Annotated in this window: 48 protein-coding genes (2 of these 48 only partly in view); 16 read left to right on the forward strand and 32 right to left on the reverse strand. The window is 69.3% G+C overall.

All coding sequences use genetic code 11. The features are described from left to right. Nucleotides 1-893, reverse strand: partial view of a ketopantoate reductase family protein gene (locus FEZ32_RS05280; protein ID WP_028702012.1) — the 5' portion only. 79 nt of this gene lie to the left of the window's left edge; only the first 893 of its 972 coding nucleotides appear in the window; the start codon lies at nt 891-893; its stop codon lies beyond the left edge, outside the window. Nucleotides 894-1,273: 380 nt separating this feature from the next. Then, nucleotides 1,274-2,593: an MFS transporter gene (locus tag FEZ32_RS05285; RefSeq protein ID WP_138680122.1), complete on the reverse strand. Its 1,320-nt coding sequence runs from the start codon at nt 2,591-2,593 to the stop codon at nt 1,274-1,276. 28 nt (nt 2,594-2,621) lie between these two features. On the opposite strand from FEZ32_RS05285, the gene FEZ32_RS05290 reads away from it, so the two are divergent. Then, nucleotides 2,622-3,506 (forward strand): fructose bisphosphate aldolase, encoded by an 885-nt coding sequence (locus FEZ32_RS05290; protein ID WP_138680864.1) that lies wholly within the window; start codon nt 2,622-2,624, stop codon nt 3,504-3,506. A 78-nt stretch (nt 3,507-3,584) separates the two neighbouring features. Here FEZ32_RS05290 and FEZ32_RS05295 read toward each other — a convergent pair whose 3' ends face one another. The 4 genes from FEZ32_RS05295 to FEZ32_RS05310 form a co-directional block, all read right to left on the reverse strand. Then, on the reverse strand, nt 3,585-4,199 hold the full coding sequence (locus FEZ32_RS05295) for a response regulator transcription factor (protein ID WP_138680123.1): 615 nt from the start codon (nt 4,197-4,199) through the stop codon (nt 3,585-3,587). Between the two features lie 15 nt (nt 4,200-4,214). Continuing rightward, complete coding sequence (locus FEZ32_RS05300; RefSeq protein WP_175415731.1) at nt 4,215-5,426, reverse strand: histidine kinase; 1,212 nt, start codon at nt 5,424-5,426, stop codon at nt 4,215-4,217. Nucleotides 5,427-5,509: 83 nt separating this feature from the next. Beyond that, the gene (locus FEZ32_RS05305; RefSeq protein WP_138680125.1) at nt 5,510-6,286 is read right to left on the reverse strand and encodes an ABC transporter permease; all 777 of its coding nucleotides are present in this window, start codon (nt 6,284-6,286) and stop codon (nt 5,510-5,512) included. Next, nucleotides 6,283-7,275 (reverse strand): ABC transporter ATP-binding protein, encoded by a 993-nt coding sequence (locus FEZ32_RS05310; RefSeq protein WP_138680126.1) that lies wholly within the window; start codon nt 7,273-7,275, stop codon nt 6,283-6,285. Before FEZ32_RS05310 ends, FEZ32_RS05305 begins: the two co-directional genes overlap by 4 nt. Before the next feature lie 150 nt (nt 7,276-7,425). Between FEZ32_RS05310 and FEZ32_RS05315 the strand changes: the two genes are divergently transcribed. Continuing rightward, a complete protein-coding gene (locus FEZ32_RS05315) occupies nt 7,426-9,123 on the forward strand; it encodes a formate--tetrahydrofolate ligase (RefSeq protein WP_028702016.1) in 1,698 nt (565 codons plus the stop codon). Nucleotides 9,124-9,152: 29 nt separating this feature from the next. Further along, the gene (locus FEZ32_RS05320; protein WP_028702017.1) at nt 9,153-9,548 is read left to right on the forward strand and encodes a hypothetical protein; all 396 of its coding nucleotides are present in this window, start codon (nt 9,153-9,155) and stop codon (nt 9,546-9,548) included. 24 nt (nt 9,549-9,572) lie between these two features. On the opposite strand, the gene FEZ32_RS05325 is transcribed toward FEZ32_RS05320, so the two are convergent. From FEZ32_RS05325 to FEZ32_RS05350, 6 genes are all read right to left on the reverse strand, one after another. Next, nucleotides 9,573-10,088: a DUF3592 domain-containing protein gene (locus tag FEZ32_RS05325; protein ID WP_051238006.1), complete on the reverse strand. Its 516-nt coding sequence runs from the start codon at nt 10,086-10,088 to the stop codon at nt 9,573-9,575. A gap of 22 nt (nt 10,089-10,110) precedes the next feature. Continuing rightward, nucleotides 10,111-10,791, reverse strand: coding sequence for a hypothetical protein (locus FEZ32_RS05330; RefSeq protein WP_051238007.1), 681 nt, complete (start codon nt 10,789-10,791; stop codon nt 10,111-10,113). Between the two features lie 201 nt (nt 10,792-10,992). Further along, complete coding sequence (locus FEZ32_RS05335; protein ID WP_138680127.1) at nt 10,993-13,497, reverse strand: ABC transporter permease; 2,505 nt, start codon at nt 13,495-13,497, stop codon at nt 10,993-10,995. Beyond that, nucleotides 13,497-14,447 carry an ABC transporter ATP-binding protein gene (locus FEZ32_RS05340; RefSeq protein WP_138680128.1) on the reverse strand — a complete coding sequence of 317 codons (951 nt, stop codon included), beginning with the start codon at nt 14,445-14,447 and terminating at the stop codon, nt 13,497-13,499. The genes FEZ32_RS05335 and FEZ32_RS05340 overlap by 1 nt, the downstream gene beginning before the upstream one ends. A gap of 149 nt (nt 14,448-14,596) precedes the next feature. Further along, complete coding sequence (locus FEZ32_RS05345) at nt 14,597-15,253, reverse strand: response regulator (protein ID WP_028702020.1); 657 nt, start codon at nt 15,251-15,253, stop codon at nt 14,597-14,599. A gap of 41 nt (nt 15,254-15,294) precedes the next feature. Next, nucleotides 15,295-16,674 carry a sensor histidine kinase gene (locus FEZ32_RS05350; protein ID WP_138680129.1) on the reverse strand — a complete coding sequence of 460 codons (1,380 nt, stop codon included), beginning with the start codon at nt 16,672-16,674 and terminating at the stop codon, nt 15,295-15,297. A gap of 108 nt (nt 16,675-16,782) precedes the next feature. Between FEZ32_RS05350 and galE the strand changes: the two genes are divergently transcribed. From galE to FEZ32_RS05360, 3 genes are all read left to right on the forward strand, one after another. Continuing rightward, nucleotides 16,783-17,772, forward strand: coding sequence for a UDP-glucose 4-epimerase GalE (gene galE, locus FEZ32_RS05355; RefSeq protein WP_028702022.1), 990 nt, complete (start codon nt 16,783-16,785; stop codon nt 17,770-17,772). Nucleotides 17,773-17,794: 22 nt separating this feature from the next. Beyond that, nucleotides 17,795-17,950 carry a hypothetical protein gene (locus FEZ32_RS13515; RefSeq protein WP_154655305.1) on the forward strand — a complete coding sequence of 52 codons (156 nt, stop codon included), beginning with the start codon at nt 17,795-17,797 and terminating at the stop codon, nt 17,948-17,950. A gap of 82 nt (nt 17,951-18,032) precedes the next feature. Next, a complete protein-coding gene (locus tag FEZ32_RS05360; protein ID WP_028702023.1) occupies nt 18,033-18,725 on the forward strand; it encodes an HAD family hydrolase in 693 nt (230 codons plus the stop codon). A 5-nt stretch (nt 18,726-18,730) separates the two neighbouring features. Here the strand turns inward: FEZ32_RS05360 and FEZ32_RS05365 are convergent, their stop codons facing one another. Continuing rightward, entirely contained in the window at nt 18,731-19,363 is a 633-nt protein-coding gene (locus tag FEZ32_RS05365; RefSeq protein WP_028702024.1) for a TetR/AcrR family transcriptional regulator, read from the reverse strand. A gap of 199 nt (nt 19,364-19,562) precedes the next feature. Here FEZ32_RS05365 and FEZ32_RS05370 point away from each other — a divergent pair, with 199 nt between their 5' ends. Both FEZ32_RS05370 and FEZ32_RS05375 read left to right on the forward strand, forming a co-directional pair. After that, nucleotides 19,563-22,370, forward strand: a complete 2,808-nt coding sequence (locus FEZ32_RS05370) for an MMPL family transporter (RefSeq protein WP_051238008.1) — start codon at nt 19,563-19,565, stop codon at nt 22,368-22,370. Then, the gene (locus FEZ32_RS05375; protein ID WP_138680130.1) at nt 22,370-24,922 is read left to right on the forward strand and encodes a YhgE/Pip domain-containing protein; all 2,553 of its coding nucleotides are present in this window, start codon (nt 22,370-22,372) and stop codon (nt 24,920-24,922) included. The genes FEZ32_RS05370 and FEZ32_RS05375 overlap by 1 nt, the downstream gene beginning before the upstream one ends. On the opposite strand, the gene nhaA is transcribed toward FEZ32_RS05375, so the two are convergent. Further along, complete coding sequence (nhaA, locus tag FEZ32_RS05380; protein ID WP_051238010.1) at nt 24,915-26,093, reverse strand: Na+/H+ antiporter NhaA; 1,179 nt, start codon at nt 26,091-26,093, stop codon at nt 24,915-24,917. The two genes, FEZ32_RS05375 and nhaA, sit on opposite strands and share 8 nt — an antisense overlap. A gap of 100 nt (nt 26,094-26,193) precedes the next feature. On the opposite strand from nhaA, the gene FEZ32_RS05385 reads away from it, so the two are divergent. Continuing rightward, nucleotides 26,194-27,918, forward strand: coding sequence for an NAD-dependent malic enzyme (locus FEZ32_RS05385; protein WP_028702027.1), 1,725 nt, complete (start codon nt 26,194-26,196; stop codon nt 27,916-27,918). A 7-nt stretch (nt 27,919-27,925) separates the two neighbouring features. On the opposite strand, the gene FEZ32_RS05390 is transcribed toward FEZ32_RS05385, so the two are convergent. Both FEZ32_RS05390 and FEZ32_RS05395 read right to left on the reverse strand, forming a co-directional pair. Next, the gene (locus FEZ32_RS05390; RefSeq protein WP_138680131.1) at nt 27,926-29,044 is read right to left on the reverse strand and encodes a hemolysin family protein; all 1,119 of its coding nucleotides are present in this window, start codon (nt 29,042-29,044) and stop codon (nt 27,926-27,928) included. Then, nucleotides 29,041-30,372, reverse strand: coding sequence for a hemolysin family protein (locus FEZ32_RS05395; protein WP_217496627.1), 1,332 nt, complete (start codon nt 30,370-30,372; stop codon nt 29,041-29,043). The genes FEZ32_RS05390 and FEZ32_RS05395 overlap by 4 nt, the downstream gene beginning before the upstream one ends. A 243-nt stretch (nt 30,373-30,615) precedes the next feature. Here FEZ32_RS05395 and FEZ32_RS05405 point away from each other — a divergent pair, with 243 nt between their 5' ends. Both FEZ32_RS05405 and FEZ32_RS05410 read left to right on the forward strand, forming a co-directional pair. Continuing rightward, nucleotides 30,616-30,951, forward strand: a complete 336-nt coding sequence (locus tag FEZ32_RS05405; RefSeq protein ID WP_028702030.1) for a hypothetical protein — start codon at nt 30,616-30,618, stop codon at nt 30,949-30,951. Nucleotides 30,952-30,996: 45 nt separating this feature from the next. After that, the gene (locus FEZ32_RS05410) at nt 30,997-31,320 is read left to right on the forward strand and encodes a hypothetical protein (protein ID WP_138680133.1); all 324 of its coding nucleotides are present in this window, start codon (nt 30,997-30,999) and stop codon (nt 31,318-31,320) included. Nucleotides 31,321-31,441: 121 nt separating this feature from the next. On the opposite strand, the gene FEZ32_RS05415 is transcribed toward FEZ32_RS05410, so the two are convergent. The 3 genes from FEZ32_RS05415 to FEZ32_RS05425 all read right to left on the reverse strand — a co-directional run bounded on the left by FEZ32_RS05415 (nt 31,442) and on the right by FEZ32_RS05425 (nt 35,910). Beyond that, nucleotides 31,442-31,717, reverse strand: a complete 276-nt coding sequence (locus FEZ32_RS05415; RefSeq protein ID WP_028702032.1) for an acylphosphatase — start codon at nt 31,715-31,717, stop codon at nt 31,442-31,444. Further along, nucleotides 31,714-32,658: a hypothetical protein gene (locus FEZ32_RS05420; RefSeq protein ID WP_244937921.1), complete on the reverse strand. Its 945-nt coding sequence runs from the start codon at nt 32,656-32,658 to the stop codon at nt 31,714-31,716. The genes FEZ32_RS05415 and FEZ32_RS05420 overlap by 4 nt, the downstream gene beginning before the upstream one ends. 1,092 nt (nt 32,659-33,750) lie before the next feature. Further along, nucleotides 33,751-35,910 (reverse strand): acetate--CoA ligase family protein, encoded by a 2,160-nt coding sequence (locus FEZ32_RS05425; RefSeq protein ID WP_175415732.1) that lies wholly within the window; start codon nt 35,908-35,910, stop codon nt 33,751-33,753. Between the two features lie 361 nt (nt 35,911-36,271). On the opposite strand from FEZ32_RS05425, the gene FEZ32_RS05430 reads away from it, so the two are divergent. Further along, a complete protein-coding gene (locus FEZ32_RS05430) occupies nt 36,272-37,696 on the forward strand; it encodes a phosphoglucomutase/phosphomannomutase family protein (protein WP_097798126.1) in 1,425 nt (474 codons plus the stop codon). Between the two features lie 36 nt (nt 37,697-37,732). On the opposite strand, the gene FEZ32_RS05435 is transcribed toward FEZ32_RS05430, so the two are convergent. Both FEZ32_RS05435 and FEZ32_RS05440 read right to left on the reverse strand, forming a co-directional pair. After that, nucleotides 37,733-39,010 (reverse strand): ABC transporter permease family protein, encoded by a 1,278-nt coding sequence (locus FEZ32_RS05435; RefSeq protein ID WP_175415733.1) that lies wholly within the window; start codon nt 39,008-39,010, stop codon nt 37,733-37,735. Nucleotides 39,011-39,164: 154 nt separating this feature from the next. Beyond that, the gene (locus tag FEZ32_RS05440; RefSeq protein WP_138680136.1) at nt 39,165-39,968 is read right to left on the reverse strand and encodes an ABC transporter ATP-binding protein; all 804 of its coding nucleotides are present in this window, start codon (nt 39,966-39,968) and stop codon (nt 39,165-39,167) included. 106 nt (nt 39,969-40,074) lie between these two features. On the opposite strand from FEZ32_RS05440, the gene FEZ32_RS05445 reads away from it, so the two are divergent. Both FEZ32_RS05445 and FEZ32_RS05450 read left to right on the forward strand, forming a co-directional pair. Next, complete coding sequence (locus FEZ32_RS05445; protein WP_138680137.1) at nt 40,075-41,538, forward strand: NAD-dependent succinate-semialdehyde dehydrogenase; 1,464 nt, start codon at nt 40,075-40,077, stop codon at nt 41,536-41,538. A gap of 182 nt (nt 41,539-41,720) precedes the next feature. After that, nucleotides 41,721-42,851, forward strand: coding sequence for a 6-phosphofructokinase (locus FEZ32_RS05450; RefSeq protein WP_138680138.1), 1,131 nt, complete (start codon nt 41,721-41,723; stop codon nt 42,849-42,851). A gap of 11 nt (nt 42,852-42,862) precedes the next feature. Here FEZ32_RS05450 and FEZ32_RS05455 read toward each other — a convergent pair whose 3' ends face one another. From FEZ32_RS05455 to FEZ32_RS05465, 3 genes are read right to left on the reverse strand one after another with little or no spacing between them, the layout of a single operon-like run. Continuing rightward, a complete protein-coding gene (locus FEZ32_RS05455) occupies nt 42,863-43,486 on the reverse strand; it encodes a helix-turn-helix transcriptional regulator (protein WP_051238013.1) in 624 nt (207 codons plus the stop codon). Further along, nucleotides 43,483-46,272 (reverse strand): multicopper oxidase domain-containing protein, encoded by a 2,790-nt coding sequence (locus FEZ32_RS05460; protein ID WP_138680139.1) that lies wholly within the window; start codon nt 46,270-46,272, stop codon nt 43,483-43,485. The genes FEZ32_RS05455 and FEZ32_RS05460 overlap by 4 nt, the downstream gene beginning before the upstream one ends. Further along, complete coding sequence (locus tag FEZ32_RS05465) at nt 46,265-47,302, reverse strand: hypothetical protein (RefSeq protein ID WP_138680140.1); 1,038 nt, start codon at nt 47,300-47,302, stop codon at nt 46,265-46,267. Before FEZ32_RS05465 ends, FEZ32_RS05460 begins: the two co-directional genes overlap by 8 nt. Before the next feature lie 258 nt (nt 47,303-47,560). Here FEZ32_RS05465 and FEZ32_RS05470 point away from each other — a divergent pair, with 258 nt between their 5' ends. After that, nucleotides 47,561-48,091 (forward strand): Dps family protein, encoded by a 531-nt coding sequence (locus tag FEZ32_RS05470; RefSeq protein WP_138680141.1) that lies wholly within the window; start codon nt 47,561-47,563, stop codon nt 48,089-48,091. 91 nt (nt 48,092-48,182) lie between these two features. On the opposite strand, the gene FEZ32_RS05475 is transcribed toward FEZ32_RS05470, so the two are convergent. The 4 genes from FEZ32_RS05475 to FEZ32_RS05490 form a co-directional block, all read right to left on the reverse strand. Continuing rightward, nucleotides 48,183-48,473, reverse strand: a complete 291-nt coding sequence (locus FEZ32_RS05475) for a GNAT family N-acetyltransferase (protein ID WP_138680142.1) — start codon at nt 48,471-48,473, stop codon at nt 48,183-48,185. A gap of 66 nt (nt 48,474-48,539) precedes the next feature. Beyond that, a complete protein-coding gene (locus FEZ32_RS05480) occupies nt 48,540-49,673 on the reverse strand; it encodes a S1C family serine protease (RefSeq protein WP_138680143.1) in 1,134 nt (377 codons plus the stop codon). Nucleotides 49,674-49,715: 42 nt separating this feature from the next. Further along, nucleotides 49,716-50,267, reverse strand: coding sequence for an HdeD family acid-resistance protein (locus FEZ32_RS05485; protein ID WP_028702042.1), 552 nt, complete (start codon nt 50,265-50,267; stop codon nt 49,716-49,718). Nucleotides 50,268-50,442: 175 nt separating this feature from the next. Beyond that, complete coding sequence (locus tag FEZ32_RS05490) at nt 50,443-51,804, reverse strand: DUF2252 domain-containing protein (protein WP_138680144.1); 1,362 nt, start codon at nt 51,802-51,804, stop codon at nt 50,443-50,445. A gap of 242 nt (nt 51,805-52,046) precedes the next feature. Here FEZ32_RS05490 and FEZ32_RS05495 point away from each other — a divergent pair, with 242 nt between their 5' ends. Further along, nucleotides 52,047-52,334 (forward strand): phage holin family protein, encoded by a 288-nt coding sequence (locus tag FEZ32_RS05495; RefSeq protein ID WP_232020902.1) that lies wholly within the window; start codon nt 52,047-52,049, stop codon nt 52,332-52,334. Between the two features lie 46 nt (nt 52,335-52,380). Here the strand turns inward: FEZ32_RS05495 and FEZ32_RS05500 are convergent, their stop codons facing one another. The 4 genes in view from FEZ32_RS05500 to FEZ32_RS05515 are tightly spaced (at most 54 nt apart) and all read right to left on the reverse strand, a layout consistent with a single transcriptional unit that may run on beyond the window. Then, complete coding sequence (locus FEZ32_RS05500; RefSeq protein WP_138680146.1) at nt 52,381-53,901, reverse strand: GNAT family N-acetyltransferase; 1,521 nt, start codon at nt 53,899-53,901, stop codon at nt 52,381-52,383. Nucleotides 53,902-53,908: 7 nt separating this feature from the next. Further along, nucleotides 53,909-55,090, reverse strand: a complete 1,182-nt coding sequence (locus tag FEZ32_RS05505) for a mandelate racemase/muconate lactonizing enzyme family protein (RefSeq protein WP_138680147.1) — start codon at nt 55,088-55,090, stop codon at nt 53,909-53,911. A 54-nt stretch (nt 55,091-55,144) separates the two neighbouring features. Continuing rightward, nucleotides 55,145-56,269, reverse strand: coding sequence for a glutathione S-transferase C-terminal domain-containing protein (locus tag FEZ32_RS05510; RefSeq protein ID WP_138680148.1), 1,125 nt, complete (start codon nt 56,267-56,269; stop codon nt 55,145-55,147). Between the two features lies 1 nt (nt 56,270). Further along, nucleotides 56,271-57,027, reverse strand: the 3' portion of a protein-coding gene (locus FEZ32_RS05515; protein WP_138680149.1) for a glutathione S-transferase family protein. Its footprint extends 344 nt past the window's final position; the window shows 757 of its 1,101 coding nt (coding positions 345-1,101); its start codon lies beyond the right edge, outside the window; its stop codon occupies nt 56,271-56,273.

A 57,027-nucleotide genomic window follows, 5' to 3' on the forward strand; every position in this document is an offset into this window, starting at 1 on the left:
ACGTGGCAGACGTAGCCGTGCTCGCGGCCGAGCTTGGCAATGTAGCCGTTGATGAAGTCCACCTCGGTGGGGCGTCCCTTGGAGAAGTCCTGGTACATCGAGGGGTAGTGCAGCGGGTTGCCGACGGTGCTCACGTAGCGCACCGAGTCGACCTCCTCCTGGCGGGTGTTGATGAGCTGAATCCCGGCCCGCTCACAGGCGTCGTAGGCCTCGTCGACCAGGATTCGGGTGACCTCGTCGGACTGCTCGTAGGAGGCGAACTGGCCCATCTGTGCGCTGAACATCGTGCACAGCGTGTTGACCACGGAGTTGAAGATCACCTTGGCCATCAGGGTGCCGTACAGGTTGCGGGTGAGCTCGGGATTGAGGTGGGCCGTCTTGAAGTCCTGCTCCATCGCCAGGGTCGTGTCGTCCGGCTCCTCGGTGCAGTTGACCATGTGCATGGTGCCGGCTCCGGGGGCGCCGATGAAGTCGACGTCGCCGGGCCCGTTGAGGACGGTGGCGACCAGGGCGGTGCCGGCTACCAGCCGGTCATCGCTGAAGTACTTGCGCATCTTGTCGATGTGGCCCATCCCGTTCATCGCGGTGAACATGTACTGCTCGGGACGGAACAGGTGGGCGCAGCGCGACAGCACCTCGTCGAGCTGCATCTGCTTGACGAAGACGATCCAGACGTCCGGGGAGCCGGTGTACTCCTCGGGGGTGAACATCTTGATCGGCACCAGGTGCCGGTTCTCGTGGTCGCGGGAGACGTAGACCCCGCCCTGGCGGTGGACGGCGTCGAGGTTGGGCTGCCAGGTGTCGATGAAGTCGACGTCCAGGCCCGCGACCTCCTGGAGCAGCACGCCGTAGCGGTATCCCATGGCTCCGGCTCCGATGACTGTGTACTTCATCTCTGGCTTCCTTCTGGTGTCGGGTTGAGTGGCAGGCAAGAAAAAACCCGCCGCCCCGAAAGGGGCAACGGGATGCGCGTCGCGCTCGCCTCTTGGCGGGTGGACGCGCTAGCTAATAACCTCGCCGGTCTGTCTCACGAGTCAGACAATAGGGATCACCAAGAATGTGGGACGGCGGTCTCACCATCTGATCATTCCGGCTGGTCAGCGGACCGGAGCGGCAAGAGGGGCAAGAGGGGCACGAAGTGCCGGAACAGCCGGAGGGTCCGACGGCGCAGAGGCCGGCCCGAGGATGCGTGCCGGTCAGCGGGTCGAAACGGTCGAACGGCCCAGGACCCGGCCCCTCAGGCCCGCCGGGCCCCTCAGGCCCGCCGGGCCCCTCAGGCCCGCCCGGTCCCCCGGTCATAAAGGGACGAGCCGTGTCTCGAGGTGATCATCGCGAACAGCCCCGCGACCAGCAGATATGCCACGGCCAGACCGATCAGACGAGGATGGGACAGGCCGTGCACCGGGAGCACCAGGGCGGCCAGGGCGGCTCCGCCGACGAACATGGCGTTGTAGATCATGTCGTAGACGATGAAGACCCGGCCCTTGTAGGCGTCGTCGATGTGGGCCTGGCAGACGGTGTCCACCCCCGCCTTGAGGGACTGGGCGAACAGCCCGATGAAGAAGGAGGCCACGATGAGCGACCACCGGTTGAGCATCGCTCCCGGCAGGACCTGGACCACCGCGGTGGCGACCAGCAGGCCGATCAGACTCGCCCTCATCCCCAGGATCCGCACCACTCGCGGCATGAAGGCCGCCGACAGGACGAACCCGGCGCCCATCACCACTCCCCAGACCGCCATGTCGCCCATCGCCGCGTTGACCTCGGCCTTGGCGTGGAAGTAGTTGCGGAAGCCCAGCATCATGGCGACCGAGTAGACCCCGAAGAGCAGCCGCTGGGCCCCGATCAGCCCGAGTCCGGCGCTGACATGGGGCAGCTGCCGGAGGTGGCGGAAGCCGTCGACGATGCCGTGCAGGATCTGGGACGCCGTCCGGCTGGTGTCGGGCGCGGTGGGGCCGAGCTCGTCGCGGCCGAACCGGGTGCCCAGCAGGGCGGACAGGGCGAAGAGCACGGCGGAGATGCAGAAGATCACGGTGTCGGCGTGGTGCACCGGCATCCAGTGGCCGCCGATCACCCGGACGGCGGCGGCGATCACGACCCCGATCATCATCCCGAGGGGCCCGATAACCGGCATGATCGAGGAGGCGGTGAGGTACTCCCGGCGGTCGATGGTGTGTTCCAGTCCGGCGGTGAGGGCGGCCAGCAGGAACCGGTTGAGGCTCATCGCCACCAGCAGCAGGAGCAGCAGTGAGATGTGGGCGGGGTTCTGTCTCGCCCCTCCCCAGACCAGGACGCCGACCATCAGGGCGATGAGGCAGCGCAACCCGTCGGTGCCGACCAGGATGCGTTGACGGGGCCATCGGTCCAGGGCCAGCGAGACGAAGGGGCCGATGACGCTGAACGGCAGCATCGTGATGGCCAGCACCATGGCGATCGACCAGGCGTCCGGCTGCTGCTCGGGGGAGAGCAGGACGTAGGAGGCCAGACCGACCTGGAGGGTGCCGTCGGCGGCCTGGGTGGAGACCCGGACTCCGAGGATCCGGCGGAACCGGGGTAGCCGCCACAGTCGGCGCAGTCCCTCGTTGAAGGCCACCAGGCGTCCTCTCCGTCGACACTGCGAGATTCCTCCCGGCGAAGGGCTCGAGCACACCGATCCTAGGCGAGGCGATGGACGGGGTCGTGCGGGGTGCAGCACCCCGAAGGCCCTGCACCTTTACGGCATCGAGAAGGACCGCTACGTCGATGACGAGGAGATGTTCGACCTGGTCCACGCGATGCGGACCAGGATCGTCACCAGCCCCGCCTTCTCCGGGGAGCAGATCCTGGCGGCGATCCTCTTCGAGCAGACGATGGGCCGCCAGTTCGCCGGCCGGCCGGCGGCCGACTACCTGTGGGAGACCAAGAACGTCGTCCCCTTCCTGAAGGTGGACAAGGGACTGGCCGAACCCGCCGACGGCGTCAGGGAGATGAATCCGATCCCCGGCCTGGCCGGACTGCTGGAGAGGGCCGTGGGGGCCCACATCTTCGGGACCAAGATGCGCTCGGTGATCGACGAGGCGAACCCGAGGGGGATCGACGCCATCGTCGCCCAGCAGTTCGAGCTCGGGCATCAGATCTGCGAGGCCGGCCTGGTGCCGATCCTGGAGCCGGAGGTCACCGTCACGGCCCAGGACAAGTCCCGCAGCGAGGCTCTGCTGCTCGAGCAGATCACCAGGCGGCTGGACTCCGACCCGTTCCCCGGACCGGTGATGTTCAAGCTGAGCATCCCGACCGTCGACGACCTCTACGCGCCGCTGATCGCCAACCCCGCGGTGCTGCGGGTGGTCGCCCTGTCGGGCGGCTACAGCCGCGACGAGGCCGACGCGCTGCTGGCGCGCAACCACGGGCTGATCGCCAGTTTCTCCCGGGCGCTGTCGGAGGGGCTGTCCGACTCCCAGACCGACGAGCAGTTCAACGCCACTCTGGCGGCGTCGATCGACGCGATCTACCACGCCTCGCTCACCTGAGCGCTGGCTCGCGATGACAGCCTCGCCCCGGCTCCGCAGACAGCCCGCGGGACCGGGGCGAGGTGCGTTCGCGACATGTCAGGGCCCGACGATCCAGCCCCGCTCGGTGGCGATCAGGATCGCCTCGGCCCGGGTCCCGGCGGCGGTCTTGGCCATCGCCGCACTGAGGTGATTGCGGACGGTGCCCTCCGACAGGTGCATCCTCCCGGCGATCACCTGCACGGTCGCTCCGTCGGCCCCCGCCTCCAGCACCTCGGCCTCTCTCCTAGTGAGGGGGGACTCGCCGAACATCAGCGAGTCGGCAGCCAGTTGGGGATCGACCACCCGCAACCCGGCGTGCACCCGGCGGACCGCCTCCGCGAGCTGAGCGGCGGGGGCGTCCTTGACGATGAACCCGTGCGCCCCGCTGTCCACCGCCCGCCGCAGGAAACCGGGCCTTCCGAAGGTGGTGACCACCAGGACCTTCACGGTCGGTACCGCCTCCAGCACCTGCGCGGTGGCGGCCAGTCCGTCCAGGCCGGGCATCTCGACATCCATCAGGATGACGTCGGGTCGGGTCCGCAGGGTCTGGGCGACCACCTCGTCGCCACGGCCGACCTGGGCGACCACCCGGATGTCGCCCTCCAGCTCCAGCAGGGCGGCCATCGCCCCGCGCACCATCGCCTGGTCGTCGGCCAGCAGGACTGTGATCATGATGCGGTCAGCCTCTCACGCCGTCTCCCGCGCACGATCCTTCGAGTGAGGCCGGCCAGGAGCGGATTCCATCGCCTCGGGCCTGCCCACCACCAGCCGGAACCCGGGGCGCGCCGGGGTCCCCTCGGGTGCCGGACCGGTGCGCACCACCGCTGCCGCCTCGGCGGCGCGCTGCCGCAGTCCGGCGATGCCATTGCCCCCCGAGGAGTCTCCGGAGGACGACGCGACGCCGTCTCCGTCATCGGTCACCGTGATCGAGGTTGCGGAGAGCTCCACCCGGCAGTGCCGTGCCCCGGAGTGCCGCACGACATTGGTGACCCCCTCCCGCAGCGCCCAGGCGAACAGGGTCCGGAGGTCCTCGGGAACCTGGTCGATCGCACCGGGCAGTTCGTGACGGATCTGCGCCGCGTCCAGCATCTGGTGGGCCCGGCCGATCTCGGCGGCCAGGGACACATCCCGGTAGTCGTTGACGGTGGCCCTCACCTCGGCCAGTGCCGAGCGGGTGAGGGAGCGGACGTCGGACAACTCGGCGCGCGCCCGGAGGGGGTCGACGTCGATGAGTCTTTCGGCCAGTTCCGCCTTGACCGAGATCGCCGTGAGCGAGTGTCCCAGCAGATCGTGCAGGTCGCGGGCCATCTGGTTGCGGGTGTCGGCGATCTCCAACTCGTGCTCCCGGCGCTGGAGAAGCTCTCTCTGGTGGCGTCGTTGGGCGCCGATCCGGCCGAAGGCGGCCCCGGTTCCACCGCTCAGCACGGCAAATGCCCAACCCTGCAGGTCGGGGAAGCGGGTCCAGATCCGCAGGCTGAGGTAGAGCACCAGCGCCAGGAGCAGCCCGATCGCTGCGGTGACCCGCCATGAGAAGTCGAGCCCGATCAGGATCACCGGGTAGACGAGGAGCGCCAACCCGCCGGACCCCAGGGTGGAGATCACCACCGCCCCGCCGGCCAGCAGGATCGACAGCCAGGGCCATATCTGCCCCGCTGGCACCTCGCCGGTCTCGCGAAGCCACCCCACCGAGTACCAGCAGCCGACGGTGAAGGCGCACAGGGCGATGACGGTCGCGGTGAGGGCGATCCAGCACCTGGCGCCGCCCACCGCCAGGGCCGACTCCACGACCGAGGGCAGGCAGAGGAACCAGAAGAGGAACCACACCAGGCCCCTCGGGCTGCGTCCACCGGGAGGAAGCCGCAGCCCGCCGATGGTTCTGCTCCGACCTGTTCCCGTCATCGTCGCCCCTGTCTGCTCCACCATCCCGCGCCCAGTCATTGTGCCCTCCCCCGGGAGACGCACCACGGGCCACGGTCCCGGGATCAGACCCGAGCGGTGTCGCGGCTCATCAGCCATGCCGCACCTGAGACGAAGGCGGCCAGCCATCCGATGATGTTCACGGCCTCCCCGATGCCGAACCCTCCCGCCCCGAAGGGCACCAGGGCGAGCTGATGGATCCCCCACATCGGTGCGACCCGGGCGATGTGACCCAGCACGCTGGACGGGTCGACGGGGACGAACATCCCGCTGAGGAAGGCCACCATCACGACGGAGAGATTGGTGACCTGCATCGCACTGTCGGTGGGCAGCAGATACCCCATGAACACCCCGAAGGCGGAGAACAGGCCGGATCCGAGCCACGCCAGCAGCCCACTGAGGATCCTGATGTGGAGCGGCTGGTCGAGCCCCTTGATCACCGCGGTGACGCACACCGCCGCGATCGACAGGGCGCCGACGAGCATCCCCACGACCCCCTTGACCAGGACATATGCCACCGGCGTGAGCGGGGTGAGGCGCAGCTGTCGGCTCCAGCCGGCCGCCCGTTCCATCGAGACGGCGGTGCCGGCTCCGGTGGTGGAGATGATCGCGCCGTAGAGACCGATGCCGATCATCACCATCCCGGCCACCGTGCCGTGCCCGTAGGGGATGTGGTTGTACCTGTCGGAACCGACCATCCAGAACAGCACGACCGGCAGCAGCAGGGCCAGGATCATGGTGCGCCGGTTGCGCACCACGCGCAGCAGTTCGACACGCAGCAGGGTGGGGTTGAGACCGCCGAACGGGGGAACCGAACGGGCGGTGGAGCCGATGGCAGTCATGCGAGGACCTTCTGGTGGGAGTGGGCGAGGGGAGGGGCGCCGGCGGTCGTGCCGGAACCGATGGCGCCGGTGGTGCCGGTGGAGCTGGTGAGGGCGATGAAGGCGTCCTCGAGACCTCGGGAGGAGATGTCCAGGTCGGCGGCGGCTCCCTCCCGCAGCAGGGCCAGGGCGACCGGATCGGTGTCGTCTGCGACGACGGTGAGGGCACTGCCGAGGACCTCGACCGCCTGGAGGTCGAGTCCGCCCAGGATTCCCAGCACCTTCCCCCGGTCGATCCCCGGCTTCAGGGTGGCTCGCAGGGTACGTCCCGAGACCATCGCCCGGATCTGGGCGCCGGTGCCGTCGGCGACGATCCGTCCCGACCTCATCAGGATGATCCGGTCGGCGAACTCATCGGCCTCCTCCAGGTAGTGGGTGGCGAACAGGACGGTCCGGCCCAGCGCGGCATCGGCGTGGATGGACTGCCAGAAGCTCCGCCGGGCCTCGACGTCCATCCCGGTGGTCGGCTCGTCGAGGATCATCAGTGCGGGATCGCAGACCAGGGCCATCGCGAACCGGATGCGCTGCTTCTCCCCGCCGGAGCACTTGCGCACCTGGCGGGAGGCCAGCGACTCCAGCCCGGCCCGCTCGACCGCCTCGGCCACCCGGACCGAGTGGCTGAACAGGCTTGCGGTGATCTCGACGGTCTCCCGGACGGTGAGATCCGGGAGCAGGCCGCCGGTCTGCATCACCGCCGCGACCAGGCCGTGGGCGACCGCGTCCCGTGGTGGGCGGCCGAACACCTCGACGGCCCCTCCGGAGGGGTTCGCCAGGCCCAGGATCATGTCGATGGTGGTGGTCTTTCCGGCTCCGTTGGGGCCCAGCAGGGCCACCACCTCGCCGGGTCGGATGTCGAGGCTCAACCCGTCGACGGCGGTGACGCAGTGGCCCTGGCGGCCGCGGAATGACTTGTGCAGGTCGGCCAGATGGACGGCCGGTGATGAACTCATGGCTCCACGGTGCCCGCCGGGAGGCGACCGTACCTGGCGCGCATGTCATCATTTCGACGGTGACATTCGTCACGGGTGCGGCTCGCGGGGCGCCGGTCCCGGTCCCACCCCGAGTTCCCATCGGGGCGCAGGAGGCGAAAGGATGACCCCATGGCCATGCCGACGGACCTCGAGATCGCCCGCGCCGCCCACCTGGACCCGATCGGGGAGGTGGCGGCCCGCGCCGGGATCGACGATGAGTTCCTGGAGCTCTACGGTCGCGACGTCGCCAAGGTCTCCCTGGACGCGATCGCGGCCAACCGGGACCGCCCCCGGGCCAAGTACATCGTGGTCACCGCGATCACCCCGACCCCCCTGGGGGAGGGCAAGACGACCACCGCGGTCGGCATCGCTCAGGGCCTGGCGGCGATCGGCAAACGCTCCATGCTGGCTCTGCGGCAGCCCTCGATGGGCCCGACCTTCGGCATCAAGGGCGGGGCGGCCGGCGCCGGGTACTCCCAGGTGCTGCCGATGGAGAAGCTCAACCTGCACCTGACCGGTGACTTCCATGCCATCACCGCGGCCCACAACCTGCTCGCGGCGATGATCGACAACCATCTCCACCACGGCAACGCCCTGGACATCGAACCGCACTCGATCTCCTGGCGCCGGGTCGTCGACATCAACGACCGGGCGCTGCGCAATGTCATCGTCGGCCTGGGCAGCCGGATCGACGGCGTCCCCCGGCAGAGCGGCTTCGACATCACCGCGGCCAGCGAGGTCGGCGTCATCCTCTCGCTGGCCACCTCCCTGCACGACCTGCGCGAGCGACTGGGCCGGATCGTCATCGGCTACAACCGCGACAAGGAACCGGTCACCGCCGAGAACCTGCACGCCGCCGGGTCGATGGCCGTCATCCTCAAGGACGCCCTCAAACCCAATCTCCTGCAGACCACCGAGAACACCCCGGTCCTGGTGCACACCGGTCCCTTCGGCAATATCGCCACCGGCAACTCCTCGGTGGTCGCCGACATGGTCGGTATCGGCTGCGCCGACTACCTGCTCACCGAGGCCGGTTTCGGCTCCGACATGGGCGCCGAGCGGTTTTTCAACATCAAGTGCCGGGTCTCCGGGCTGCACCCCGACGCCGCGGTGATGGTGGCCACCGTCCGCGCCCTCAAGGTCCACTCGGGCCGGTACACCGTCAAGCCGGGCCGGCCGCTGCCCTCGGGGATGCTCCTGGACAACCCCGACGACGTGTGGGCCGGCGCTCCCAACCTGCGACGCCACATCGAGATCGTCCGCAGCTTCGGGGTGACGCCGGTCGTCGCCCTCAACGTCTTCCCGACCGACCACGCCGACGAGATCGACGCCGTCCGCCAGATCGCCGAGGAGTGCGGGGCGCACTTCGCCGCCTCCACCCATGTCGTCGACGGCGGTGCGGGGGCCGCCGATCTGGCCCGGGCGGTGGTGGCCGCCTGCGAGGAGCCGGCCCGGTTCCGCTACACCTACCGGCTCGAGGCGCCGCTGGCCGACAAGATCGAGGCGATCGCCACCCGGGTCTACGGCGCCGACGGGATCGACCTGTCGCCGGCGGCCGCCCGGGAGCTCGCCCACTTCGAGGACCTGGGCTACGGCCACTTCCCGGTGGTGATGGCCAAGACCCACCTGTCGCTGTCCCACGATCCGGCCCTCAAGGGGGCCCCGACCGGCTGGCGACTGCCCGTCCGGGAGGTGCGGGCCGCCGCCGGGGCCGGCTACGTCTACACCATCTGCGGGGACATGCGCACGATGCCGGGGCTGGCGAGCCATCCGGCGGCCGAACGGATCGACATCGACGCGGACGGCAACACGGTGGGGCTGTTCTGAGGTCGGTCCTCGGAGCCTAGACTTCGCCCATGGCCAGTCAACGCGCCGATGACGCCCGCCGACGGATCGAGCTCGAGGAGCAGGACCGTCGCCGTGAGGGTGCTGCCGCCCAGGTCCTCATCGACGGGTTCGTGGTCGCCGCCCGGGACCGGGGGATCGCCACCGAACCGCTGATCGCCCAGCTTCTGGACGGGCACACCGCCCGGACCGACCGGCACGGCTGGTACCTCAACGCCAGCCACAGCCTGGCGATCGGGGAGAACGGCGAGTACTTCCAGCTGGTGGTGGCCGGCGGCTTCAGGGAACGGCTGCGCGGGGTGAGGCTGGAGACCTCGCTGCCGCCGCTCCATGTCGGACGTGGCGGTCGCGACGGGGAGACCGGCTATCTCAAGGAGTTCCTCGCCTGGCGGTTGGCCGCCGGCTGACACGCCGGGGCGCAGCGAAGAATCTCAGGGGGTGCCGGGTGCGGTGCCCCCGGGCAGGGCGGCACGGGCCCTCCGCCGTCTCAGGATCCCGGGATGGCTGATGCCCAGGTACCAGGCCAGTCCCAGAGCGACCGCCAGGAAGACGTAGGGCATCATCTTGAGCCGGGTCTGGTTGTGGTCCTTGACCGCGACGACCTCGCTGTTGATGTCGCCGTCCTGACTGCGGTCCAGGACCAGGGTGACCTTCTGCCCCAGCGTGTAGGAGCTCGCCCTGGTGTACGGATTGCTCGTGACGGTGCGGGTCCTGCCGTCGCGCTGGTACTCGATGACCGCAAGTCGGTCGCCGGAGGGCTGGGAGACCAGGTGGAGGGGGCCCGATCCGACACTCGGCGCGTGACGGAAGCCGACCACCGTGCCCTGCACGGTGTCGCCGTGGCGCTGGAACATGTCGTAGCGGTGGCCGAGGATGAAGAACAGGCAGCTCACCGTCAGCAGATACACCACACCCAGCACGGCCAGGACACTGCGCCATTTCGTCATGCCCACCAGAGTACGACCGCGATCACTCCAGATACCCTCTGATCTCCCCGGCGTGGCGCCTCATCCTCCGGATCGCCCGGCTGCACCGCGCCCGTACCGCCTCGGCGCTCATCCGGTGCGCCCGGCCGGCCCGGTAGCTGGACATCTCCAGGACGTAGACGCTGGAGAGCAGGGGCAGCTGGGAGCGGGCCACGATCCCCAGGGCGACGGCGGCACCGAGGACGGCCAGGGCGAGCTGAGCCTGGTCGGGGTCATTCTCGACGACCGGCATGTCGTGGATCTCCCAGGGGATCTCCCGGGCGGCCAGCCGGCGCCGCGGCTGGCACACGGCGTACAGCGCGTCCAGACCGATCGTGGTGGGGACGGTGGTGGCCGGGCTCACCTTTCCGGTCCTGATCCGCAGCCAGGCCTCCGCGAGGTAGTCGTCGAGGCTGCTGCTGGGGTCCCGGCGGGCCATCCGGGTCAGCATCGGGAAGACCACCTGGAGCAGGGCCTGGCAGGCCAGACCGGCCAGCAGCCCGTCCTGCTGGGCGGCGAGCACGGTGGCACGGGCCAGCTGCGGGTCGGTGCGGATCGCGGCGGGAAGCTGGTGGGGGAGGGTTCCGGGACGCACCGGAAGGTCCGCGATGACCTCGGCGGCCCAGGGCTGGTCGACGGTGTGCAGCCACTCGTGGTGCAGGCGGTCACCGGTCGTGACGGTCATGACAACACCTCCTTGGTGTGTGTGGCATCTCAGGAGCCACACCACCAAGGAGGTGTTGTCAGACATGTTGTCGGCGGTTCGCCGGATGTATCCCGTTCGGTCCGGGTGTTGCCCGAGTCGGTCCGGGTGTTGTCAGCACCCGGAGAGGTGTTGTCCGGGACCCGCGAGGTGTTGTCATCGAGGTCCTGGTCGAGCGCACACCTACTCCTCGGCCAGAGCCTCCGTCGGGGTGGCCTTCGCCGCCCGGCGTCCCGGCAGGATCGAGGCCAGCGAGGCGGCGACGAAACAGATCGCGATCAGGCCGATAGTGGTCGGCCAGTCGACTGCGAACTTCACCGACAACGGCGCCCCGGACATCTTGAACACCGACTTGATCCCCAACCAGGCGAAGAAGCCGCCGGAGATGATGCCGACCAGCACCCCGGCCATCACCATCTGGACCGCCTCGAAGAACAGCATCAGGCGCAGCGATCCGCGCTGCATGCCCATCGCGCGCAGCAGGGCCGACTCCCGGCGTCTCTCCACCACCGACAGCCCCAGGGTGTTGGCGACCCCGATGAGGGCGATCACCACCGCCACCCCGAACAGGGTGGTCATCACGATCAGCAGGATGTTGAGGACCTGTTCGATGGCCGCTGCATAGAGGGCACCGCCGCCGAGAATCACATCGGGGTTGCGCTGTTGGATGCTGACGATCGGAGCCAGGGTCTGGGCCATATCGGTCCGCTCGGCCATTGCCGCCCAGACCGCCACGACCGGTGGCGCCTGGGTGAGCTTCGCCAGATCGGCGCTGTTCACCATCGCCACGCTGGAGTTCTCCATGGCCTTGGAGACGGTGACGGTGAGATTGAGGGTCCCCCTGGTTCCCTTGACGTCGACATGGTCACCGGTCTTGAATCCCGCATCGGCACTCATCAGCACCCGGCCGGGCGCCAGCTGATCGGCGGTCGTCGAGCTGACCGGCCGCAGCTGAGAGGCGTCGGCCCCCATCACCAGGGTGGGGGAGTCGCTGTCGCTGATGACCATCGGCGCTCCGCGCAGGGAGATCTGCGACTTGAGATTGGGCAGCTTCGAGAAGTCGGAGACGGTGGCGCTCGGCAGCGCCACCGAGGTCGCCGGTTTCGGTTCACCGGTGTTGACGTCGTAGGTGACGGCCTGTGCAGTGACGCTCAGATCGACGGGGAACTGCTCGTCGATGAGATCCAGGACGCTCTGGCGGGTGGTGGCGGTGCCGATCTGAAGGGTGACGATGATCCCCACTGCCAGCATCAGGACGCCGGTGGTCAGAGCGGTGCGCACCGGGTTGCGGACCGCATTGGCCGTTGAGAGTCTCGCGGTGGCCCCGAAGGGCCGGATCATCAGGCCCAGCCCGCGGATCACCCAGGGCACGTAGACCGGCGTCGAGAGGAGGATCCCGATCCCCAGCAGGGCCACCGATCCCATCGCCCAGGCGATGTTCCACCTGTCGACCCTCAGTGCCTGCCAGGCCAGCAGGGCGCCGGCCACCACCAGCACCGAGCTGATGATCACCAGGGCCACCGAGGTGCGCCTGGTCTCGATCGTCGGTGCTGGGCGCAGAGCCTCCAGAGGAGCGACCCGGGTGGCTCTCAGGGTGGGGACGAAGGCGGCCAGCACGGTGGCCACCACCCCGATCCCGAACTCGATGGCCAGATCGGACCAGGGCATCACCAGGCCGAACCCCAGGGCCCCGGTGTAGGCCGCCCCGGCGAGCGCGATGAGAACTCCCAGCACGATGCCGAGCAGTGATCCGATGATCCCGATGATCACCGACTCGACGAAGAACTGCCCTCTCACCTGACCGCCGGAGGCGCCGACGGTGCGCATCAGGCCGATCTGGCGGCGGCGCTGGGCGAGCAGGATGAGGAAGGTGGTGAAGATGATGATCATTCCCACCATCAGCGCTACGCCGGCGAAAACCATCAGCATGTACTTGAAGACGTCGAAATTGCCGGTCAGTGCCGTAATGCTGCGGGCCCGGTACTCATCGGCCGGGGCCACCTGGAGATCCCCGGCCCTGGTGCCTGGCTTGGCCATCCCCGGCAGCTTCGAGACGGCCGACTGGATCGCCGTCGAGACCTGTCCGGGGTCGGATCCCGGGCTGGTGGCGATCAGCCAGACCGACGGCTGGAAGCCGGCGGCAATCGGCACCGCGGGATCGACGTAGACAGTCTGGGCGAACAGCGAGCGCGGGTCGTCGCTGATCCCGCTGACGGTCAGCTCTGTGGTGCCGGAGGCGACCTTGTCGCCGACCTGGACGCCGAGCTTGCCGGCGGCCTCCTCGGACAGGGCGATCTGGGTCGGCTGGGAGGGCCAGGACCCCGAGGACAGTCCCGCCCAACGGAAGCGTTCGGAGGGCAGTCCGTAGAAGGTTGCCTGGACTGCCTTGTCATCCTTCTGGACGATCTCGTTGGTCTGCAGGGCGGGTTCGACGGCCGACACTCCCTGGACGGCCTTGATGGTGCTGGTCACGTTGGCCGGGACGATGTTCTCGCTGGTGGAGCCGAGGTCGACGACCACGTCGGCCCTGGAGGTCACCAGGGACTCCTGCTGACCCAGGGCGTTGGACTGGGTGCGGATGAACACCGAGACGCCGACCATGAATCCGATCGAGATGGCGATCGCCACCAGGGTGGCGACGTAGCGGCCCGGGTGGAAGCGGACCTCCTGAACAGCGTTGCGCAGCATCACGCCTCCAGATTCGCCATGGCGGCGCCGACCGTCTCGGCGGTCGGCGAGTCGATGTCGTCGACGATGCGCCCGTCCAGCAGCATGAGGGCCCGGTCGGAGTAGGAGGCGGCCCGCGCGTCGTGGGTGACCATGATGATGGTCTGGTGCAGATCGGTGGCGCAGTGCCGCAGGTACTCCAGCAGAGCGGTGCCGGACTTGAAGTCGAGGGCCCCGGTGGGTTCATCGGCGAAGACCACCGAGGGCTTGGCGATCATCGCACGGGCGCAGGCGACCCGCTGCTGCTGGCCTCCCGACAGTTCGGAGGGCCGGTGGTTCAACCGGTCGGCGATCCCCAGACCCTGGGTGAGCTGGTCGAACAGGGCCGGATCGGGGCTGGCCCCGGCCAGATCCAGCGGGAGCAGGATGTTCTGCCGGGCGGTGAGGGTGGGCAGCAGGTTGAAGGACTGGAAGATGAATCCCACCTCGTCGCGGCGGACCCGGGTGAGGGCCTTGTCGGGAAGCGTGCTGAGCTCCTTGCCCGCCAGCAGCACCCGGCCCGAGGTGATCCGGTCCAGTCCGGCCAGACAGTGCATGAGGGTCGACTTGCCCGATCCGGAGGGGCCCATGATGGCGGTGAAGGAGCCGCGCCGGAACTGGACGTCGACGCCGTTGAGGGCGACCACCTGGGTGGGTCCGGAACCGTAGACCTTCGTGACGCCGAGGGCCGCGGCGGCATCCTGGGCGAGGTCCTCGGGGCGGGGTCCGGCGGCCGGGGGCCCCGACTGCCAGGGCTGGGCCGCCGGATAGGGCTGGGCGGGACTCTGCTGGGCCGGGTTCTGCAGGTACGGGGAGCCCTGGGGCCCGGCCTCGCCGCGCCGTGGCGCTCCGATCGGGGCCTCGGCATCCGGGGTCTCGGCGGGTCCGACGGAGGGGTCGGGGGCGGAGGAACGGCGCGGCGGAGTCGACATGCGGCCACCCTACGGCCGCCGGTGCCGGTGGTTCTGTCGCACGGTGGCGTGGCGGCGAGATCGGCGGGGATCTCAGGACAGCCTCAGCGCACGCTCAGATGAGCCTCAGGGGACGCTCAGTCGAGGTTCAGGGCACCCTCAGAATGGGTTCAGATGAGGCCGACCTCGCGGGCGAAGAGCACCAGGCCGACCCGGTCGCGGCACTCCAGCTTGGCCAGCAGCCGGCCGATGTGGGTCTTGACGGTTCCCTCGGCCATGTAGAGGGTCTGGGCGATCTCGGCATTGGTGGCGCCCTTGGCGATCTCCACCAGCACCTCCTGCTCCCGGTCGGTGAGCACCGAGAGCCGCTCCTCGTTCTGCTTCGGGTTGCTCGGCAGCCTCGGGACGACGTGGTCCAGCAGGCGCCGGGTGGCCGAGGGGGCCACCACCGCCTCACCGGCGGCGACACTGCGGATCGCCGAGAGCAGTTCGGCGGGCCGGGCGTCCTTGAGCAGAAAGCCGGAGGCGCCCGCCTTCAGCCCGGCGTAGACGTACTCGTCCAGGTCGAAGGTGGTGAGGATCATCACCTTGGTGTCCAGCGGGGAGGCGGCGATCCGGCGGGCCGCCTCGACCCCGTCCATCACCGGCATCCGGATGTCCATCAGCGCGACATCGGCCGGGGTGGTGCGCAGCACGTCGAGGGCCTCGGCGCCGTTGGAGGCCTCCCCGACCACCTCCATGTCGTCCTCGGCCTCGATGAGCATCCGGAACCCGGAACGGACCAGGGACTGGTCGTCGACCAGCAGCACGCGAATCGGCTCGGGCATGGGACCTCCGGGGTGAGGGAACACCCCATCCTAGAGGGAGGTCAGCGTCCCGATCGAAGCGGCAGCAGGGCGCGCACCCGGAATCCGCGGTCGGCCAGCGGGCCGGTCTCCAGCTGACCGCCCATCGAGGTGACCCGTTCCCGCATCCCCTGCAGGCCATGTCCCCGGCCGTCCCCCTGGATCGCCTCGCCGTGACCGTCGTCGGTGATCGTCAGACACATCGTGGTGGGCCGGTAGTGCACCGCCACCTCCGCGTGGGCGGTCGGGCCGGCGTGCTTGAGGACATTGGTCACCGCCTCCTGAACCACCCGGTAGGCGGTCAGCCCGAGCGCCTCGGAGACCTCCGGGCGCTCCCCGGTGACGGTGAGGGAGATCCGGTCCCCGGAGTGCTCCACCAGCTCGGGGATGTCGGTGAGCCCGGGGGAGGGGGAGTAGGCGGCCTTCTCGGTCGGGTCCTGGCGCAGCACCCCGACGATCCGGCGCATCTCGACCAGGGCGTCGCGTCCGGTGTCGGCGATGATGTCGAGCACCTCGGGGGCCTTCTCGGGCTTCTTGAGGGCCAGCGCCTTGCCCCCCTCGGCCTGGACGATCATCACCGACAGGGAGTGGGCGACGATGTCGTGCAGCTCCCGGGCGATCTCATTGCGGGTGCGCTCCTCGATGACCCTGGCGTCCTGCTCCCGCTCGGCGAGGATCGACCGGTAGCGCTGGGCCTTGGCCATCCGCTGCTGGGAGCCGATCAGGGCCGCCTCGCGCAGCCGCCGACCGATCGCGTAGGGGGTGATCACCAGGCCGGCGCACACCGCCATCGACAGGAACCACAGCATCCAGGGGGTGCCGCCGTTGGCGGGGTAGTCGGCGGTCATCGCGGCGTGCCACCGGGTGGGCCCCAGGATGGCCCCCAGCGCCCCCGCCCACAGCACCCAGCGGGACTGCGGGCCGCCGGTCCACCGGGCCACCGAGTAGGAGGCGATCGGAATGGTGAGCAGGGACAGCACCGGCCAGGGGACGATGATGAGCTGGATGGTGGCGCCCAGCCCGACCAGACCCATCATGAGCATCGGCTGGTCGCGGCGGATCGTCACCGACCCGACCATCAGCATCGAACTCACCAGGGCGGCGATGTACTCCGGACTCGGATGCATGATGACCGAGGTGACATAGGGCACCACGGTGAGCACGGTGAGGACGACCACCACCGTGATGTCGACCCACAGCGCCCGTTCGGAGTCCTGGGGGCGGCCGTCGCCCAGCTCGGGGTTGAGCACCTCCTCCATGCCGGGGATCGAGAGCTGCTCCTCGGTGCGCGCCGCACCCCGGGTGGACCGGGTCGAGGAGAACCGCGTCAGGCGCGCACGAACACCGCTCCCGGACCTCTGCTGCGGTGCGGGGGCCGTCGCATCACGCCCGCTGCTGCTCATCGCCACCAGTGTATGGACGGCCCTCAACCAGCCGTCGCGCGGGATTCGCCGTAGGATTGCCCCGGGCATCAACGCGACAACACTCAATGACGAAGGGCACGGTCAACGATGCGGATTCTCATCACAGGCGGAGCGGGATACATCGGGTCGACGGTCGGGTCGGCCTGCGAGGAGGCGGGCCACGAGGTGGTGGTCCTGGACGACCTGTCGGCGGGACGCCGCGAGTTCGTCCGCGACCGGAAGTTCTACCAGGGCGACGTCGCCGACCAGGACCTGCTGGACCGGGTGTTCACCGAGAACCAGATCGACGCCGTGGTGCACTGCGCCGCCAAGATCATCGTCCCCGAGTCGGTCGACCAGCCGCTGGCCTACTACGAGAACAACGTCGCCAAGACCATCAAGCTGCTGCAGGCGATGGCCCGCAACGGCGTCAACCGCATCCTGTTCTCCTCCTCGGCCTCCATCTACGCCACCGACGCCGAGTTCAAGGTCACCGAGAAGTCCGCCCTGGACCCGGGTTCGCCCTACGCCACCACCAAGTTCATGGTCGAGTTCGTGCTGCGCGACGCCGCCCACGCCTCCGACCTCAAGGCCCTGTCGCTGCGCTACTTCAACCCGATCGGGTCGGACCCGAAGCTGCGCACCGGCCAGCAGATCGAGCACCCCACCCACGTCCTGGGCAAGATGATCGACGCCTGGCTGGACAAGACCACCTTCACCGTCACCGGAGCCGACTGGCCGACCCGCGACGGGTCGGGGATCCGCGACTTCATCCACGTCTGGGATCTCGCCCGCGCCCACGTCGCCGCCCTCGAGCACCTCGACGAGGTGACCGCCGAGGATCCCTACCAGGTCTTCAACATCGGCACCGGCAACGGGGTCACCGTCAAGGAGCTGGTGGACGCCTTCGAGGAGGGCACCGGCAAGCCGCTGGACGTCGTCTACGGCCCGCCCCGTCCCGGTGACGTCGCCGGCGCCTACACCGTCTCGCACCGCGCCAAGGATCTGCTCGGCTGGAGCGCCCAGCTCACCCCGGCCGACGGCATCCGCGATGCCATCGCCTGGCTGCCCGAGCGCAAGAAGATCCTGGGCTACTGAGCCCCGGAGGACCGGCACGAGGATGAAGCACAGGTTCTGGTGGGGTCTGGTCGCACTGGCGGCCGGATGTCTGGTCGGCGGGCGGATCGACGCCCACCGACGCCGTCAGCGGGCCGCCCTGTGGGCGGTGGCGACCGAGGGAGTCTCCTCGGCCGACCCGCATCCCCGCTGGTTCTGAGCCGGGCTGGTTCAAGGCTGGGCTGGTTCAAGGCTGGGCTGGTTCAAGGCGGGGCGCCCCGTGGCGCGAGAAGGAGAAGACGATGGTCTCACTGGTGACCTTCGACATGGCCGGCACCACCGTCGATGACGGTGGTGCGGTGTCGCGGGCGCTGCGCGCGGCGGTCGAGGAGACCGGCGCCAGCGTCGCTCAGGAGGACCTGGAGGTCTGGTCCGGGGTGGAGCGGACCAGCGCCATCTCGGCGCTGATGGCGCTGGGCGGGGTGCACCCCGCCCGCGGTGCGGCACGCGCCCAGTTCCTGAGGTTCTCCACCATCCTGGCGGACAGCTGGCGCACCGACCCGCCGCAGGAGATCGCGGGGGCCACCGAGACCTTCGAGACCCTCCACGAGGAGGGCATCCGGGTGGCCCTCACCACCGATCTGAACGAGGCATCGGTGACCCCTCTGATGGAGGAACTGGGCTGGTGGCCGGCCCGCCGGCCGCTCATCGACACCGTCGTGACCGCCGACGACGTGGCCTCCGGGTGCCCCGCCCCCTACCTCATCCACCGGGCGATGGAGCGCACCCGGGTGGTCGACGTCCGCCAGGTGCTGGCGGCCGGGGACACCGTCGTCGATCTGCAGGCCGCCCGCAATGCCGGCGTGGCCCCGGTCAGCGTGCTCACCGGTGCCGGGGACCGGCAGACCCTGGAGGCGGCCGGCCCCGACTACCTGCTCGGGTCGATCGCCGAGCTGCCGGCGGTGATCTCGGCCGCCGGCTCGGCGATGGGCTGAGCGCTTCAGACGCGCATCAGTACCTTGAGCAGGGCCGTCATCTGCCGGGCGACCGCCAGGTGATCGGCCGGGTTGCCGGAGATGATCGCCTCGATCATCTGCTGGTCGTAGAGGGTGCGCATGATCGAGAGCAGGTCGTCCACCGAGATCCCCAGCCGGACGTCGTTGGCCGCGATGACGTCGGCGACCAGGTCGCGCAGGGCCGGGGTGCAGGACTCGTTGAGCGCCCGGTAGGCCGGTCGCAGTTCGGGGTCGCGGGCCGCCTGGAGGCGGATCTCGTTGATCGCCAGGATGGTCTGGGGGTCGGTGCTCACGGTGGACAGGAACAGGCTGACGGCCCGGTCGAGCTTCTGCTCGATCGGCAGTTCGCTGGCCGAGACCCTCGGCAGCTGGGTCGACAGGGTCTGGTAAGTCTGGTCGATCGAGCGCTGCAGGACGTCGAGGCAGAGGTCGTTCTTCGACTCGAAGTTGGAGTAGAAGGCGCCGCGGGTGAACCCCGCCTCCTCGCAGATCTCCTCCACCGAGGCGCCGTCGACCCCCTTGCGGGCGAACACCCGGATCGCCGCCCAGGCCAGCCGTTGCCTGGTGGCCTCCCGCCGGGTGCTGACCTGCTCGCGGGACGCAATCACATCGGTCATCGTTGGCCTCCTGTCCTCCGGCCCCTGCCAGTTTGCATACGGAAGTGTATCGGATACGCTTCCGTACTGGATACGGGTATGTATCGGACCTGCTCAGGGGGAGTACCGGCGGGCCGACATCCCGGATCTGCGAGTCATCGTCCGCCAGCGGCGCCGACGGCACGCGGAAACCGAGTGTGTCGATATTTCTGAGGTGACGATGTCCTCCTTCCTGCATGATCTCAGCGCCTGGTGCTTCCGGCGCGCCAAGACGGTCATTGCGATCTGGCTCGGGATCCTGGCCCTGCTGGGCGGGCTGACAGCCGGTTTCGGGGGATCATTCGAGGACACCTTCACCATTCCCGGCGCACCCTCGCAGGTGGCCATGGACAACCTCAAGGCGACCTTCCCGCAGGCCGCCGATCTCACCGCCGATGTGGTGGTCGTGGTCCCCAAGGGGGACTCGGTGGAGTCGGCGGCGATCCGCCCGAAGATCGAGCAGGGGGTCACCGACCTCGGGAAGCTGAGCTTCGTCCGCACTGCCACCTCCCCGTGGGCCAAGTACGTCAGCGGCATGATCAGCGACGACCGGACGGCCGCCGTCATCCAGGTTGATCTGGGCAACACGACCCAGGTCTCCTTCTCCGACAAGGACAAGGCGGCCCTCCAGCAGGCCGGTCACCGGATCGAGCAGGCCCTGCCGGTGGGCGCCAGGGTGACCGTCGGCGGCCAGGCCTTCGGCGCCACCTTCCCGTCCATCGGGATCACCGAGGCGCTCGGCGTCGTGGTCGCCCTCATCGTGCTGTTCATCACCCTGGGGTCCATCGTCGCCGCCGGGATGCCGGTCCTCACCGCCCTCATCGGGGTGGGGATCTCCACCTGCATCACGATGTTGCTGGCCAATTTCACCGACATCAACTCCACCACCCCGCTGCTGGCCGTGATGCTGGGTCTGGCGGTGGGCATCGACTACGCCCTGTTCATCCTGTCGCGGCACCGCGACCAGCTCGCCGAGGGGGTCGATCCGCAGTCCTCGGCGGCCCGGGCGGTGGCCACCTCCGGTTCGGCGGTCGTCTTCGCCGGGACCACCGTCATCATCGCCCTGGTCGGTCTGGCGATCGCCGGGATCCCCTTCCTCACCGTGATGGGCGTCTTCGCCGCGGTCGGCGTCGCCCTGGCGGTGGCGATCGCCCTCACCATGCTGCCCGCCTTCATGGGACTGATGGGGCAGCGGATGGCCCCCCGCCGTCCGCGCAGGAAGCGCAGCAGGGCCGCCGCAAAGGTGGCCGCCGCTGACCAGGAGGCGGTCGGGGACGGCGCCACCGGCTCCGGCCGGCAGAGCGGCGCGGCACCGGCCGCCGAACCCGCCCGGGCCACCAAGGACCCCCGCAAGGGGATCTTCGGCTGGTGGGTGCGGGTGGTCACCAAGGTCCCGGTGGTCACTGTCCTCATCGTCGTGGTGGTGCTCGGCTCCCTGGCCATCCCGGTCAAGGACCTCCACCTCTCCCTGCCCAGTGCCGCCGAGGACGCCCTCGGCACCCCCTCCCGGCAGACCTACGACACCCTCACCGAGAAGTTCGGCGAGGGGTTCAACGGCCCCATCATCGTCACCGCTGACATCGTCAACTCCACCGATCCGATGGGTGTCATCAACGGGTTGAAGAAGGAGATCGCGGACCTGCCCGGCGTCAAGCAGGTGCCGGTCGCCATTCCCAACCAGAACGTCGACACCGGCATGATCCAGGTCATCCCGACCACCGGGCCCTCCGACCAGGCCACCGCCGACCTGGTGAACCGGCTGCGCGACCAGCAGTCCCGGTGGAAGAGCGAGTTCGGGGTGGACACCGGGGTGACCGGCGTCACCGCCATCCAGATCGACGTCTCCGACCAGCTGGGCCGGGCGATGCTGCCCTTCGCGCTGTTCGTGGTGGGGCTGTGCATCATCCTGCTGACCGTGGTCTTCCGGTCCATCGCGGTGCCCATCAAGGCGACCGTGGGATACCTGCTCTCGGCGGGAACCGGACTCGGCGCCGCCCAGCTGGTCTTCAACCGCGGGGTCGGCCTGAGCATCATCAACATCGACAAGCCGGTGCCGATCATCTCCTTCATGCCGATCGTCGTGATGGGCATCCTGTTCGGCCTGGCGATGGACTACGAGGTCTTCCTGGTCTCGCGGATGCGTGAGTCCTACACCCACGGGATGGCGGCCAAGGAGGCCGTGGTGGACGGTTTCGTCCACTCCGGCAAGGTCGTCACGGCGGCCGCCCTCATCATGTTCTCGGTCTTCGCCTTCTTCATCCCCGAGGGGATGCACGCGCTGCGCGAGATCGCCCTGGCGCTGGCCATCGGCATCGTGGTGGACGCCTTCCTGGTGCGGATGACCTTCGTCCCCGCCGTCCTCACGATGCTCGGTGACAAGGCCTGGTGGCTGCCGAAGTGGCTGGACGAGCGTCTCCCGGTCCTCGACATCGAGGGGGAGGCCGTCACCCGCGAGCGCAATCTCGCGCAGTGGCCCACCGCCGACCACACCGAGGCCGTCCACGGCGAGGATCTCGCCGTCGAGGGGCTGTTCAGCGGGGTCCGCGCCCACGTCGAACCCGGCGAGGTCCAGGCGGTGGTGGGACCTCCGGGGGCCGTCACCGGCCTGCTGCTGGCCCTGTCGGGGCGTCTCACCCTCGACTCCGGCACCTGCCGGTCGGCCGGCGAACTGCTTCCCGACCGGGCCCCCCGGGTCCGGCGGCTGGTGACCTTCGTCGACGCCGCCGAACCCGACGGGCTGGCCGAGAGGCTCCGCCGGGGCCTGGCCCCCACCACCCGACTGGCCATCATCGACCACGCCGACCAGGTCGTCGACCCGGAGTCCCGGGCCGCCCTGGAGCATCTGTGCACCCGGGCCCGCACGGCAGGACGCACCGGCGTCCTGCTCGGCGCCCAACGCGCCGGCCGACTCGACTGGCTCAACCCCGACGGGGTCGGCGAGCTCGCCGCCGTCGACCCGACTCCCGCCCTTCCCGAAGGAGCGAACTGATGTCCCCACGCACGAAGTCCACAGCCTCGGGGTCCTCCAGCGCCCGCCCCAGGGCCGAACGCTCCCACTCGACCATCGCGCTGAGCTGGCACACCGTGGTCGCCCTGGTGCTGGTGCCGCTGGTGGTGGCCGGGGCGCTGATCGGCACCACCTGGAAGATGACCAACCGGCTCTCCCAGGTGCAGGCCGCCATCGTCAACCAGGACGCCGGGGTCACCCTGGGCGGCCAGTTCGTCCCGCTGGGCCGCCAGCTGTCGGGGGGACTCATCAAGTCGAGCACCACGACCACCGATGGGCGGCCCATCTCCTGGGTGCTCGCCGACTCCGCCGGCGCCGCCAAGGGACTGAAGGACGGCAGCTACGCCGCCGTCGTCACCATCCCCAAGTCCTTCTCCAAGGACGCCACCTCTTACTCGGCCAACAAGGGTGACCAGGCCCGCCAGGCCGTCATCACGGTGGCCACCTCGGACTCCTCCCCGGTCACCGACTCGGCGATCGCCACGATGACCGCCCAGGCCGCCCAGAACCAGATCAACAAGACCCTCAACAGCCAGTACCTCGACAACATGTACATCGGGCTCAACAAGTCGGCCAGCGGGATGGTCTCCCTCAGCAAGGGCGCCTCCCAGCTCAACGACGGCGCCCAGCAGCTCACCGGCGGGGTGAAGTCCGCCACCTCGGGCAGCCAGCAGCTGTCCAACGGTCTCGGCCAGCTCGACAAGGGCGGGCAGACCCTCACCTCCGGCGGCTCCCAGCTGCTGGTCGGGGTGCGTCAGCTCGCCTCCGGGGTCGCCCTGCTCGACGCCAACGGCAGCAAGCTCAACGCCGGTGGCACCCAGCTGGCCTCAGGTGCCAGGACTCTCGACGCCGCCGGCAGCAAGCTCAATGCCGGTGGCACCCAGCTGGCCTCGGGGACCAGGACCCTGGACGCCAACGGCAGCAAGCTCAACGCCGGTGGCACCCAGCTTCGCAACGGCGCCAACCAGCTGTCGGCCGGCATCAATCAGATCGACCGCCAGCTCCAGCAGACCAGCGGCACCGTCCCGTCGATGAGCCAGGAGCAGCTCGCCCAGATCCAGCAGCTGAGCACCGGGGCCACCGCGATCGCCGACGGCAGCGCCGGGGTCTACGCCGGAATGCAGCGCTACCAGGGGGCGATGGCCCGACCCACCGACTCCCAGATCGCCCAGGTCGTCAACCAGATCTGCGCCCAGAACGCCCAGGCCTGCGCCACCGACGCCGCCCGGGCACAGCTGGCCGCCGGGGTGAAAGCCGGGATGGCCGCGGCCGCCCAGTCGATGGGCAGCTCCTCCGACCCCGACTCCCTGATGGGCGGGGCCCGGGCCACCAGCGAGGGGGCGCGCAGCTACGCCTCGAAGGTCAGCGAGGGGATCGATCAGCTCACCGCGACCCTGAAGGCCCTGCCCGGCCAGATCGGCAAGCAGATCACCGCCCTCAAGGACGGTGTCCACCAGCTCGCCACCGGCGCCAACCAGGTCTCGAGCGGGGTGTCGACCTACACGAACGGCGTCTCGCAGTACACCGCCGGGGTGCACACCCTGTCGTCCGGGGTGTCGACCTACACGAAGGGGGTCTCGCAGTACACCGCCGGGGTGCACACCCTGTCGTCCGGGGTGTCGACCTACACGAAGGGGGTCTCGCAGTACACCCGCGGGGTGCACACGATGGCCCAGCAGATGCCGACCCTGACCACCGGCGCCCAGCAGTACGTCGCCGGGGTGGGGCAGTTCGCCCAGGGGGTGCACCAGACCTCCCAGGGCGCCGACAAGCTCTACGCCGGACAGGTGAAACTGTCCCAGGGAGCGGTCAAGTTCGCCCAGGGCTCCGACACCTTCGCCACCGACGTCGCCAAGGGGGCCAAGCAGGTGCCCACCTACTCGGCCTCCGACCGGCAGAAGCTGTCCGACGCCGTCTCCTCGCCGGTGCAGGCGAGCAGCACCCCGATGGGCACCTCGGCATGGGTGGTCGGACTGATCCTCATCCTCGGACTGTGGATCGGCGCACTGGCGATCTGGACGGTGGCCCGCACCGTGCCCTCCCGGGTGCTCACCTCCTCCCGGTCCACCCTCTCCCTGCTGTGGAGCTCGCTGTCGACCGGCGCCGGCGTGATGGCGGCCAGCGCGGCGGGGCTGGCCCTGCTGGCGACCCTCACCACCGGCATCTCGGTGCCGCGCGGCCTGGGGCTGTTCGGGATGCTGCTGCTGGTCGGCGCGATGTTCCTGGCCGTCAACCACGCCCTGGCCGGCTGGCTGCACGCCATCGGACGGTTCATCAGCGTCATCCTGGTGGCCGCCGCCTCCGCCGTCGGACTGGTCTCGGCGGTGCCGGGTCCGGTCCGCTGGGTGCACGACATCTCCCCGCTGAAACCCGCGATGGAGGCGCTGACGGCGATCCTGGCCGGTCACTCACCGACCTTCGGATCCCTGCTGACGATCATCATGTGGTTGCTGATCGGAGGACTGGCGAGCCTGCTCGCGGTCAACCGGGCCCGGCACATCAGTCCGGCCAAGGTGATCGCCGAACTCACCTGAGGACCGAACGGTCCCGGTGCTCGCGGCGCAGGCGGTCGTGGTGCAGCAGGGCTGCGCCGAGGACCGCCGAGAGGAGGGAGCCGATCAGCACCGCGGCGCGGGCCGCGGTGACCTCCTCGGCCCCCTCGAAGGACAGCCCGGCGATGAGCATCGCCACGGTGAACCCGATCCCGCACAGCAGGCCGACCGGCAGCAGATCGCGCAGCGTCAGCCCCTCGGCCATCCTCAGCGGCGTCCACCGGGTGACCAGGGCGGTGGTGGCCATGATCCCCAGCGGCTTGCCCACCACCAGGGCGATCGCGACCGCCCATGCCACCGGATGGTCGACCAGCCGGGACCCTGCGCTCAGCGGGATCCCGGCGGCGAAGACCGCGAAGACCGGCAGGGCCACCGCGTTGGACACCGGCTGGACGAGCTGACCGAGCCGGGTGGCCCTGGAGACGAGCTCCCCGCCGAACCTGCGGGTCGGCATCACCAGCCCCAGGGCGACACCGGCGATGGTGGCGTGCACCCCCGAGGAGTGCACGCACAGCCAGGCCAGCACCGCCACCGGGGCCAGCAGCCACCAGCGCACCCGGGGGCGTCGGGCCAGCCACCCGAAGACCGCCACCGCGGCCGCCGCACCGATCAGCGCGGGGAGCCGCAGGCCGTGGGAGTAGACGATCGCGATGATGAGGATCCCGATGAGGTCGTCGACGACCGCGACCGTGAGCAGGAAGACCCGCAGACCGGCCGGCGCGCCGCGTCCGGCCAGCACCAGCACCATCAGGGCGAAGGCGATGTCGGTGGCGGTGGGGATCGCCCAGCCGTGGGCGTAGCGGCCCGCCCCCATCGCGAACAGCACGCCCGCGTAACACAGCGCCGGGATCGCCACCCCGCCGCAGGCGGCCAGGATCGGCACTGCGGCCCGACGCGGGTCGCGCAGGCTGCCGGCCCGGATCTCCTGGATCAGCTCCAGTCCCACGGTGAGGAAGAACAGGCTCAGCAGGACGTCCTGGGCCCACTGGTCGGCGGTGAGAGGACCCAGTCGGGACCCCGACAGCCGGTGGAAGGAGTCGCGGGCGGCGGTGTTGGCCAGCAGCAGCCCGGTCACCGCCCCGACCAGCACCAGCACACCACCGGTGGTCTCCCGGCTCAGGGCGATGCGCGCCCGGGTGGTGATGCTGGTCATGGGACTCCTTGAGGGACGGCGCCGGGCATGAGGACATGACGGCGTGGTTGACTTGGGGGATACGTCCTGCGTGACATCGATGTGCGGAGATGAGTGTTCAATGACGACCGGATTTCAGCCCAATGAGTTCGAGTTTGCCAGTGACGACAAGGGAGAGTTCGTCAAGGTGATGGCCCGCGGCTACCAGGTGCTGGCCAGTCCCGGGATCAACCAGGGGTCGGCCTTCAGCCTGGAGACCCGCGAGGCGCTGGGCCTGGACGGCCTGCTCCCCTCGGGGGTGACGACCCTCGAGGGCCAGCTCAAGCGGGTCTACGGGCAGTACCAGGCCCAGCCCGACGCACTGAGCAAGTACCTCTACCTCAACGCCACCCACGACCGCAACGAGGTGCTCTACTTCGCCCTGCTCACCGCCCACATCGAGGAGATGATGCCGATCGTCTACACCCCGACCATCGGGCAGGCGATCCAGGAGTATTCCCACTGGTACCAGCGTCCGCGCGGGGTCTTCCTGTCGATCGACGATCCCGGCACCATGGAGCGCTCCCTCAAGGCGATGGGGGACCGTCCCGACGACGTCGACCTCATCGTCGTCACCGACTCCGAGGGCATCCTGGGGATCGGCGACCAGGGGGTCGGCGGGGTCGCGATCACCGTCGGCAAACTGGCCCTCTACACCGCCGCCGCCGGGATCCACCCGCACCGGGTGATGCCGGTCGTGCTGGACACCGGGACCGACAACCTGGAACTGCTCAACGACGACACCTATCTGGGCGTCCGGCACGCCCGGGTGCGCGGCAAGCAGTACGACGACTTCATCGAGCGCTTCGTCACCACCGCCCATCGGCTCTACCCCCACGCGATGATCCACTGGGAAGACTTCGGCGCCGCCAATGCGACGCGGATCCTCGACAAGTACCGCAACGACTACTGTACCTTCAACGACGACATCCAGGGCACCGCGGCCGTGGTGGCCGCCGCCGTGATGGCGGCCGTGAAGGCCTCCGGGACGCCCCTGGCCGAGCAGCGGATCGTCATCCACGGCGCCGGGAGCGCCGGGATCGGGATCGCCTCGCTGCTGCGGCGGGTGATGGTCGAGGAGGGGATGGACGCCGACGAGGCGCGCCGCCACTTCTGGGGACTGGGGTCCCGCGGTCTGCTGCGCGAGGGTCTGACGCTGCGCGACTTCCAGGGCCCCTGGGCGCGCCCGAGCGCCGACCTGAAGGGCTGGAAGCTCGACACCCGCGGCCACTACGAGCTGGCCGATGTGGTGCGCAATGTGCGCCCGACCATTCTCATCGGCTCCTCGGCCCAGGCCGGGGCCTTCACCGAGGACCTGGTCCGAGAGATGGCCGAGTACTGCGAGCGGCCGATCATCATGCCGCTGTCCAACCCGACCAGGAAGGCCGAGGCGGTTCCCTCCGACCTCATCGAGTGGACCGACGGCAGGGCGCTGATCGCCACCGGATCCCCCTTCGAGCCGGTGACCCATAAGGGGACCAGCTACCGGATCGCCCAGGCGAACAACGCCCTGGTCTTCCCCGGCATCGGGCTGGGGGCGATCGCCTCGGGGGCCACCCGGATCTCGGAGGGGATGGTCGCGGCGGCCTCCACCGCGCTGGCCTCCACCGTCGACGTGCACGCCAAGGGGGCCGCCCTGCTGCCCCGGATGTCGAGCCTGCGGTCCATCTCGGCGCGGGTCGCGCTGTCGGTGGTCGAGGCCGCCCAGAACCAGGATCTGGCCACCGTGAAGCTGGGCCACAATCCGGTCCAGGCGATCTACGAGTCGATGTGGAAGCCGCGCTACCCGCGGGTGATCCCGGCCTGAGGGGCCCTCAGATCTGCGGCCGCTGAAGGGTGTCGCGCACCTCGCCGACCAGCTCCTCGAGGATGTCCTCCAGGAAGATCACGCCGATCATCCGGTCGGTGTCGATGCTCCCGCCGGTGGTGGTTGAGGTGCCGGTTGTTGCCGAGGCGTCGGCGTCGACGTCGGTTGCGGAACCAGCTTCGGGCACCACGGCGGCGCAGTGGATCCCGGTGCGCTGCATCTGGCGCATCGCGTCCTCCACCTCGTCGTCGACCCGGACCGTCTCCATCTGGCGGATGTGCTCGGCGCCGATCGGCCGGTCGTGCTCGGCGCCCTGGGCGTAGAGGACGTCCTTGACGTGCAGGTAGCCGGTGATCCTGCCGTGATGACTCACCGGGAACCGGGAGAAGCCGGTCACCGAGACCTCGTGCTCCAGCTGCGCCGGGGTGCAATCGGGGGTCAGCGTGACGAGGTCGGCCAGCGGGACCATCGCCTCGCCGACGGTGCGGTCGGTGAACTCCAGGGATCCGCTGAGCAGGCCCAGGTCGTCGTGGATCTTGCCCTCCTCCTCGGACCTCTCCACGATCGAGGCGACCTCCTCGGTGGTGAATGCGGCGGCGATCTCGGTCCGCGGGGTGAGGCCGGCCAGCCGGACGAACCAGTTCGCGGTGTGGTCCATCGCGTAGATCACCGGCGCTACCACCTTCCCGATCGCCACCAGCGGTGGGGCCAGGGTCAGCAGGGCGTTCTGGGGCATCGCGATGGAGATGTTCTTGGGGACCATCTCGCCGAAGACCACGTGCAGGAACACCACCAGCAGCAGGGCGATGACCAGGGCCACCAGATGGGAGCTGGAGGCCGGCAGCCCGATCGATGTCAGCGGGTGGACCAGCAGATGGGCGATCGCTGGTTCGGCCACCGCACCGAGGGTGGTCGAGGCGACCGTGACCCCCAGCTGGCAGATCGACAGCATGTGAGAGACGTGCTCGAGGGCGTACAAGGCTTTCGCCGACCCGCGTCGGCGCTGTTCCACCAGCGGTTCGATCTGGGACCGCCGGGAGGAGGTGGTGGCGAACTCGCCGGCCACAAAGAAGGCGTTGACGCCGAGCAGGGCGACGGTGATGAGAAGTCCGACCATCGGGCTCATGACTCCTCCTCGTCCTCGGGCTTCGGGGCGGGGGTGATGCGCAGCTGGGAGACCCGGCGTCGCACCATCCGGGTGACGGTCAGTGTCGTCCCGTCCTCGGTCCGGGCGGTGTCGCCGATCGACGGCACCCGGCCCAGCAGGGTCATCACGAGGCCGGCGAGGGTCTCGTAGGGGCCGTCGTCGGGGACCTTCACGCCGGTCCGGTCGCGCAACTCGTCGGGACGCAGCCGGCCGGGCACCAGGAAGCTCCCGTCGGGCTGGCTGTGGATCCCGGCGCGCAGCTGGTCGTGCTCGTCGGCCACCTCGCCGACGATCTCCTCGACGGCGTCCTCCAGGGTGACGACCCCCGAGACTCCGCCGTACTCGTCGACCACCACGGCCATCTGGAGGCCCTCGTCTCGCAGCTGGACCAGCAGCCGGCTCAGTTCCAGGGTCTCGGGGACCCGTGGTGCCGGGTCGAGCAGGGATGAGGAGATCACCGGGACCTCCTCGCGGCGCTGCCAGGGCACCCCGACCGCGCGGCGCAGGCTGGCCAGGCCGACGATCTCGTCGGTGCCCGCTCCCAGCACCGGAAACCGCGAGTGCCCGGTCTCCGAGGCCATCGCCACGACGTCGGCCGCCGATGCGGTGGCCGGCAGGGTGCGCACCAGACCGCGGTCGGTCATCACGTCGACCGCGGTGAGCTGCTCCATGTGGATGGACCGGGTGAACAGGGTGGCGGTGGAGGGGTCCATCGTCCCCTCGTCGGCGCTGTGGCGCACCATGGCGGCCAGTTCGGTGGCCGACCGGGCCGAGGAGATCTCCTCCTGGGGGGTGATGCTCATCCGGTGCAGGACCCAGTTCGCGGTGCCGTTGAGGACCACGATGAGGGGTTTGAAGACGGTGGTGAAGACCATCTGGAGAGGGGCCACCTGGCCGCCGGTGCGCAGCGGGTGGGCCATCGCGATGTTCTTGGGGACCAGCTCGCCGAACAGCATCGAGAACACGTTGATGATGACGGCCGCGGCGAAGACGCCGATGGAGGTGGCCAGGGCGCGGGCCAGACCGGCGTCCCCCAGGGCGCCGGTGAGCAGGTTCGCCGCCGATGACTGGGCCGTGTAGCCCAGCAGGATCGTGGTGAGGGTGATCCCGACCTGGGCGCCCGACAGCTGGGTGGACAGCGACTTCATGGCGGTCAGCACCCGGGCCGCCCCCTTGTCGCCGCGGGCGGCGTGGTTCTCCACCGAGGCCTGGTCGAGGGCCACCAGGGAGAACTCGGAGGACACGAAGATGGCGGTGAAGGCGGTCAGCACGACGCCGACGGCCAGCATGGCGATGTCAGTCCACACGGTGGCTCCCCGGGGTCGAGAGGTCCGGCGCGGTGCTGGTCGCAGGGGGCTCGGTCGTGGGGGACGTGGTCACAGCGGTCCTGGTGACAGGAGCGGTGGCCGTCGAGTTCGTGGTGGGAGGAGGTTCAGCCGACACACGGCTGCAACTGTCACTGTCCATGATGACGGTCAGTGTAGGGCGGCGGGGCGACAGGACACAGTTGCGCGCGGTCGTCCGGGGAATTGCGCTCCGCGCAAGGATGGATGTGTCAGGAGGCGGACGGAGGGACCGAGATGGCCGAGCGGGACGGGATCGTCGATGTGCTGAGCGTCGCCGTGGCCCGGGTGCGCGGGGCCATCGACAGTCTTGACGGCGGCTCGGCACGCGACGCCGACCGTTTCGTGCGCGACCGCTACCGCAGCTCCCGGATCTCCCCGGCAGGCACTGTGATCCGGATGGAGATCGCCAGCGGGATCACCACCAGCGTGCTGGTCGACGGCGTCCAGATGGATCTGGTGATCGAGGTGCGCGGACGTCGCGCCGACATGCCGGTACCGCCCGGCCAGTTCGCCGAGGCGCTGGCACGGTTCGCCGGCTGAGGGTCCCCGCTCGTCCCCGAGTCGGTTCGGGCTACGGTGAGTTCCATGACAGACCACTTCGAGATCGATCGGGACGCGGTGGGAAAGGCTCTGGCCGACGAGCTGCCGCTGGTCCTGCGGGCACTCCAGCTGTGGCTGGTCCAGCTCCAGAACACGATCGCCAAGCTCGAGGGGGACGAGCACCCGTCGGAGAAGGCGCAGAGCTACCTGCGTGCCCACGAGCAGGAGCGCACCCGGCTGCTGGACCTGGTGGCCGAGATCACCGCCTCGGTGGCCGGCAAGAAGCGCGAGGACCTCACTCGTGACGACGTCGCCGCGGCCCGCCGGTTCATCGCCGAGACCTGGCCGACCGACACCGACAAGGACTGACCTCCCGGGCCCCCTTGCCATTCCGGGTGCCGTCCCGGGTGTTGCTGCGGGTGTCGCCCTGATCGCGCTGGGGCCGTCCTGTGGCTTCGTGGCTCTGTGGCTCAGGTGGTCGTACGGTGGGTCATCCGGTCACCCGGAAGCCGGACATCCCGGTGACCGCTGCCGGCATCGTCTCCACCCCGTCCACCCGCGACATGCCGGGGCCGCGGTGCAGCATCGCGACCACGGAGTCGACGTCCTCCTCGGGACCCTCCAACTCGGCCTTGACCGTGCCGTCGGCGCAGTTGCGCACGGTGCCGGCGACTCCCAGGCTCTCGGCGGCGCTCTGGGTGAACCAGCGGAACCCGACCCCCTGAACCCTGCCGCGGACGATGACGTGGACATGAACGGTGCTCATGCCTCCATGGTGCCCGGTACCGGACGGCGTCGTCGGCCGGCGAGCAGACGACCCAGTCTGGCGGCCGCGGCGGCGGGGTCCCTCAGGTCGGCGAGGCAGAAGCGGATGACCTCCAGGCCCTGGTCGCGGATGGCGGCCTCCCGCTGCTTCTCCCGGACGACGACGTCGGATGTGCTCTCGCCGGGACGCAGATCGCGCAGGTACTTCTGGGCGCCGTCGTACTCGCCGACCACCCCGAACTCCAGCCATCCGAAGTCGCAGCGTGCGACGAAGCGGCCGTGCCGGTCGTACACCGTGACCTGCAGGTCGGTGGGGGCGCACCCCTGCAACTCCAGCATGGCCCGCATGAACGACTCCCCCGGGCTCTCGGAGCGCCCGTCGGCGAAGTCGCAGACGGTGCGGGCCATGGCATTGCCGTGACGCCGGGATCCCCGGTTGACCAGGTTCTGCAGGGCCGGCGGGGAGAGTCCACCGGCGAGAGCGGCATCGGCGGTGACGGTGCCTGCGATGAAACCGAACTGCCTGGCCATGTCGACGGCGGTGCGTCCCGGGCTGGTGACCAGCAGGTCGCCGACGCGGACGATCTCGTCCTCGGCCAGCCGGCAGGTCCGGCTCACCAGAAGGGGGCTGCGGTAGCCGCTGGTCCCCGCCGCCCGGTTGACCCAGACGGTGTCGGCGCCGTCGCGCAGCATCGGCAGTCCCAGCAGCGCGACGGCGGAGGTGTGAGTGAGTACCCAGTCCTGGCCTGTCAGAACAGGGCCGGTGGCGGCGATGAGCTCGAGCTGACGGTGGCGCAGGTCCGCCGGAGGTGGACCCTCGACCACGGCTCCGTGGCGAACTCTGGAGACCGTGCCGTCCCGGATCTGTCGTCTCACCGTCGCGTATGAGACCCCGCTGCGACACAGGTCGGTGACCCGCCACACCCGCCGTGAACTGTCCATGGCTGGAGTCAGCCACAGGAATCCCGGCGGCACCAGACCTCGTCACCATTCTGTGGACAACTTGCCTGGCCCGCGGGGCGTTGGTTCCTGCTGTGGACAACTGGGGGGTCGGGGTTCCCGTCACGGATGCAGGGAAGTGGTCGGGTCCCCTCCACGGATGCAGGAAAACTGTCGGTAACCCCGTCACAGATGCAGGGAAATGGTGCCGAAATCCCACAGGTGCAGGCAAAAGGCACGGATGCAGTGGAGCTCCACTGCATCCGTACCTTTTCCCTGCATCCGTCGATCTCGGTGGGGGGTGTGCGGCGTCGAGGACGCCGTCCGAGTCGGGACCGCGGTCCTGGGGGGATGGCAGCGGTGGCGGTGCCGACCAGATCGGTCGGCCGCCTGGTGATCGGTGTTCTGGCGCGATGAAGACCAAGTGTGACGTCGAACGGTCTGCACTGCTGATGAATCTGGGGGCGCGGCCCCTCGACTGCCGTCCGACGGTGTCGCCGTCCCGACGGATGCAGGGAAGTGGTTGGCGTGCCTGTTCACGGATGCAGGGAAGTGGCACGGGTGCAGCGGACTTGACCCGGACCTGCTCCACCACCGTCTGCCGGAAGACTCCTACGTCCGCACAAGTGCAGGAAGATGACCGCTCCGGCATCTGCTGTCCCGACAGATGAAGGCAAATTGTCGGGGCACCTCCACGGATGCAGGAAAACTGTCGGTAACCCCGTCACAGATGCAGGGAAATGGTGCCGAAATCCCACGGATGCAGGCAAAAGGCACGGATGCAGTGGAGCTCCACTGCATCCGTGCCTTTTCCCTGCATCCGTCGATCAGTGGGAGGTGTGGGCCGGTGAGGACGTCGTCCGAGGGGCCCGGCTGCCACGCCCACCGGGCGGGCGTACCCACCGAAGCGGAGAAGCTGACCGACGGGGACAGCCACCAGACAGGGGGACAGCTGTCCACCCCCAGGAAGCGTCTGAGCGCCGGGTGCAAGACATCTTGCACCCGGCGCTCAGACCATCCAGGCCAGTCAGGCCATCCAGACCAGTCAGGCCACCAAGACCAGTCAGACCATCAAGACCAGCCACACAGCTCGGATCACTCAGGCAGGATCCCCAGGTGCGAGTACTTGGCCGGGGGGTTGGCCAGGGCGTCGCGGTCGATGACGGCCCGGGCATCCAGGGCGATCGCACCGGAGGGGGAGACCGTCAGCGGGTTCATCTCGGTCTCGGTGATCTCCGGGTGGTCGGCCACCAGGGTCGAGAACCGGGTGATGACCTTCACCAAGGCGTCCACGTCGGCACCCTCGGCGCCTCGGTAGCCCTTGATGAGCGGCCAGATCCGCAGCGACTCGACCATCGTGCGGGCCAGGGCGGCGTCCACCGGGGCCAGCTGGAGGGCGGAGTCCTTGAGGATCTCGGCCGAGGTGCCGCCGGCGGCGACCATGATGGTCTGGCCGAAGGAGGGATCCCGGGTGGATCCGAGGATCAGCTCGGCATTGCCCGCGCCGACCATCTGCTCGATGACGACACCCTCGATGTGGGCCTCGGGCTTGGCCTTCTTGGCGTTGGCGACGATCTGCTCGTAGGCCGCCCGCACCTCATCGGCGTTCTTCGGACCGACGACGACGCCGCCGACATCGGTCTTGTGGGTGATGTCGGGGGAGGCGATCTTGGCGACCACCGGGTAACCCATCTCGTCGGCCAGCTTTGCAGCCTGGTCGGCGCTGGTGGCCAGCCGGGGCAGTGCGACCGGGATCCCGTAGGCGTCGAAGAGCTCTTTGGACTCGGTCTCGGGCAGCAGCCCGGAGTCAGGCACCCCGGCGATCAGGGCGGCGGCCCGCTCCCGGTCGGGAGCGAAGTCGTCGGCGACGGCGGCCGGCGCGGCGGCCCGGTCGGTGTAGCTCTGGGACTGGGTGGTGTTGACGAAGGCGTCGACGGCGTTCTCGGGGAAATCGAAGGTCGGGATGCCGGCCGAGGCGAGCTTGGCGATGGCCTTGTCGTTCTCGGCGCCGCCGCCCATCCACACCGCCAGCACCGGCTTGTCGGTGGTCTGCGCGGCGGCGATGACGGCGTCGGCGGAGCCGAGGATGTCGGTCATGGCCTGGGGGGTGAGGATCACCAGGATGCCGTCGGCGTCGTCCTCGGAGACGGCGGCCTTGATGGCGGCCTGGTACCTCTTGGCCGGTGCATCGCCCAGGACGTCGATCGGGTTGGCGTGCGACCAGGCGGTCGGCAGCACCTCGTTGAGGGCGTCGAGGGTCGAGGGGGAGATCTCGGCGAGACGTCCGCCGCGCTCCGACAGGGCGTCGACCGACATGACGCCGGGGCCTCCGGCGTTGGTGACGACGGCCAGGGTGGGCTGGTGGGCGGTCCGGTCGGCCGCCAGCAGCTCGATGGTGTGGTACAGGTCGGAGATCCGCAGCACCCGGGTGGCGCCGACCCTCTCGAAGGCGGCGTTGTAGACCTCATCGGCGCCGGCCATCGCACCGGTGTGCGAGACGGCGGCCTTGGCCGAGGCGGCGAAGCGTCCGGCCTTGTAGATGACCAGCGGCTTCTTGGCGGTGAACCGCCGGGCCGCCGCGGTGAAGGCCTGGGCGTCGGAGATCGACTCGGCGTAGACGACCGCGGCGTGGGTGTCCTTGTCGTCGACCAGGTAGTCCAGGGTGGCCGCCAGCTCGACGTCGGCGGCGTTTCCGAGGGTGACGAGCTTGGAGAAGCCGATCCCCTTGCCCAGGGCCCACTCGATGACGGCCGCGGTGAGAGCGCCCGACTGGGAGACCAGGGCGATGTTGCCCGGCTTGGGCATGTGCCCGGCGAAGGTGGCGTTGAGGCGGCGCTCGGGAACCTGGAGTCCCAGGCAGTTCGGCCCGAGCAGGCGCATCCCGGCCTTGTGGCAGATGTCGACGACGTGGTCCTCCATCGCGCGGCCCTCGGGGCCGACCTCGCGGAACCCGGCGGCCATGCAGATGATGCCCTTGACGCCGGCCTCGGCGCACTGCTTCACGACGTCGAGAACACCGACCGCCGGCACGCACAGGATGGCGAGATCGGGAGTCTCAGGGGTTTCACGAACGCTCGGGAAGGCGGGCACGCCGCCGATCGACTCGTGCTTGGGATTGATGGGATAGACGACGCCGTCAAAATTCCCATTGAGAAGATTGCGGACAACCATGTGTCCGAGGTTGGTGGGCTTGGTGCCCGCTCCCACAACCGCGACGCGGTGCGGAGTGAACAGACAATCCAGTTCGCCACTCATTGGTGAGACCTCCATGTCAAAGATTTGCCGGCGAGCCCGCGGGAACCCGCCGCTGCCACAGTAGCAGACGTGTTTTCGGGCAATAATTCCGGCACGGAGTTGTATTCTTAATCGCCCTGGACGCACTTGTAATCAGCGATGAACAGGTGATCCACAGGGAAAATGTCATGGGACATTTGATGCAAAGTTGCAGGCGTCGGATCACAGGGTTGAACGCGAGGGTCACGACGTCGGGGCCCGGCTCCGGGGCGCCAACCTCAGCAATGGCGCGAGACGGAACGCTCAGGCTCGTTGCGCGAACCGATCGTCGGGACCGAGCGGTCGTGGTGGCCGGCGGGCGCCGACGGCTACCGTCGGTGACATGGCTGATGAGATCGAGTTCGGTACCGGCGGTTGGCGCGCAGTGATCGCCGACACCTTCACCAAGGCCAACGTCCAGCGACTGGCCCAGGGGCTGGCCGACCGGATCCACCACGAGAAGGTGTCCGACCGCCCGGTCGTCATCGGCTACGACCAGCGCTTCCTCTCTCCTGAGTTCGCCTGGTGGGCGGCCGAGGTGCTCGCCGGCAACGGCATCCACGTCCGCCTCATCGACCGGCCGGCCCCCACCCCGATGATCATGTGGACCGTCCGCGACAAGGAGTGCGCCTACGGGCTGGCCGTCACGGCCTCCCACAACCCCGCCATCTACAACGGCATCAAGGTCTTCACCGAGGGCGGCCGGGACGCCGAGGTCGAGGTCACCGGTCCGCTCCAGGAGCACGTCAACCGGCTGACAGCCGACGACGTGCGGGCCATCACCCGCGCCGAGGCCCTCGACCAGGGGCTCATCCGGGTGCAGACCTCGATGAACTGGTACATCGACTCGATCCTCGACCAGGTGGACCTCGACGTCATCCGGCACGCCCACCTCAAGATCGTCCTGGACCCGATGTTCGGGGTCTCCAAGACCTGCCTCCAGACCATCCTGCTCACCGCCCGCTGCGACGTCGACACCATCCACGAGCGCCGCGACACCCTGTTCGGCGGCCGGCTCCCCTCGCCCAACTCGAAGACCCTCAAGGCGCTGGCCGGGGTGGTGGTCGAGCGCGGCGCCGATCTGGGCATAGCCACCGACGGGGACGCCGACCGGCTCGGCATCATCGACGACCTGGGCAACTTCCTGCACCCCAACCAGATCCTGGTGCTGCTGTACACCTACCTGCTGGAGGAGAAGGGATGGGTGGGCCCGTGCGTGCGCAACCTGGCGACCACCCACCTGCTCGACCGGGTCGCCGAGGCCCACGGGCAGAAGTGCTACGAGGTGCCGGTCGGCTTCAAGTGGGTCTCGGCGAAGATGGCCGAGACCGGTGCGGTGATCGGCGGCGAGTCCTCCGGCGGCCTGACCGTCAAGGGCCACATCTCCGGCAAGGACGGCGTCTACGCCGGCACCCTGCTGGTCGAGATGATCGCCAGGCGGGGCAAGCCGCTCTCCCAGATCTACGCCGACATCGTCGAGCGCTACGGCAGTTTCGAGATGGTGGAGGACGACTTCTCCTTCGCCCCGGAGGCCAAGGAGGGGCTGAGGAGGCGGATCTACGTCGACAAGGACCTGCCGGCCTTCGACCTGGCGGTCGACCACGTCTCCGACATGGACGGCATCAAGGTCTACTTCTCCAACGGCGGCTGGCTCATCGTCCGGTTCTCCGGCACCGAGCCGCTGCTGAGGGTGTTCTGCGAGATGCCCGACGCCGCCCTGGCCCAGCGGTGCGTCGACGCGGTGGTCGACAAGTACGACCTCGGCTGAGCCGCCTCCGGGTCGCCCCGGGCCCTCTTCAACCACTCAGTCGATCCGTTCCAGGCCGCCGGACAGCACCCCGGCCAGGGTCGACCGGGTGGCCCGCAACCCGCCGACCACCATCAGCGCCCCTGCGGCGACCACCGCCGCGGTGACCGCCATGGTGAGCGGATCCAGGATCAGCGCCGCCCCCACCAGGGGCATCAGGACGATCGCCGCGCTGGCGATCGAGACCGCCATCACGAACCACAACGGCCCCAGCACGGCACGGCGTCTGGCCTGCTCCTGCTCGGCCATCGTCATCCCGACCAGATCCAGGCCGACCTCCACATCGCGGCGGTCCAGCACCGCCGAGGTCTGGTTGATGCCGACCGAGCAGGCCACCGTCGCGAAGGCGAAAGCGATGGTGAGGATGATCCCGGTGCGGATGTCGGCGATCAGCATCGCTCCGGCAGGATCTGCGTCAGCACTGCCGGCCTTGCCGATCAGGGCGACGCCGGCGCCGCCGGCCACCGCGACGAAGCACACCGAGCCCAGTGCCGAGACCTGGCGCCAGGCGGCCCGGGGGGACTCCAGCACCATCCGCGCGGCCACCACCGCCGGTGCGGTCCGGGCCCTGCGCAGCCGGGACCGGAAGTACACCGCCAGCAGTTTCGGCCCGACGATGGAGATCACGCCCAGTCCGATCGCGATCGCCAGCAGGACGACGGCGATCGACACCACCGGTCCGGTGCCGACCCCAAGAAGGGGTGCGATCCGCCCGGCCGACGCCGCCACCGTCAGCAGGACGACGCCGATGATGATCCGCGCCACCGAGACGCGCTGGGCGGTGGAACGCATCCGCACTCTCAGCGGGGAGATCTCGACCCGGCGCAGGCTCACCGCCGAACTGGCCAGGGCCAGCACCAGCAGGGCGCCGATGACCCCGGCCAGGGCGGGGGCACTGAGCAGCAGCGAGGAGGCCCCGATCCGGGATCCGTTGACGCGCAGCAGGCCCAGCAGGGGGATCGACAGGCCGTATCCCAGGATCCCGATGAGGCACCCGACCAGGGCGTGCGCACCGGCCTCGGCGAGGGTGAGCAGTCGCAGCGTGCCCGACCGGGCGCCGAGCAGACGCAGTGAGGACAGCCGCTCGTCGCGGCGTCTGGCCGACAGCCGGGCCGCCGAGGAGGCCAGGGTCGCCAGCGGCATCACCAGCAGGACCGCCGCCAGCCCCGACAGGCCGCGGTAGATGACGCTCATCTGGCCGGGGATCCGCCAGAACACGGCGGCACCGGCGATGACGTCGAGGGTGATCGTGGCGATCACCGCGAAGGCGGTCACCGGCAGCCCCCAGGAGCGCCGGTCGGCCAGGGGGGGCGGGCCAGCATCGGCCAGATCGCGGCGGTGGACCGCAGGGAACCGGCGCCGGGCATCTCGAGCGGGGACGGGTAGTGGACAGGGGTCGGGTTCTCAGCAGGGTTCGGAAGGCCGGTGGTCATCGACGTCCTCCCGTCACCTGCTGGTCGGAGACGATCCGGCCGTCGGCCAGGGTGAGGATCCGCGAGCAGCACCGCGCGACGTTGATGTCGTGGGTCACCACCACCAGGGTGCGTCCCCGGCCGGTCACCGAGTGCAGCAGGGCGGTCATCACGTCGACCGAGGTGGCGCTGTCCAGGGCGCCGGTGGGCTCGTCGGCGAAGACCAGGGCCGGGTCGATGGCCTGGGCGCGGGCGATCGCCACCCGCTGGGCCTGGCCTCCCGACAGCTGTCCGATCCGACGTTCCCCCAGACCCGGCAGGCCCAACGCCACCAGCCATTCCTCGGCCTGCCTCTCGGCGGCCGCCCGCGGGACGCCGTTGAGCATCAGCGGGAGGGCGACGTTCTCCACCGCGGTCAACTCGGGGACGAGCATCCCCTGCTGGAAGACGAATCCGAGGTGCTCCCGGCGCAGCCGGGCCCGCCCGGCGGCATCGAGGGTCTCGAGGCGGATCTGCCCGCTCGGCAGCTGCAGCCCGATCGCACCGGAGGTGACCGGCAGGATCCCCGACAGGCAGTGCAGCAGGGTGGTCTTGCCCGATCCGGAGGGGCCCATGATCGCCACCGAGGACCCGGCGGCGATCGTCAGGCTGACCCCCACCAGGGCGTGGGTGGGTCCGTAGGACTTCACCAGCCGGTCGGCGACAATCAGCGGCGGCGCCCCGGTCGCCACTGGGCTGGTCGTCACCGGGCCGGTCGCCACAGGGCTGTTCAGGAATGGGCGGGGGCGGTCAATGGTCTGCGGTTGCGGATTGCTCGACATGACCCACAGCCTGCTCGGAGCCAATGTCGTCGCGAATCATTCCCCGGGACTGTTCTGCCGTCATCCGACGGAATGACTGCCGAACCGGAGTCGTAATGTGGGGGACATGACGACCGCTGACCGTTCGCTTCCATCAGATCTTCCCTCCCAGTTGTTCATTGGTGGTGAATGGGTCGATGCCGATGGTGGCCGCACCTTCGACGTCATCGATCCCGCCACCGAGGAGGTCCTCACCTCCATCGCCGACGCCGGCCCCCTCCAGGGCATCGACGCCCTGGATGCCGCCGTTGCCGCTCAGGACGCCTGGGCGGCCACCGCCCCTCGGGAGCGAGGCGAGATCCTGCGCCGCGGCTGGGAGCTCATCACCGAGCGCCGCGACGACTTCGCCCGCCTGATGACCCTCGAGATGGGCAAGCCGCTGGCCGATGCCTACGGCGAGGTCACCTATGGCGCCGAGTTCCTCCGCTGGTTCTCCGAGGAGGCCGTGCGCATCCGCGGCGACTACGGCATTCTGCCCGAGGGCAAGGTCCGCCAGCTGGTGACCAAGCGTCCGGTGGGCCCCTGCCTGTTCATCACCCCGTGGAACTTCCCGCTGGCGATGTCCACCCGCAAGGCCGGCCCGGCCCTGGCCGCCGGCTGCACCGTCATCATCCGGCCCGCCTCGGCCACCCCGCTGACCACCATGCTCTTCGCCAAGGTGATGCAGGACGCCGGTCTTCCCGCCGGAGTGCTCAACATCATTACCGGCCGCAGCCACGACGTCACCGACAAGATCCTGGCGGATCCGCGACTGCGCAAGCTGTCCTTCACCGGCTCGACCCCGGTCGGCCAGGGGCTGCTCGCCAAGGCCTCCGAGCACGTGCTGCGCACCTCGATGGAGCTGGGCGGCAATGCCCCCTTCATCGTCTTCGACGACGCCGACGTCGACGCCGCCGTGGAGGGCGCCAAGGGCGCCAAGATGCGCAACATGGGCGAGGCCTGCATCGCCGCGAACCGGTTCATCCTCCACGAGTCGGTGGCCGAGGAGTTCACCGAGAAGTTCACCAAGTACATGTCCGGCCTGACGGTCGGCGACGGGATGGCCGAGGGCAGCGAGGTCGGACCGCTCATCACCGATCACGACCGGGCCAAGGTGCACGGTCTGGTCGAGTCGGCCAAGGCCTCCGGCGGCACCGTGCTGACCGGTGGCGAGATGCCTTCCGGGAAGGGCTACTTCTACCCGCCGACGGTGATCTCGGGGGTGGCCCCCGACGCCGAGGTGATGACCACCGAGATCTTCGGGCCGGTCGCCCCGATCACCACCTTCTCCACCGAGGAGGAGGCCCTGGCGATCGCCAACTCGGTTCCGGTCGGTCTGGCCGGGTACGTCTACACCCGCGACGTCGACCGCATCCAGCGGATGGCCGCCAAGCTCGAGACCGGCATGATCGGCGCCAATATCGGCGTCTTCTCCAATGCTGCGGCGCCTTTCGGCGGCGTCAAGGAGTCCGGTCTGGGACGCGAGGGGTCCTACCAGGGCATCGAGGAGTTCCTGGAGACCATCTACGTGGCCCTTCCCGACCCGTCCTGATCCGCCCCTTCTGATCCGAGGAGTCCCCGTCGGGGGCCCGTTCAGCTCGCCTGGACGTGGCCCTCGACCCAGGACCTCAGGTCGCCCAGCGGGCCGGCCGCAGATCCGCAGCCGGACCCCCGGCGCGCTGACGCCGGGGCCCGGACATGGCAGGATGACCGCCAGACAGACAGGAGGGGTCCATGCCCAAGAAGAAGAAGGTCGGCATTCTTACCGCTGGTGGTGACTGCCCGGGCCTCAACGCTGCCATCCGCGGCTTCGGGAAGGCCGCCATCCGCGAGTTCGACATGGAGCTCGTCGGCTTCCTGGACGGCGTCCGCGGGCTGGCCGAGAATCGCTACATGAAGCTGGACGGCCGGGCCCTGTCGGGGATCCTCACGATCGGCGGGACGATCCTGGGCACCAGCCGCGACAAGGTCAACCGGATGCTGGTCGACGGCGAGACCCGCGACATGATCCCCACCATCGTGGAGAACTACGAGAAGCTCGGCCTGGACGCCCTGGTCACCCTCGGCGGTGGCGGCACCGCCCGCAACGCCAACAAGCTGTCCAAGGCGGGGCTCAACCTCGTCCATCTGCCGAAGACCATCGACAACGATATCGTCGGCACCGACGACTCCTTCGGGTTCTCGACCGCCCTGGAGATCGCCACCGAGGCCATCGACCGGCTGCACTCCACCGCCCACTCCCACCACCGGATCATCCTCGCCGAGATCATGGGTCACCGGGCCGGATGGCTGGCGCTGGGATCGGGGATCGCCGGCGGTGCCGACGTCATCCTGCTGCCCGAGCTGCCCTACCACATCGACTCGATCGTCAACGCGGTCGAGGCCCGCCGCAGGCAGGGGCTGAGCTTCTCGGTGATCGCGGTCGCCGAGGGGGCTCGTGACGAGACCGATGCCCTCGCCCTGTCCGGCGCCCAGGCTCTGGTCGACGAGACCAGGAACCCCTCCACCAGGGAGACGGCCAAGAAGGCCAAGCGGGACCTCGAGCGCTCGATGCGCGACAACACCTTCAAACTGGCCAGCCAGCTGGAGGCCGCCACCGGACTGGACTCCCGGGTCACCATTCTGGGATATGTCCAGAGGGGCGGGACGCCGTGTGCCCAGGACCGGCTGCTGGCCACCCGGCTGGGGACCAAGGGGGCCCAGGTGGTCCAGGACGGCGAGTTCGGGATCATGGTCGCCGCGAAGGGCACCGGCACCGGCACCGTCCCCCTCAAGGAGGTCGGCGGCAAGGTGAAGTACGTGCCGCTGGACCACCCCTGGGTGGAAGCCGCCCGTGAGGTCGGGACGAACCTCGGCGACGGCTGATCCGTCCGGGCTCAGCGTCCTCCGGGGGTTCTCGAGGCCCCGGAGCTGAGGGTCGGGTCCAGATCGATGAAACAGGTCGCCCCCGGGTGCGCCTCCAGCGTCACCGGGTGGCCGACCGCCCCCTCCACCACTCCGCGGTGCAAGGGGCAGACCACCTCGGGGTGATCGGTCGCCAGATCGATGAAGGGGCAGTGCCCCAGCGCGATCCGATCGTCGTGGTCCGGATCGGGTGAGGGCGCGAACCCCACCTCGGCCAGCAGTGCCACGACGTCCTGTCCGGTGAAGTGGCGTCCCCACTCGGCGCCCGCCCGGGCCGCCCGCTCGGGGCCGTCCGACTGCCGGGCCAGGCTGGCCACGAGGACCTCGGCGAGCATCTGGTAGGACCTCGGGCCCTCGATCGGATCGGGCTCCAGGGTGAACATGGTGCGCGGCCGCCCTCTGGTGGCCCGTCTCTCGCGGCTCACCCGGACCCTGCCCTGGTTGACCAGACGGTCCAGGTGGAAGCGGGCGGTGGAGGGGTGGAGGCCCAGATCCGCCCCGACCTCACTGGCCGAGGCGGTTCCGCCGCGGCGTCTCAGCGCCTCGGTGACCCGCCCGGCGGGGGAGTCGGCTCCCGGATCGGTGAGGCTGGTCATGCCGTCACCTCGATGAGTCCCCGGGCCCCTCGCTCCATCTCCACGAAGGAGTGGTTGACGAAGGTGTACTTCCCGGGCTCGTGGAAGGTCATCTCGACGAATCCTCCCTGGGCGGAGGACAGGTCGAGGGCTTGGGCGCCGCCTCCCTCGGGGTTGTCGGGGCGCAGCAGGTAGGCGCCCTCCTTGAACACGGTGTCGAACTGGGTGCCGACCACGTGGAAGGAGATGCCGCGGCTGGGTCCGGCCGCCAGCACCCAGATCCTCACCCGCTCCCCGACCTTCGCCGTCAGCGGGGCGAAGACGTACTGGTTGGCGTGGCCGTTGAACATCGTGAGGTCGGGGGTCTCGGCGGCGATCTTGTCGGCATTGACCTCGGCCCCGTTGCGGGCGTCGAGGTAGCTCTCCGACTGGACGAGGACGTACTCGCGGTCCGCCGATGCCAGGTCCCGCGGGGGCACGATGACCGCCCCGAACATCCCGGCGGCGATGTGGGAGCTCATCGGCATCGTCGAGCAGTGGTAGAGCCAGACTCCCGCCCTCGGCAGGGTGAACCGGTAGTCCAGCGAGGCTCCCGGCGCGATGGTGCGCATGTTCGGGGTGGGGGAGACGATCCCGGCGTGGAAGTCGATGGAGTGGCCCATCGTGCCCCGGTTGACCAGGTGGACGTTCATGGTGTCGCCGATCCGGGCGTGGATCACCGGCCCCATCACCCGGCCGTTGTAGGTCATCGCGTGGATCGTGGTGGCCGGTGCCACCTCCTGGACCGACTCGGTGACGGTCAGCGTCATCGGGTGGGTGCGCCCGGGCAGCAGGCTCGGAAGCCGGGCGTCACGGGTGGTGAAGCCGCGCCCCGGCGCCTGGCTGAGGTCGACCTTGCGGCGTCCGGTGCCGACCGCCGGGGACTCGGATCCCTGGCCGACCGAGGCCCCGTTGACCCTCACCTCCAGCTCCATCCCCATCGAGCGGTGGCCGACGATGGTGCACCACCCCGGGGTGGCAGCGGTGATCACGCCGGCGTCCACGGTGGCCTTCTGGCCGGGGGAGAGCCGGGGGGAGTGCGCCCCTCCGGCCAGGTAGAGGTCGTGCACCTGGTCGGGATCGGCGTTGGTCAGCGAGATCACCAGGCGGTTGCCGGCCGGCACGTCGACCGTGGCGGGGTGGTAGTGCATGTCCTTCATCGTCACCGACACGGTCGTGGTGCGACCGGTGGGGGCGACCGCGGCGGCGCCCGACAGGCCCGGGCCCGACAGACTGGGCGTGCCGTCTAGCCGCCGGCCCACGGCCACCGCACCCAGGGCGGCGCCCAGGCCGACCATTCCCTCGACGAAGGATCGGCGGCCGGCCGGGGCGGTTGCCGCGGGGATGGTGGGTCTTGAGGTGGACGTTTCACTCGCGGAACTGGCCTTCTCGTCCTCGCGGGGCTCCGAGGGGTGATGTGGCGAGTGATCTGTCGACCCTTCACCCGCCGAACCCGCCACCGGGTGCACCGAACCCGCCGCTCCCGCCCTCTTGGCGCGCAGCAGGGTGACTCCTGTCCTGACCATCGCCAGCATCGCCGGCAGGAACCCCGCCATCGCGAGGACGGCCAGGCCCAGTCCGATCCGGGAGGTCCATGTCCCGATGGACAGCGCCCAGACCACCAGCCCCGCGTTGGCGGCGGTGGCGCGCAGCGCTCCCAGGGTGTGCATCTTCGCGTTGGTGGCTCTCACGATGGAGGGCCCGCCGCCCATCACCATCGGCATCAGGTAGCTCATCGCCCCGATCAGCAGCTGCAGCATGAACCCCAGCACGACCGGCACGGTGAGTGCGGTGATGTCCTCCTGGAGGAGGTGGTCGCGCCGGGTCAGCAGGGTCCACGCCAGCCAGCACAGCCACACCGCCAGCCAGCAGATAGCCGCCGCCATCGAGTAGCCGGGGAAGTCGCGCGGCGGTTTGCGGGAGGCGCAGCGGACCATGTCGACGCCGACGATGATGACGGCGACCAGTTCGATCAGCACCCCGGCGGCGGTCAGCCACCACCATCCGCCCAGGGATCCGGTGGCCACCGCCAGGACGGCGGCGATCATGATGACCAGGGCGATCCGGCCGTGCCGGTCCTGCCGGGGGGCCATCGGGGTGCGGAGCACCGTGGGCCACAGGGTCACCAGGGTGCCCACCGCCGTCATCGCGACGAAGCCGAGGATGTTGACCCCCTGGTGGGCCAGCAGGAGTCGGGTCCGCCAGGGTTCGGCGGGGGAGAAGGCCATGATGGCCCCGAAGACGGCACCGACCGGGAGCAGACATGCCGCCGTCGAGTAGAACCGGACGGTCGCGTCGAACCGTCCCGGCAGTGCCCGGCGCACCTGCAGACCCAGGTCGATCGCGTACCAGCACATCGCCAGCCCGACCACGGTGGCGCCGGCCACCACGACCCACGGCCAGGCACCCACCATGCCTACGCAGCAGGCCAGCACGCCGACATTGAGTGCGTTGATGCGGATCACCTGGCGACGCCGGTCGGGTTCGCCGAGTCGTTCGTGGAGGATCGACTCGGTGAAGTACTGGCCCCACACCAGGATCGAGGTGGTGGCCACCCCGAGGGTCACCATGTGCACCAGCAGCCAGCGGGACTGCGGGATCCAGTGTCCGGCGATGAGCACCACCACCAGACCCATCAGCCACAGCGAGACCGGCCGGGAGGCCTTGCGGTGCCAGGCGCTCCTGCCGGTCCGGGGCGGCCGTGCGCCGGAGGTGCCGCCGGGGGCGCTCCCCGGTGCGTCGGCGGGACGGGGGCTGATCTCAGGCATGGGACCTCCTGGAACGGACATGGGTGACGACGACCGCGATGAGGCTGAGCAGCGCGATGACATTGAGCGAGCCGCCGAGCTGGACGGCGAGCGGGCGGTCCAGGCCGTCGCCGACGCCCAGACGCAGGATGAGGGAGACCTCCAGCAGGACCGCGGGCAGCCAGAACCATCCCGACCAGTCGAGCCGGACGCGCAGCACCGCGGGAAGGATGATCGGGGCGTGGCCGAGGATCATGCCCAGCACGAAGCCGAGGAAGACGGCGTGGACGGCTGCATCGTAGCCGGGTCCGGACTCCAGCGGGCCGGCCACCAGCCAGATGATCCCGGCGACCGCCAGCCACAGGTAGCCGATCATCAGCATTCCGCCGATGAAGGCCGCCTGGCCGCCGCGGCGGATCCCCGCCCGGGCGACGTCGTTGCGGACCAGCCACACCGCCATCACCACCAGGACCGCGCCGAACAGCGGCCAGCCGAGGGCGGGGGAGGCCACCTGGACGAGGAGGGCGGCGAGCAGGGCCAGCGCGCAGCCCGGCAGGAACCGGTTGCGCATCATGGTGAGCCGGGACAGCTCGAGTCGCTCCCCGAGGATGGTGAGCACCAGATAGCAGGACAGCCAGCCGATCGTCGAGGCGACGGTGGCTCCGCTCAGCGGCAGCAGGGCCGCCCCGCAGGCGCACAGCGCGCCGGCCGCCTGGATGACGGTGGCGTCGTCGCGACTGCGTCTCCACAGCGGTAGGTAGAGGGCGAGCAGGCCGATCTGGGCGGCCGCCAGGAAGCTCAGTCCGAAGGGCACCGGCGCCGGGCTGGCGAGCAGCACCGCCCCCAGGCCCGAGGACAGCGGGACGAGGTATCCGGCCCGGTGGTTCAGCGCGACGGCCCGTTCCAGGCAGATGACGGTGCCGATGAATCCCAGCGTCATGAAGGGGCCGTGCCACAGCGCCAGCCGTGACGAGAGCACCGGGGACCACACCCCCAGCAGGATGAGGGCGCCGTCCAGCCCGCACAGGAGGCCGATTCCGGCGCCGACCATGAGCCATGCCGCGATGGCGGCTGAGGGTGGACACCGGTTCTCCTTTTCGCTGACCGACTCGTCACAAAATATCACCGCCGACAAGCGCCGACGCCCCGGGATCGACACGCCGGACCCGGGCCGGTCCGGTGGGCACGGAATAGTCGGCGGCGACCCTGTGTTGCAACTGGGTGAGAACGACAACAGGTCAGGGCGGCCGCGCCGAGCAGGTGCAGGTCGTCAGGACCTCCACAGATGTCCAAGACAAGGAGATCGTCAATGACTCAGCAGAGCATCACTGTCCCGCAGCCCGCCGGTGACACCCAGACCCATCTGGAGAACGCAGAGCACGGCTTCGTGGCCTCGAAGGACCTGAGCGACAACCTGCAGAAGGTTCTCGTCGACATGATTGCCCTGAGCCTGGTTGGCAAGCAGGCTCACTGGAATGTCGTGGGGTCGAGCTTCCGCAGCCTGCACCTCAACCTGGATGACGTCGTCGCCATCGCCCGCGACGCCTCCGACGAGGTCGCCGAGCGGATGCGCGCCCTGCACGCCACCCCGGACGGCCGTCCCTCCGTCGTCGCCGCTCGCACCTCGATCGCCCAGTTCCCCCAGGGCGAGGTCGACAGCCACGACACCATCGACCTGGTCGTGGCCGCCGTCGAGTCTGTGACCGGCACGATGCGCGAGGTTCATGACGCCGTCGACAAGGCGGACCCGACCTCGGCCGACATCCTGCACGGCTACATCCAGAAGCTCGAGCAGCAGGCCTGGTTCATCAGCTCCGAGACCCGTTCGCCGAGGAACTGATCACCGCGCTGAGGCGCTGACAGATCGAAGGGGCGCCGCCGGACCTCAGGTCCGGCGGCGCCCCTTCGTCTGCTCCGGGATCGGCCCGGGATCAGGCCTGGTGCACCAGGTCGGCGTAGTCGGGGTGGCGCTGGATCCACTTCTCGACGTAGGGGCAGGTCGGCGTCACCGTCAGCCCGCCGCGCGCGCGGATGTCGTCGAGGCCGCGCCGGACCAGGGCCCCTGCGACCCCCTTCCCCTCGTACTGGGAGAAGACCTTGGTGTGGGGCAGGTCGACGACCTCCCCGTCCTGCTCGTAGACCAGGTATCCGGCGAGTTCGCCGTCGAGGTGCGCCTCGTAGCGGTGCTCAGCGGTGTTGTCGGTGATGGTGGGCTCGGCCATGGGTCCTCCTCGGTGATGACGGCTTGCTGTTGCTCCGCCTCCACGGTACGTCGCCTCGCCGGGGCCTCAGAGCAGCGTGACGGGAGTGCTGTGGCTCTGGCCGTCCCTGGTGTAGCTGACCTTGACGACGGCACCGGCCCTCTTGCGAACCGTCGCGATGACGAGGTCCTCGAAGGACCGGGCCTTCTGGCCGTCGAACTCGGTGATCACATCGCCGGCCTTGAGGCCGGCCCTGGCCGCCGCGCCGTTGGCCACCACCGCGTTGACGTAGAGGCCGCCGGAGCCCGCTGCGGAACTGACGTCGAGCGGGACGACCGAGATCCCGAACGATCCCGGGGTGAAGGAACCGGAGCTGAGAATCTCCTTGGACACCGCCATCGCGGTGTTGACCGGGATGGCGAATCCCAGTCCGACGCTTCCCCCTCCGGCCGCGCCCTCGGCGGTGGGCACGGTGGCGATCGCCGTGTTGACGCCGATGAGGCGCCCGTCGCAGTCCACCAGCGGCCCTCCCGAGTTACCGGGGTTGATCGAGGCATCGGTCTGGATGACATCGGACAGGAAGGCACTCAACTCCCCCGAGGCGTCCGGAAGGGGCATCTGACGTCCCAGAGCGCTGATGATGCCGCGGGTCACCGATCCCGACAGCCCGAGCGGGGCGCCCAGGGCGACGGTCGGCTGGCCGACATTGAGCTTCGAGGAGTCGGCCGTGTCGATCACGGTGTCCTTGTCGGGGGCGGTCCGGATCACCGCCAGATCCAGCCGCGGCACACGTCCGACGAGTGTGGCGGGGGACTGGACGCCGTTGGAGCGCAGCACCGTCATCTTCGCGCCCTTGGCGGCCTCGGCGATGACGTGATCGTTGGTGAGGATGTGGCCCTGGTCGTCGATGAACTCCCCGGTGCCGTTTCCGGACTGGCCGGAGGGGGAGGTGAGATGGATGGTGACGACGCTGGGAAGGACCTTCTTCGCGATCACCACCGCATTGCAGTCGTTCGTACCGGCCGCCGAGGTCGCAGCGGAGGACGAGGATGCGGACGGCCCCGCGGAGCGGTTCGCCAGAGCCGCCCACAGGGCCGCCCCTGAGGCGATCAGGGAGAGGACCAGCAGACCGGCCATCACGGCCAGGACGGCCGGGGTGACCTCGAACCTCCTGCCCGACGATGCAGGGGACTTCCTGCCATGAGCGTTCGCGCCGGTCATTGCTGCTCCTCTCCCGACCCGGTCAGGGACGGCGGTGGTGTCTCAGGCCTTCTTCTTGGAGAAGATCGCTCGGAAGGCGTTGAGGAGTCCGAGGACCACCAGCGAGATGCCGAGCAGCCACCACAGGAAGACGGCCCCCCACAGCGGGCTGGAGACCAGGGAGATTCCGGCCAGGATCGAGATGACCGCGAAGATGATGTTCCATGCGGAGGACTCGCCGGTGCTCAGCACGAACAGCGCGACAAAACCCTCCATCATCCACATGACGCCGATCATCACGGCAACGAAGAGGGCCAGGAAGACGGCCGTCCTGCTGAGCTGGCCGAAGGCGAAGCAGCCGGCGATGACGTAGAGCAGACCGAGCAGGCCGTGACCGATGCGGCCACCCGTTCCCAGGCTCTTGCCAACGACGGCACCGATGACATAGACGAGCCCGGCGAGGACGGCGTAGATGGCCATGACGACCGTGATCGCCTTCCACGCGTGACCCGGCCAGACAAGAATTGCAACACCTGAAAGGGCTGCCAACAATCCCGCGACAGCGATGAATCGCCGGGTGCCCTCGCCCAGACCGCTGGTATAAGTTTCTGACATTTGCGTATCCTTCACTGAACAGGGCGAATTGTCACCGACGGGTGGCTCGCCACATTGTATCCTAGGGGAACGTTCTCTGGTAGGAAAAATCTTACGTTTCCCGGGTGTCGGGAGAACATCTGCAGCTGAGTAATCGGTGAGAAAAACTCAGGAGTGCGTCCGGGGATCACCTCGGTCAGGACCGTGCCGTGAAGAGGTCGAAGTCCGACTCGGAGAGCTTCGCGTAGTCCAGCGACCAGGACAGGATCGCCTCGGTGAGTTTCTTCCCGTGACCTGCGAATCCGAGAATCTCCACTGCCTCGGGGGACTGGGCGTGGGCTCGGGCCAGTACCCGGCCGCAGGCGGTCCCGTACTGGTTGAAGGGTTCGTTCTTGAGGGTGTCCATGTCGATGTTGCCCTTCATGTCGTGGAACTGGCGCACGTAGTAGCCCCGGGAGCCCTGGTCGATGTAGCCCAGAAAGGGATCGGAGAGTCCCTGGAGGATGCGCTGCAGGCCGACGACGCGGGCGCCCTGCCCCCTGGAGGTCATCGTGTCCTGGAGTGCGGGCGGCTGGGCGATGCCGCCGTACTGCTCCAGCACGCTTCGGCCGGCCTCCTTCACCTGGAGGACCTGGTGGTGGCCGTCGCCGTCCTCGAACAGTGCCAGGAAGCACCGGGTCCCCACGCTGCCGACCCCCACCACCCGCCGTGCCACGTCGGCCAGCCTGTAGTGGAGCATCAGCAGGTGGATGTCCTCGCTGGCCGAGTCCTGGTACTGCCTCAGACCGTCGGCCACCGCGGCGGCCGCGGCGTCATCGATCGGGGTGAGCACCGGAGGCTGTTCGATGAATCGCCGGTGGCCGTCCTTCGCCACGGCCGTCAGCCGTCTCACGACGCGGGCGCTGGTGCGCTTCTCGGCATCCCCGATGGCGTCCTTGAGCACCTCGCGGGACTTCTTGCTCAGCTGGCTGACATGCTGCTCGGCGTCGAAGTGGGTGAAGTAGCGCTCGGTCGGGCTGGTGTGAACCGCGGCCCGCAGGGCGTCGAGATAGCTGGCGATGGTGTCGACCGCGGTCTGGCGCACCACTGCCTTCTTCCGCGACGTCGACCGGCCGGCGATGACGATGCTCGCCACCAGGCGCTTGAGATCCCACTCCCATGGTGCCCAGGCGGACTCGTCGAAGTCGTTGAGATCGAAGACCAGGCTGCGCTGGGGGGAGGCGTAGAAGCCGAAGTTGCTGACGTGGGCGTCTCCACAGGAGGCCACCAGGATGCCGCTGTGGGGAGTTCTGGCGAGATCGGAGGCCATCAGGGCCGCCGTGCCGCGGTAGAAGGTGAACGGGCTGACGCTCATCCGTTCGGTGCGCAGCGGCACCAGGGACTGCAGGCGATCCTCGTTCTGCTCGGAGAGGATGCCGATCGGGTCGCGATCGGTGGTGCTCAGCTGTGCGACGCCGTCCCAGGTGGTGCTCTCCCGTGCTTCCCGGCCCCGGTGGATCCGATCGTCGAAGGAGGGGGGAGGGGTGGGGGTGAATGCTGGTGACACAGCCTTGCTCATGGAAAAGATCATCCACCGGCGTTGTCGTCGCCACCAACCCACGCGCCGCAATCCCTCACAAATGGGGGCACCGGGTGGGGCATCATGGGAGTACACGGAATCGCGGGTCGAGTGCCGGCCGTGATTCACCATGTCGCAGAGAGCGAGCCGTCATGATCCGATTTGTCATTCGGGCAGCCATCTTTCTGGCCACAGCAGCGATCGGCCTGGTGGTCGCCGCGCTGTCCCTTCATGATCTCCGGGTGACAATCTCTGGTTTCCTCCTCGCCGTCATCGTGTTCGCCGTGGTGCAGAGCGTCCTCGCCCCGTTCATCTTCAAGATGGCGAACCGCTATGCGTCCTCCCTGCTGGGCGCCGCCGGCCTCATCTCCACCTACGTCGCCCTGCTGGTGGCGTCGTCGGTATCCCACGGTCTCACCATCCGCGGCTTCTCGACCTGGGTGTTCGGGACCCTGATCGTGTGGATCGTCACGATGTTCGGGGCGTGGCTGCTGCCGCTCATCTTCATCAAGAAGAAGGTGGCCGGCTGATCCTGGGCACCGGAGGGCCACCGCGAGGTGGCCCCGAGGGACTGCTTCAGTCGGTGGCCCTCCAGGCGGCTCGGATGTCGGGCACTCCCTCCACTGGTTCGGCCGGTCCCCAGGCCTCGTGGAAGGAGCCGTTGGCGTCGGGCTCCAGGCCGAGCAGCACCCGGTCCTCCGCGCCCACCAGCCCCTCGACCGCGAGCACCCGACGGGCCCAGGCCCACAGTTGCGGATAGTCGACCAGAGATGCGGATCCCCACCCCAGGTGGCCCCGGTAGCACAGGTCCCACCCGACGAGCGTCCCGAAAAGGGCCAGATCGGCTGTGCTGAGCTCGTTGCCGAGCAGGAACCGCTGCCCTCTCCCGGCCGCCGGGTGAAGTGCCAGGTCCAGCATCCCGAGGCGCGCGAAGAGTAGCCGTTCGACCGCATCGCGGACCGGCTGGTCGGTGGAGAAGATGGCCTGCTCCAGGCCGCCGATCACCTCCTCATCGATGAGCCGCTCGAGCCGGTCGATCTCGTCCCGGCGGGCGGCCGGGTAGAGCGGGCTACCTGCCGCGGCGGCCAGGCTGCGGGAGATCCACGCCCAGTCATCGCTGACCAGATTCCCTGAGGCATCCACCAGCTGGGGCGAGCTCGCGCTCCCGGGCCCGGTGAGCTCGACGCTCACCCAGTCCGGCGCGGCGAACCGAGCCCCCAGCACCGCGCCCCAGCTGCGCGGGGAATCGGTGGGTGCCATCAGGTGCAGCGGGGTATCGGGCAGCTCGGCCGGTCCGGGCAGTGAGGGCGCCTCGGCGATGAAGCGGCCGGCGTCGTCCACCTCTCCGGCCGGGCGGTGCGAGGCGAGGTCGGCGGTGGCGGTGTGCGCCGACCCGGCGTGTGCAGTCTCAGTACTCACAGACCCTCCCGAGGTCTCGAGGCGGTATTCAGAAGCGGCGCTACTCTGCGCGGGATCGGTGATGCGGTATGAGAAGCTGCGCAGTCGCTGGTGGCCATCGACCAGCGCGGTCTCCCAGTCGATGCGCCGCACGAACCCGTACTCCAGGTACATTCTGTGCGCCCAGGTCATCTGGGGTCCGGAATGGATGTCGACCCGGCGCAGCCCCAGCGCCCGAGCCACCGCAACGGCATGGTCGGTGAGCACCCGGCCCAGTCCGAGCCCCCGTGCTCGTGGCCCGACACCGAGAATGTTGAAGGTGAAGGTGTCGGAGTCGAGGAATCGTGGCATCGGGGTGAGCACCGCGGCCAGAACTCCTCGGTCATCGGTGATCACCCAGACATTCGAGGTCCGCGCCCGCTCCGTGATGGCGTGCAGGGAGGCCACATACTCGGGGGTCGAGGTGCAGCCGGTGGTGAAGGCCGACTCCAGGACGTCGCCCACCTCGGGGTACTCCTCGGGCAGCGCATGGCGCAGCGCCAACTCCCGCCCGTGCACCTGGAGCTCGCGGAACCAGAGAGTCGAGGGAATCGGCGACAGCGAGGCGATCACCTCGGGAGGCAGGTCGGACGCGTCGAGGGGTCGCCGGACGTCGGGTGCATCCCCCGGGTTGGTCGGCACTGTTCCGGTGGCAGTCACGGGATCCTCACTTCAGGGTCGTGATGGTGGCATGGTCCAGAGCCCAGTCGCTGAGCTCCTCGCCGATCCCGGGCAGGTCCGGGACGGTGAACCAGCCGTCCACCGGCTGGTAGTCGTGCACCCCGAGGCGACGGACGGCGTCCAACCCGTTGGTGGTGTGGGTCTCGTGGATGACGAAGTTGGGGATGGCCGCCTCGAACTGCAGGGCCGCGGCCACCGACAGCGGGCTGTTGCAGGCGTGGGACTGGACGCCGACCCCCCAGATGTGAGCCAGATCGGCGATCCGACGGGCCTCGGTGATCCCTCCGCAGTTGCCGACATCGGGTTGGACGACGGCCACCGAACGGTTCTCCAGATACGGCAGGTATGAGTACCGGGTGTAGACCCGCTCGCCGGTGGCCAGCGGGATGGAGGTCGCCTCGCTGATCCGCTTGAACTGGTCGGGATTGAGGTTGGTGACCGGCTCCTCGTAGTACATGATCCGGAACGGCTCGGCGATCCGGGCCAGCTCGATCGCCCCGTTGACCTCGGTGGCCGCATGGTTCTCCAGGATGATCTCGGCATCCTGGCCGAAGATCTCGCGAGCCAGGGTCAGCTTGGCCTCGGCGTCCCGCAGCACCGCGTGGGAGATGTGCTGGCCGTGCTGGAAGGTGTCGAAGCGGGTGCCCTCGGGGCCGACCAGCAGATCGACCTTGATGGCGTCATACCCCTCCTGCCGGGCCGCCTGGTAGGCCTCCCTGAACCATCCCAGGTCGCGCGGGGAGCGCAGGAACTCGGGGCGCTTCCAGCCGCCCTGGAGCTGGGAGGCGTAGCTCCACAGCCGGTCGCGGTACTTGCCGCCGAGCAGCTCGTGGACCGGGGCGTTGTAGAACTTGCCCTTGATGTCCCACAGCGCGGTGTCGATGGCGCTGTAGGCGCCCATGATCACCCCGCCATTGCCCTGCCCCCAGAAGGTCTTGCGCAGCAGGGTCTCCCACAGCCGGTCGTGGTGCAGCGGGTTCTGACCGATGAGCAATGGGGCCACCTGCTCGACGACCTTCGCCGAGGCCGCCGAGAAGCCGAGGATGGCGACCCCGACCTCCCCGGTTCCGCTGATCCCCTCGTCGGTGTGGATCCGGGTGAAGACCGGGATCTGGGCATTCTCTGGGATGCGCTCGACCTGGATGAGGTCGATGGCTGTGATCTTCACAATGGTCCTGTTCGGGCGGGGTGATGGGCGGGTGGGGAAAGGAGGAAGAGGAGTTCAGTAGGCGAAGGACCACAGGGTCTGGGTGCCGGCACCGCCGGGTCCGGCCGCCGCCGGTGTGCCCGACAGCTGCTCTCGACCTGATGGACGTCGCCAGGCCGCGATCCGATCGGGGTCGTCGACAGCCAGCACCGGTTCCCCGAAGCCGCCGAGGTAGGAGCCGTCGGGGCGGGGGGTGATCCCCAGGGCCTCGGTGTCTCGGGCGTCGATGAAGCCGGGGGTGGTGAACAGGTCGCGCAGGTAGGCCCACAGGTTCGGCAGCTCGCGGACCCGCAGGGCCGTCGAGCGCAGCGCCTCCGGGTATCCGGTGACATAGGTCTGGTCGAAGCTGGCCAGGGTGACGAAGAGCCGGACGTCGGAGTCGGTGAGCCGCTCCCCGAACAGGTAGCGGCGGGTCGCCAGCCGGTGGTCGTAGTCGCGCAGCCTGGCCTCGAAGACCGCCCTGGCGACCTGGCCGGCCTCCACCGAGGTCGCGAAGAGGACCTTGTAGGGGCCGTTGTTGACGTCGTCGAAGAGCTGCTGGTTGAGCAGATCGATCTGGCGGCGGAGATCCTCGGGATAGAGGTCGGGGGCCCCGGCGGCATGGAAGGGCTGCCACGCCGTCTCCAGCTCGAGGCTGAGGGTGTGGTAGTCGTTGGCGACCACCGTGCCGGTGGTGACGTCGACCAGGGCCGGGACGGTGCACCGCCCGGTGTAGTCGGGGTCGGCCGCCAGATAGGCCTGGTTGAGGCTGGAGATCCCCAGCACGTCATCGACCCCGCCGGGCTGGTCGGCGAAGACCCAGCCGCCGTCCTCGCCCCGACCGGAGACATAGCTGATCGAGATGGCGTCCTCCAGCCCGAGCAGTCGCCGCACGATGATCTGGCGACGGGACCAGCCGCACTCCGCCGAGATGACCAGCCGGTACCGGCCGGCCTCCACCGGCAGCTCACCGGTGGAGAACCGGGCGGTGAACCGGTTGGGCTGGCGCTCGAAGGCGCCGTCCCCGGTCTGCTCGCGCGACGTGTTGGAGAAGTTGACCGCACCACGCGGGCGGGTGTTGGTGAAGGCCGTGGCCGGAAGTCTCGGGTCGGCGCCGGCCTGTTCGGCGGCGTGCAGATCGTTGAGGGTCGGGGTGGCCATCTCAGGCTCCGAACTGCCACAGCTGGAATGAGCCGCCCGATCCCGGGCCGGAGTACAGCGGGGAGCCCGCAAGAGACTCGCGTCCGCTCGGCTCCTGCCAGGCCGCCAGGGATTCCTCGGGAGAGGGCAGCGTCAGGCCGTTGGCGAAGGACTTGCCCTGCACATACTCGCCGGAGGGTCCGGGGAGCAGGTCGAGGAAGTACAGCTCACGGTCGTCGACGAAGCCGTGCTGGAAGAGGTCACGGGCATAGCCCCACAGGTTGGCGAAGTCCTGCAGATGCTTGACGTTGGCGTCCCCCAGGATGGCGGCCAGCCGCGGGCGGTAGGTGCGCTCGTAGGAGGACAGCGTCTGGAACAGCCGGATGTCGGAGTCGGTGGGACGGTCGCCGAACAGGTAGCGCCGCGAGTCCAGCCGGAAGTCGTAGTCGGCCAGCCGAGCCTCGAAGATCCCCAGCGCGACCCGGGCGGCCTGTGGATTGGTGGCGAAGATCACCTTGTAGGTGCCGTTGTTGACATCGTCGAAGAGCTGCTGGTTGAGCAGGTCGATCTCCTGACGCAGGTCCTCGGGGTAGAGGTCGGGGGCGCCGGCGGCGTGGAAGGGCTTCCACGCGGTCTCCAGATCGATCGAGAGCGTGTGGTAGGAGTTCGTCACCACTGTGCCGGTCTCGATGTCGATGACGGTCGGGGAGGTGCCGCGTCCGGTGAATCCGGGCAGGGTGCGCTGGTAGAAGGAGTTGAGCCGGTCGGAGCCCCAGCGC

This window comes from Acidipropionibacterium jensenii, assembly GCF_005890135.1.
Lineage (GTDB): Bacteria > Actinomycetota > Actinomycetes > Propionibacteriales > Propionibacteriaceae > Acidipropionibacterium > Acidipropionibacterium jensenii.

What these genes read in the sequence shown, in the direction of transcription:
- FEZ32_RS05295 (WP_138680123.1), bottom strand. Translation starts at nt 4,199, where the DNA reads ATGATCACAGTCCTGCTGGCCGACGACCAGGCGATGGTGCGCGGGGCG.
- FEZ32_RS05300 (WP_175415731.1), bottom strand. Translation starts at nt 5,426, where the DNA reads ATGACGGGAACAGGTCGGAGCAGAACCATCGGCGGGCTGCGGCTTCCT.
- FEZ32_RS05305 (WP_138680125.1), bottom strand. Translation starts at nt 6,286, where the DNA reads ATGACTGCCATCGGCTCCACCGCCCGTTCGGTTCCCCCGTTCGGCGGT.
- FEZ32_RS05310 (WP_138680126.1), bottom strand. Translation starts at nt 7,275, where the DNA reads ATGAGTTCATCACCGGCCGTCCATCTGGCCGACCTGCACAAGTCATTC.
- FEZ32_RS05315 (WP_028702016.1), top strand. Translation starts at nt 7,426, where the DNA reads ATGGCCATGCCGACGGACCTCGAGATCGCCCGCGCCGCCCACCTGGAC.
- FEZ32_RS05320 (WP_028702017.1), top strand. Translation starts at nt 9,153, where the DNA reads ATGGCCAGTCAACGCGCCGATGACGCCCGCCGACGGATCGAGCTCGAG.
- FEZ32_RS05325 (WP_051238006.1), bottom strand. Translation starts at nt 10,088, where the DNA reads ATGACGAAATGGCGCAGTGTCCTGGCCGTGCTGGGTGTGGTGTATCTG.
- FEZ32_RS05330 (WP_051238007.1), bottom strand. Translation starts at nt 10,791, where the DNA reads ATGACCGTCACGACCGGTGACCGCCTGCACCACGAGTGGCTGCACACC.
- FEZ32_RS05335 (WP_138680127.1), bottom strand. Translation starts at nt 13,497, where the DNA reads ATGCTGCGCAACGCTGTTCAGGAGGTCCGCTTCCACCCGGGCCGCTAC.
- FEZ32_RS05340 (WP_138680128.1), bottom strand. Translation starts at nt 14,447, where the DNA reads ATGTCGACTCCGCCGCGCCGTTCCTCCGCCCCCGACCCCTCCGTCGGA.
- FEZ32_RS05345 (WP_028702020.1), bottom strand. Translation starts at nt 15,253, where the DNA reads ATGCCCGAGCCGATTCGCGTGCTGCTGGTCGACGACCAGTCCCTGGTC.
- FEZ32_RS05350 (WP_138680129.1), bottom strand. Translation starts at nt 16,674, where the DNA reads ATGAGCAGCAGCGGGCGTGATGCGACGGCCCCCGCACCGCAGCAGAGG.
- galE (WP_028702022.1), top strand. Translation starts at nt 16,783, where the DNA reads ATGCGGATTCTCATCACAGGCGGAGCGGGATACATCGGGTCGACGGTC.
- FEZ32_RS13515 (WP_154655305.1), top strand. Translation starts at nt 17,795, where the DNA reads ATGAAGCACAGGTTCTGGTGGGGTCTGGTCGCACTGGCGGCCGGATGT.
- FEZ32_RS05360 (WP_028702023.1), top strand. Translation starts at nt 18,033, where the DNA reads ATGGTCTCACTGGTGACCTTCGACATGGCCGGCACCACCGTCGATGAC.
- FEZ32_RS05365 (WP_028702024.1), bottom strand. Translation starts at nt 19,363, where the DNA reads ATGACCGATGTGATTGCGTCCCGCGAGCAGGTCAGCACCCGGCGGGAG.
- FEZ32_RS05370 (WP_051238008.1), top strand. Translation starts at nt 19,563, where the DNA reads ATGTCCTCCTTCCTGCATGATCTCAGCGCCTGGTGCTTCCGGCGCGCC.
- FEZ32_RS05375 (WP_138680130.1), top strand. Translation starts at nt 22,370, where the DNA reads ATGTCCCCACGCACGAAGTCCACAGCCTCGGGGTCCTCCAGCGCCCGC.
- nhaA (WP_051238010.1), bottom strand. Translation starts at nt 26,093, where the DNA reads ATGACCAGCATCACCACCCGGGCGCGCATCGCCCTGAGCCGGGAGACC.
- FEZ32_RS05385 (WP_028702027.1), top strand. Translation starts at nt 26,194, where the DNA reads ATGACGACCGGATTTCAGCCCAATGAGTTCGAGTTTGCCAGTGACGAC.
- FEZ32_RS05390 (WP_138680131.1), bottom strand. Translation starts at nt 29,044, where the DNA reads ATGAGCCCGATGGTCGGACTTCTCATCACCGTCGCCCTGCTCGGCGTC.
- FEZ32_RS05405 (WP_028702030.1), top strand. Translation starts at nt 30,616, where the DNA reads ATGTGTCAGGAGGCGGACGGAGGGACCGAGATGGCCGAGCGGGACGGG.
- FEZ32_RS05410 (WP_138680133.1), top strand. Translation starts at nt 30,997, where the DNA reads ATGACAGACCACTTCGAGATCGATCGGGACGCGGTGGGAAAGGCTCTG.
- FEZ32_RS05415 (WP_028702032.1), bottom strand. Translation starts at nt 31,717, where the DNA reads ATGAGCACCGTTCATGTCCACGTCATCGTCCGCGGCAGGGTTCAGGGG.
- FEZ32_RS05420 (WP_244937921.1), bottom strand. Translation starts at nt 32,658, where the DNA reads ATGGACAGTTCACGGCGGGTGTGGCGGGTCACCGACCTGTGTCGCAGC.
- FEZ32_RS05425 (WP_175415732.1), bottom strand. Translation starts at nt 35,910, where the DNA reads ATGAGTGGCGAACTGGATTGTCTGTTCACTCCGCACCGCGTCGCGGTT.
- FEZ32_RS05430 (WP_097798126.1), top strand. Translation starts at nt 36,272, where the DNA reads ATGGCTGATGAGATCGAGTTCGGTACCGGCGGTTGGCGCGCAGTGATC.
- FEZ32_RS05440 (WP_138680136.1), bottom strand. Translation starts at nt 39,968, where the DNA reads ATGTCGAGCAATCCGCAACCGCAGACCATTGACCGCCCCCGCCCATTC.
- FEZ32_RS05445 (WP_138680137.1), top strand. Translation starts at nt 40,075, where the DNA reads ATGACGACCGCTGACCGTTCGCTTCCATCAGATCTTCCCTCCCAGTTG.
- FEZ32_RS05450 (WP_138680138.1), top strand. Translation starts at nt 41,721, where the DNA reads ATGCCCAAGAAGAAGAAGGTCGGCATTCTTACCGCTGGTGGTGACTGC.
- FEZ32_RS05455 (WP_051238013.1), bottom strand. Translation starts at nt 43,486, where the DNA reads ATGACCAGCCTCACCGATCCGGGAGCCGACTCCCCCGCCGGGCGGGTC.
- FEZ32_RS05460 (WP_138680139.1), bottom strand. Translation starts at nt 46,272, where the DNA reads ATGCCTGAGATCAGCCCCCGTCCCGCCGACGCACCGGGGAGCGCCCCC.
- FEZ32_RS05465 (WP_138680140.1), bottom strand. Translation starts at nt 47,302, where the DNA reads ATGGTCGGCGCCGGAATCGGCCTCCTGTGCGGGCTGGACGGCGCCCTC.
- FEZ32_RS05470 (WP_138680141.1), top strand. Translation starts at nt 47,561, where the DNA reads ATGACTCAGCAGAGCATCACTGTCCCGCAGCCCGCCGGTGACACCCAG.
- FEZ32_RS05475 (WP_138680142.1), bottom strand. Translation starts at nt 48,473, where the DNA reads ATGGCCGAGCCCACCATCACCGACAACACCGCTGAGCACCGCTACGAG.
- FEZ32_RS05480 (WP_138680143.1), bottom strand. Translation starts at nt 49,673, where the DNA reads ATGACCGGCGCGAACGCTCATGGCAGGAAGTCCCCTGCATCGTCGGGC.
- FEZ32_RS05485 (WP_028702042.1), bottom strand. Translation starts at nt 50,267, where the DNA reads ATGTCAGAAACTTATACCAGCGGTCTGGGCGAGGGCACCCGGCGATTC.
- FEZ32_RS05490 (WP_138680144.1), bottom strand. Translation starts at nt 51,804, where the DNA reads ATGAGCAAGGCTGTGTCACCAGCATTCACCCCCACCCCTCCCCCCTCC.
- FEZ32_RS05510 (WP_138680148.1), bottom strand. Translation starts at nt 56,269, where the DNA reads ATGGCCACCCCGACCCTCAACGATCTGCACGCCGCCGAACAGGCCGGC.